Annotated in this window: 54 protein-coding genes and 1 pseudogene (2 of these 55 only partly in view); 26 read left to right on the top strand and 29 right to left on the bottom strand. The window is 68.0% G+C overall.

The window, feature by feature from the left end; translation table 11 throughout:
- The 6 genes and pseudogenes from AC5RUK_RS07640 to AC5RUK_RS07615 all read left to right on the top strand — a co-directional run.
- Positions 1-183 carry the 3' end of an MSMEG_4193 family putative phosphomutase gene (locus tag AC5RUK_RS07640; RefSeq protein WP_494151800.1) on the top strand. Its footprint begins 510 nt before the window's first position, so 183 of the gene's 693 nt are visible here — the last part of the coding sequence; its start codon lies beyond the left edge, outside the window; its stop codon occupies positions 181-183.
- A 24-nt stretch (positions 184-207) separates the two neighbouring features.
- Positions 208-759: a DUF3090 domain-containing protein gene (locus AC5RUK_RS07635; protein ID WP_494151799.1), complete on the top strand. Its 552-nt coding sequence runs from the start codon at positions 208-210 to the stop codon at positions 757-759.
- A complete protein-coding gene (locus AC5RUK_RS07630; protein ID WP_494151798.1) occupies positions 759-1,526 on the top strand; it encodes an SCO1664 family protein in 768 nt (255 codons plus the stop codon). Before AC5RUK_RS07635 ends, AC5RUK_RS07630 begins: the two co-directional genes overlap by 1 nt.
- 320 nt (positions 1,527-1,846) lie before the next feature.
- Positions 1,847-2,134: pseudogene (locus AC5RUK_RS07625) on the top strand (DUF8453 domain-containing protein); the annotation flags it as partial.
- A gap of 245 nt (positions 2,135-2,379) precedes the next feature.
- The gene (locus tag AC5RUK_RS07620; protein WP_494151797.1) at positions 2,380-3,987 is read left to right on the top strand and encodes a hypothetical protein; all 1,608 of its coding nucleotides are present in this window, start codon (positions 2,380-2,382) and stop codon (positions 3,985-3,987) included.
- Positions 3,984-4,523, top strand: a complete 540-nt coding sequence (locus tag AC5RUK_RS07615; RefSeq protein ID WP_494151796.1) for an NUDIX hydrolase — start codon at positions 3,984-3,986, stop codon at positions 4,521-4,523. The genes AC5RUK_RS07620 and AC5RUK_RS07615 overlap by 4 nt, the downstream gene beginning before the upstream one ends.
- Before the next feature lie 107 nt (positions 4,524-4,630).
- Here AC5RUK_RS07615 and ychF read toward each other — a convergent pair whose 3' ends face one another.
- Positions 4,631-5,716: a redox-regulated ATPase YchF gene (gene ychF / locus AC5RUK_RS07610; protein WP_494151795.1), complete on the bottom strand. Its 1,086-nt coding sequence runs from the start codon at positions 5,714-5,716 to the stop codon at positions 4,631-4,633.
- Positions 5,717-5,794: 78 nt separating this feature from the next.
- On the opposite strand from ychF, the gene AC5RUK_RS07605 reads away from it, so the two are divergent.
- Positions 5,795-7,006: a DNA recombination protein RmuC gene (locus AC5RUK_RS07605; protein ID WP_494121854.1), complete on the top strand. Its 1,212-nt coding sequence runs from the start codon at positions 5,795-5,797 to the stop codon at positions 7,004-7,006.
- Between the two features lie 67 nt (positions 7,007-7,073).
- Here the strand turns inward: AC5RUK_RS07605 and AC5RUK_RS07600 are convergent, their stop codons facing one another.
- Both AC5RUK_RS07600 and AC5RUK_RS07595 read right to left on the bottom strand, forming a co-directional pair.
- Entirely contained in the window at positions 7,074-8,159 is a 1,086-nt protein-coding gene (locus tag AC5RUK_RS07600; protein ID WP_494151794.1) for a 4-hydroxy-3-methylbut-2-enyl diphosphate reductase, read from the bottom strand.
- 9 nt (positions 8,160-8,168) lie between these two features.
- Entirely contained in the window at positions 8,169-8,999 is an 831-nt protein-coding gene (locus AC5RUK_RS07595; RefSeq protein WP_494151793.1) for a hypothetical protein, read from the bottom strand.
- A gap of 174 nt (positions 9,000-9,173) precedes the next feature.
- Between AC5RUK_RS07595 and xseA the strand changes: the two genes are divergently transcribed.
- Positions 9,174-10,430, top strand: a complete 1,257-nt coding sequence (gene xseA, locus AC5RUK_RS07590) for an exodeoxyribonuclease VII large subunit (RefSeq protein WP_494151792.1) — start codon at positions 9,174-9,176, stop codon at positions 10,428-10,430.
- A 59-nt stretch (positions 10,431-10,489) separates the two neighbouring features.
- Complete coding sequence (locus AC5RUK_RS07585) at positions 10,490-10,774, top strand: exodeoxyribonuclease VII small subunit (RefSeq protein WP_494151791.1); 285 nt, start codon at positions 10,490-10,492, stop codon at positions 10,772-10,774.
- Positions 10,775-10,853: 79 nt separating this feature from the next.
- Here AC5RUK_RS07585 and AC5RUK_RS07580 read toward each other — a convergent pair whose 3' ends face one another.
- The 8 genes from AC5RUK_RS07580 to AC5RUK_RS07545 all read right to left on the bottom strand — a co-directional run bounded on the left by AC5RUK_RS07580 (position 10,854) and on the right by AC5RUK_RS07545 (position 18,524).
- The gene (locus AC5RUK_RS07580; RefSeq protein WP_494151790.1) at positions 10,854-11,714 is read right to left on the bottom strand and encodes a PPK2 family polyphosphate kinase; all 861 of its coding nucleotides are present in this window, start codon (positions 11,712-11,714) and stop codon (positions 10,854-10,856) included.
- A gap of 93 nt (positions 11,715-11,807) precedes the next feature.
- Positions 11,808-13,022, bottom strand: coding sequence for a pyridoxal phosphate-dependent aminotransferase (locus AC5RUK_RS07575; RefSeq protein ID WP_493988998.1), 1,215 nt, complete (start codon positions 13,020-13,022; stop codon positions 11,808-11,810).
- Between the two features lie 69 nt (positions 13,023-13,091).
- On the bottom strand, positions 13,092-14,075 hold the full coding sequence (locus tag AC5RUK_RS07570) for an ABC transporter substrate-binding protein (protein ID WP_494151789.1): 984 nt from the start codon (positions 14,073-14,075) through the stop codon (positions 13,092-13,094).
- Positions 14,076-14,085: 10 nt separating this feature from the next.
- On the bottom strand, positions 14,086-14,805 hold the full coding sequence (locus tag AC5RUK_RS07565) for an ABC transporter permease (protein WP_494151788.1): 720 nt from the start codon (positions 14,803-14,805) through the stop codon (positions 14,086-14,088).
- On the bottom strand, positions 14,802-15,572 hold the full coding sequence (locus AC5RUK_RS07560) for an ABC transporter permease (RefSeq protein ID WP_494151787.1): 771 nt from the start codon (positions 15,570-15,572) through the stop codon (positions 14,802-14,804). Before AC5RUK_RS07560 ends, AC5RUK_RS07565 begins: the two co-directional genes overlap by 4 nt.
- Positions 15,572-16,633, bottom strand: coding sequence for an ABC transporter ATP-binding protein (locus AC5RUK_RS07555; protein ID WP_494151922.1), 1,062 nt, complete (start codon positions 16,631-16,633; stop codon positions 15,572-15,574). Before AC5RUK_RS07555 ends, AC5RUK_RS07560 begins: the two co-directional genes overlap by 1 nt.
- Before the next feature lie 166 nt (positions 16,634-16,799).
- Entirely contained in the window at positions 16,800-17,885 is a 1,086-nt protein-coding gene (rsgA, locus tag AC5RUK_RS07550) for a ribosome small subunit-dependent GTPase A (protein WP_494151786.1), read from the bottom strand.
- A 183-nt stretch (positions 17,886-18,068) separates the two neighbouring features.
- On the bottom strand, positions 18,069-18,524 hold the full coding sequence (locus tag AC5RUK_RS07545; protein WP_494151785.1) for an NUDIX hydrolase: 456 nt from the start codon (positions 18,522-18,524) through the stop codon (positions 18,069-18,071).
- A gap of 245 nt (positions 18,525-18,769) precedes the next feature.
- On the opposite strand from AC5RUK_RS07545, the gene AC5RUK_RS07540 reads away from it, so the two are divergent.
- The 4 genes from AC5RUK_RS07540 (at position 18,770) to AC5RUK_RS07525 (ending at position 23,136) form a co-directional block, all read left to right on the top strand.
- Positions 18,770-20,512 carry a tetratricopeptide repeat protein gene (locus tag AC5RUK_RS07540; RefSeq protein ID WP_494151784.1) on the top strand — a complete coding sequence of 581 codons (1,743 nt, stop codon included), beginning with the start codon at positions 18,770-18,772 and terminating at the stop codon, positions 20,510-20,512.
- Between the two features lie 52 nt (positions 20,513-20,564).
- Positions 20,565-20,906 carry a hypothetical protein gene (locus AC5RUK_RS07535; RefSeq protein ID WP_493988991.1) on the top strand — a complete coding sequence of 114 codons (342 nt, stop codon included), beginning with the start codon at positions 20,565-20,567 and terminating at the stop codon, positions 20,904-20,906.
- A 119-nt stretch (positions 20,907-21,025) separates the two neighbouring features.
- A complete protein-coding gene (locus AC5RUK_RS07530; RefSeq protein ID WP_494151783.1) occupies positions 21,026-22,471 on the top strand; it encodes a sensor histidine kinase in 1,446 nt (481 codons plus the stop codon).
- A complete protein-coding gene (locus AC5RUK_RS07525; RefSeq protein ID WP_493988989.1) occupies positions 22,468-23,136 on the top strand; it encodes a response regulator transcription factor in 669 nt (222 codons plus the stop codon). The genes AC5RUK_RS07530 and AC5RUK_RS07525 overlap by 4 nt, the downstream gene beginning before the upstream one ends.
- Before the next feature lie 13 nt (positions 23,137-23,149).
- Here AC5RUK_RS07525 and AC5RUK_RS07520 read toward each other — a convergent pair whose 3' ends face one another.
- The 4 genes from AC5RUK_RS07520 to galU form a co-directional block, all read right to left on the bottom strand.
- Positions 23,150-24,361, bottom strand: a complete 1,212-nt coding sequence (locus AC5RUK_RS07520; RefSeq protein WP_494151782.1) for a phosphotransferase — start codon at positions 24,359-24,361, stop codon at positions 23,150-23,152.
- 107 nt (positions 24,362-24,468) lie between these two features.
- Positions 24,469-25,428, bottom strand: a complete 960-nt coding sequence (locus AC5RUK_RS07515; RefSeq protein WP_494151781.1) for a hypothetical protein — start codon at positions 25,426-25,428, stop codon at positions 24,469-24,471.
- Positions 25,429-25,509: 81 nt separating this feature from the next.
- Positions 25,510-26,145, bottom strand: a complete 636-nt coding sequence (locus tag AC5RUK_RS07510; protein ID WP_494107705.1) for a GNAT family N-acetyltransferase — start codon at positions 26,143-26,145, stop codon at positions 25,510-25,512.
- A gap of 27 nt (positions 26,146-26,172) precedes the next feature.
- On the bottom strand, positions 26,173-27,075 hold the full coding sequence (gene galU / locus AC5RUK_RS07505) for a UTP--glucose-1-phosphate uridylyltransferase GalU (RefSeq protein WP_494151780.1): 903 nt from the start codon (positions 27,073-27,075) through the stop codon (positions 26,173-26,175).
- 68 nt (positions 27,076-27,143) lie between these two features.
- Between galU and AC5RUK_RS07500 the strand changes: the two genes are divergently transcribed.
- From AC5RUK_RS07500 to cpaB, 3 genes are all read left to right on the top strand, one after another.
- On the top strand, positions 27,144-27,767 hold the full coding sequence (locus tag AC5RUK_RS07500; protein WP_494151779.1) for a 5-formyltetrahydrofolate cyclo-ligase: 624 nt from the start codon (positions 27,144-27,146) through the stop codon (positions 27,765-27,767).
- 82 nt (positions 27,768-27,849) lie between these two features.
- Positions 27,850-28,167 (top strand): FmdB family zinc ribbon protein, encoded by a 318-nt coding sequence (locus AC5RUK_RS07495; protein ID WP_494151778.1) that lies wholly within the window; start codon positions 27,850-27,852, stop codon positions 28,165-28,167.
- A 110-nt stretch (positions 28,168-28,277) separates the two neighbouring features.
- Entirely contained in the window at positions 28,278-28,949 is a 672-nt protein-coding gene (cpaB, locus tag AC5RUK_RS07490; RefSeq protein ID WP_494151777.1) for a Flp pilus assembly protein CpaB, read from the top strand.
- Positions 28,950-28,989: 40 nt separating this feature from the next.
- On the opposite strand, the gene AC5RUK_RS07485 is transcribed toward cpaB, so the two are convergent.
- The 6 genes from AC5RUK_RS07485 to AC5RUK_RS07460 all read right to left on the bottom strand — a co-directional run bounded on the left by AC5RUK_RS07485 (position 28,990) and on the right by AC5RUK_RS07460 (position 39,192).
- Complete coding sequence (locus AC5RUK_RS07485; protein ID WP_494151921.1) at positions 28,990-33,021, bottom strand: DUF4011 domain-containing protein; 4,032 nt, start codon at positions 33,019-33,021, stop codon at positions 28,990-28,992.
- Between the two features lie 117 nt (positions 33,022-33,138).
- Complete coding sequence (gene guaA, locus AC5RUK_RS07480; protein ID WP_493979489.1) at positions 33,139-34,728, bottom strand: glutamine-hydrolyzing GMP synthase; 1,590 nt, start codon at positions 34,726-34,728, stop codon at positions 33,139-33,141.
- Between the two features lie 129 nt (positions 34,729-34,857).
- Complete coding sequence (locus AC5RUK_RS07475; protein WP_493988981.1) at positions 34,858-35,349, bottom strand: DUF3817 domain-containing protein; 492 nt, start codon at positions 35,347-35,349, stop codon at positions 34,858-34,860.
- A gap of 5 nt (positions 35,350-35,354) precedes the next feature.
- Positions 35,355-36,248, bottom strand: a complete 894-nt coding sequence (locus AC5RUK_RS07470; protein ID WP_493988980.1) for an SURF1 family protein — start codon at positions 36,246-36,248, stop codon at positions 35,355-35,357.
- Positions 36,249-36,299: 51 nt separating this feature from the next.
- The gene (locus tag AC5RUK_RS07465; protein WP_493988979.1) at positions 36,300-38,024 is read right to left on the bottom strand and encodes a glycerol-3-phosphate dehydrogenase/oxidase; all 1,725 of its coding nucleotides are present in this window, start codon (positions 38,022-38,024) and stop codon (positions 36,300-36,302) included.
- A gap of 28 nt (positions 38,025-38,052) precedes the next feature.
- Positions 38,053-39,192 carry a GuaB3 family IMP dehydrogenase-related protein gene (locus tag AC5RUK_RS07460; protein WP_493988978.1) on the bottom strand — a complete coding sequence of 380 codons (1,140 nt, stop codon included), beginning with the start codon at positions 39,190-39,192 and terminating at the stop codon, positions 38,053-38,055.
- 418 nt (positions 39,193-39,610) lie between these two features.
- Here AC5RUK_RS07460 and AC5RUK_RS07455 point away from each other — a divergent pair, with 418 nt between their 5' ends.
- Complete coding sequence (locus AC5RUK_RS07455) at positions 39,611-40,444, top strand: hypothetical protein (protein WP_494151776.1); 834 nt, start codon at positions 39,611-39,613, stop codon at positions 40,442-40,444.
- A 56-nt stretch (positions 40,445-40,500) separates the two neighbouring features.
- Here AC5RUK_RS07455 and guaB read toward each other — a convergent pair whose 3' ends face one another.
- The 3 genes from guaB to groES all read right to left on the bottom strand — a co-directional run bounded on the left by guaB (position 40,501) and on the right by groES (position 44,279).
- A complete protein-coding gene (gene guaB, locus AC5RUK_RS07450) occupies positions 40,501-42,006 on the bottom strand; it encodes an IMP dehydrogenase (protein WP_494151775.1) in 1,506 nt (501 codons plus the stop codon).
- Between the two features lie 238 nt (positions 42,007-42,244).
- Complete coding sequence (gene groL / locus AC5RUK_RS07445; RefSeq protein WP_493988975.1) at positions 42,245-43,849, bottom strand: chaperonin GroEL; 1,605 nt, start codon at positions 43,847-43,849, stop codon at positions 42,245-42,247.
- Positions 43,850-43,982: 133 nt separating this feature from the next.
- Positions 43,983-44,279 carry a co-chaperone GroES gene (gene groES / locus AC5RUK_RS07440; RefSeq protein WP_127511177.1) on the bottom strand — a complete coding sequence of 99 codons (297 nt, stop codon included), beginning with the start codon at positions 44,277-44,279 and terminating at the stop codon, positions 43,983-43,985.
- A 344-nt stretch (positions 44,280-44,623) separates the two neighbouring features.
- Between groES and AC5RUK_RS07435 the strand changes: the two genes are divergently transcribed.
- Genes AC5RUK_RS07435 through AC5RUK_RS07420 form a run of 4 tightly spaced genes read left to right on the top strand, consistent with a single transcriptional unit; the run spans position 44,624 to position 48,410 of the window.
- Positions 44,624-45,574 (top strand): siderophore ABC transporter substrate-binding protein, encoded by a 951-nt coding sequence (locus tag AC5RUK_RS07435; protein ID WP_493988974.1) that lies wholly within the window; start codon positions 44,624-44,626, stop codon positions 45,572-45,574.
- 52 nt (positions 45,575-45,626) lie between these two features.
- A complete protein-coding gene (locus AC5RUK_RS07430) occupies positions 45,627-46,655 on the top strand; it encodes an ABC transporter permease (RefSeq protein ID WP_493988973.1) in 1,029 nt (342 codons plus the stop codon).
- Positions 46,648-47,655 carry an iron chelate uptake ABC transporter family permease subunit gene (locus tag AC5RUK_RS07425; RefSeq protein WP_493988972.1) on the top strand — a complete coding sequence of 336 codons (1,008 nt, stop codon included), beginning with the start codon at positions 46,648-46,650 and terminating at the stop codon, positions 47,653-47,655. The genes AC5RUK_RS07430 and AC5RUK_RS07425 overlap by 8 nt, the downstream gene beginning before the upstream one ends.
- Entirely contained in the window at positions 47,652-48,410 is a 759-nt protein-coding gene (locus tag AC5RUK_RS07420; protein WP_494151774.1) for an iron ABC transporter ATP-binding protein, read from the top strand. Before AC5RUK_RS07425 ends, AC5RUK_RS07420 begins: the two co-directional genes overlap by 4 nt.
- 50 nt (positions 48,411-48,460) lie before the next feature.
- Here the strand turns inward: AC5RUK_RS07420 and AC5RUK_RS07415 are convergent, their stop codons facing one another.
- Positions 48,461-49,060 (bottom strand): maleylpyruvate isomerase family mycothiol-dependent enzyme, encoded by a 600-nt coding sequence (locus AC5RUK_RS07415; protein WP_494107696.1) that lies wholly within the window; start codon positions 49,058-49,060, stop codon positions 48,461-48,463.
- An 89-nt stretch (positions 49,061-49,149) separates the two neighbouring features.
- The gene (locus tag AC5RUK_RS07410; RefSeq protein WP_494107695.1) at positions 49,150-49,344 is read right to left on the bottom strand and encodes a hypothetical protein; all 195 of its coding nucleotides are present in this window, start codon (positions 49,342-49,344) and stop codon (positions 49,150-49,152) included.
- A gap of 142 nt (positions 49,345-49,486) precedes the next feature.
- Here AC5RUK_RS07410 and AC5RUK_RS07405 point away from each other — a divergent pair, with 142 nt between their 5' ends.
- Both AC5RUK_RS07405 and AC5RUK_RS07400 read left to right on the top strand, forming a co-directional pair.
- Complete coding sequence (locus tag AC5RUK_RS07405) at positions 49,487-50,749, top strand: THUMP-like domain-containing protein (protein ID WP_493988968.1); 1,263 nt, start codon at positions 49,487-49,489, stop codon at positions 50,747-50,749.
- Positions 50,750-50,837: 88 nt separating this feature from the next.
- Positions 50,838-51,986 (top strand): glutamate--cysteine ligase, encoded by a 1,149-nt coding sequence (locus AC5RUK_RS07400; protein WP_493988967.1) that lies wholly within the window; start codon positions 50,838-50,840, stop codon positions 51,984-51,986.
- A gap of 73 nt (positions 51,987-52,059) precedes the next feature.
- Here the strand turns inward: AC5RUK_RS07400 and AC5RUK_RS07395 are convergent, their stop codons facing one another.
- Positions 52,060-52,755: a class F sortase gene (locus AC5RUK_RS07395; protein WP_494151773.1), complete on the bottom strand. Its 696-nt coding sequence runs from the start codon at positions 52,753-52,755 to the stop codon at positions 52,060-52,062.
- A 30-nt stretch (positions 52,756-52,785) separates the two neighbouring features.
- Positions 52,786-53,187 (bottom strand): excalibur calcium-binding domain-containing protein, encoded by a 402-nt coding sequence (locus AC5RUK_RS07390; RefSeq protein WP_494151772.1) that lies wholly within the window; start codon positions 53,185-53,187, stop codon positions 52,786-52,788.
- Between the two features lie 393 nt (positions 53,188-53,580).
- Here AC5RUK_RS07390 and AC5RUK_RS07385 point away from each other — a divergent pair, with 393 nt between their 5' ends.
- The 3 genes from AC5RUK_RS07385 to AC5RUK_RS07375 all read left to right on the top strand — a co-directional run bounded on the left by AC5RUK_RS07385 (position 53,581) and on the right by AC5RUK_RS07375 (position 55,643).
- Complete coding sequence (locus AC5RUK_RS07385) at positions 53,581-53,787, top strand: hypothetical protein (protein ID WP_494151771.1); 207 nt, start codon at positions 53,581-53,583, stop codon at positions 53,785-53,787.
- A 120-nt stretch (positions 53,788-53,907) separates the two neighbouring features.
- Positions 53,908-55,056 carry a zinc-dependent alcohol dehydrogenase gene (locus AC5RUK_RS07380; RefSeq protein WP_494151770.1) on the top strand — a complete coding sequence of 383 codons (1,149 nt, stop codon included), beginning with the start codon at positions 53,908-53,910 and terminating at the stop codon, positions 55,054-55,056.
- An 11-nt stretch (positions 55,057-55,067) separates the two neighbouring features.
- Entirely contained in the window at positions 55,068-55,643 is a 576-nt protein-coding gene (locus tag AC5RUK_RS07375; RefSeq protein ID WP_493988964.1) for a hypothetical protein, read from the top strand.
- Between the two features lie 75 nt (positions 55,644-55,718).
- Here AC5RUK_RS07375 and AC5RUK_RS07370 read toward each other — a convergent pair whose 3' ends face one another.
- Positions 55,719-56,598 carry the 3' portion of a substrate-binding domain-containing protein gene (locus AC5RUK_RS07370; protein WP_494151769.1) on the bottom strand. Its footprint extends 206 nt past the window's final position, so 880 of the gene's 1,086 nt are visible here — the last part of the coding sequence; its start codon lies off the right edge, out of view; its stop codon occupies positions 55,719-55,721.

Below are 56,598 nucleotides of genomic sequence, written 5' to 3'. Positions count from 1 at the left end.
CACCTTGACCTGTTCCAGCGTCTTAACGTGGGCCCAGCGTCCGTATCGATCGTTCGCTACGGCGTTAGTCGACCAAGCGTCTACGCGACCAACACCGACGCCGGTGATCTGTCGTGGCTGTCGAACGGCATCCAGTCTGGCGATACCCCGGTGGGCGGCGGTGCAGGGCTAAAGGCGCCATGAACCTCGTGTGCCTAAAATACTGACATGCCTACACGTGTTCACGAGTTCGCCTGGCCCGATCGGGTCGTCGTTGGCACCATTGGCCTTCCGGGGGCGCGTACGTTCTATCTGCAGGTGCGTTCGGGGACGCAGATCGTGAGTATTGCCCTGGAGAAGCAGCAGTCGGCTCTGCTAGCGGAGAAGATCGACGAAATTCTCGACCAGCTCATCACTGTCGAGGGGAACCCCTTCAGCGTTCCCACGAGTACTCCCATTGAACTTGTCGACAATGACCAACTCGAGGCCGTTCAGGAGCAGTTTCGCACCGGCTCCATGAGCTTAGGTTGGGACCCGACGACGGCCCAGGTCGTAGTTGAGGCCTACCCCATCACCGACGTCGATGCTGACGACGACGAATCGCTTGATGAGGGCGACGCTTACGCGGCCGAAATGCTGCTGGTGCGAATGCCGGTCGGCACCGCCCGCGCATTCGCTAAGCGCACCCGTGAGATCGTGGGCGCCGGACGTCCGACGTGCCCGCTCTGCGGTTACCCCATAGACGCCGACGGGCACATATGTACCCTTCCCGAGGCCTGATGCGAGCTCCGGACCTGGTAACCGCCGAGCTGACGCTCACCGGCCGCATCACGACGGCTTCAAACGCGACATTTCTGGGCAGCATCGGCGACGTGGTGGTCGTCTATAAGCCGATAGCAGGCGAAAGCCCGCTCTGGGATTTTCCCCACGGCACCCTGGCTCACCGGGAGGTGGCCGCCTACCTGGTCTCGCAGGCCTTCGGCTGGGACGTCGTGCCGCACACCTGGCTGCGCGATGGTCCGATGGGCGAAGGAATGGTGCAGCTCTGGCAAGAGCAAGACCCCGCCCAAAGCGCCGTGAACCTAGTCGCGGCGGAGCAGGTGCCGGAGACGGGCTGGAAACACGTTCTCGAGGGTCGAGATGCGAACGGACAGATGGTCGCCCTCGTTCACGAAGACTCGCCGGCGCTCAGACGCATGGCGGTGTTCGACATCATCGTCAACAACGCCGACCGCAAAGGCGACCACATTCTTGCCATGACGGACGGACACCGGCACGGCGTGGACCATGGGCTCACCTTTCACTGTGACCACAAGCTGCGCACGGTGCTGTGGGGATGGCTGGGAGACGCTCTAACCGCCGAGGAGCGCGACGGCATAGATCGTGTCGGCGAGGAACTGCACGGCGGGCTGGGCCGAAACCTGGCGGAGCTGCTCAGCGCCGAAGAAATCGCATCGCTTGCCACGCGCTGCGCCCGGTTGCGCTTGTTAGGGCGGTTTCCGGCTCCGAGCGGTGAGATGTCTGCGGTGCCCTGGCCGCTGTTCTAATTCGTTATGAAGCAATATGCGGCGACATCATTTCGACTTGTCAACGGGTGGCCGTAAAAGCGCATAGCCGCCAAGAACATGTGCTCTTAGCGGCCATCGCAATAGGTCCCCGGGGTCAGGAACTATACGTTGAAGCGGAACTCAACCACGTTCCGCAGCCAAATAACCTCTCGCCGAACAAGAGGTACGCCTGGGAACTGTCTTCACCGGCGTCAGACCCGACACCCCCTTCCGGTATCCAGGTTTGGTCGTGGGCTTTGCACAGTCGATGACTTCGCGCTCGATCTTCGAACAATGCCGTAAAAGAATCGAGGGCTCAGACTGAAATCCAACGAGATTTGATGATCCAGGCCGCCCAGCCCTATGTGTGGGCGGACATTCAGCCGGTTAGGCAACAAGGTACGATGCTTCAACTGGTCACCGGTAACGCGGGCCCAACATTGGCGAGGAACGTCCGCGTGGTCATTGACCCGCCGATCCCCGAGCATCCGAAATATTCGGGAGCGGCCGGTGTGTCGCCCGAAAGAAGTGCACGTATTCTCTCGGTGGCTCCGGGAAGAGTCATCCGCTGGTCCCTTGCACGGGGCTCCCGGCCGGGTGAGACCTGACCAGACGCAATGGTAGCTCGCCGACTATATCGAAGTCTCATGCCCGAGTTTCCACCAAGACGCAGGAACTGACCGCCCAACGCACCGCTCTAGACATTCAATCTAAATTCGATCACAAGACGTCGTCGATCAACGTCCACAGGACTCGGCAGTCACCGTGTCACCAGCCTTCCCGGTTGCGTGCCCGTCAGCGGTATTATTCACGCAGCCGCAGGGATTGCCCCTGACGTGAGAGAGGACCAGTGTTGAATTTGACGGAGCAGGCGGAGCAGACTGGCGTGTCTACCCGGATCAGCGTCTTCAACCTCGACCCGGTCGAGCAGACAAAACTGTGGCTGCAGGTCGGGCCGACCGAGGCGAAGCGGGTGCTTGTCGGGGTGCTGCGAACCGCGCTGCTGTTCGGCGGCACCGTCGTCGTCGATCGCAACCAGCTCCTTGAAGGAACCTTTTTCGTCGCGATGTCTCCAGACCGGCTCGCCTGGCACCTCGGACTGGAGCCGGGAGCGCCCCTGCCGATCGAAGTGCAGCTGCTGCCGTCGACGCCCACCGCGACGCCGGCGCCGGGCCCATGGCTGCTCGCTGACGGAAGGAGGAGCTGGGGTGTTGACGATGCACTAGCCACGGCAATCGAGGCGAATCATGCGGCGATCCGTGACGACCCGCACCGGGTATCGACGCCGCTCATAGCTCTGACCGGCGGAGCGTACGAACATGCTTTGGACGTGAGCCAGCGTCCGTCGCATTCTTCCTCCGGCGGTATGGTCGCGGATGCTTGGTACGATTCGGACCCGGTCGTTGTGCCACAGGCCCTCTGGGCCGCGCGGGACATTGAAGTGGCGAAAGCAGTGCGTGAGAACGGTCGGCGGGCGTGGGTTGAGGCGATGCGGGATGGACGCGTCCAGGTTCGCAGCAGCGCCGGCTTGGGGCCGAACCCGCTTGGTCCCGAGCTCGATTCCGAGCTTCCCCCGAATTCCGGTGACCTCCCGGAGGTGAATGAGCTCGTCGCCGCGCTGATGGGTTTGGAGTACGCGAACGATGCTGACCGGCGCAAGGCCGCTCCCTGCGGAGTTGTACATTCGGGCGAGTCCGAACCCTGCCAGCGGGCTCACGTGACGACCCGATCCCTTGTGACTCGGTGGCTTGACGGCGAGCGGGTGGAGTTGCTGAAGCCGCTGCAATTGCCGGAGCCGCTGCGGGATCCCGAGTTAGCTGGCCACCGCAGCTCAGCGCTCGGCTGGTGGACGCTCGCCTACAACCGGGCCATCTGCGATCGGGACAAGCTAAGGCTGCTCACCATCTACAACGCGCTGCCGTCGCCCTCGGGCATCCATGGCGACGGCGCTGCGGCTGCCGAGCTCGCCTGGGGACTTCGCCGACCCAAGGAAAATCTGCGGGCCCGGATGCGCGCCCGCCTTCGACGCAGGTCGCGGGCAGCGGCCCCAGCCGCGAACACTCTGCCTATCGGTGGCGACGTTGTCAGCCGTCTGGCAGCCTTCACTCCCTCCGAGTACTCACGGCTCCAGGCCTTCGAGGCCGTGGGCTCGAGCGAGTTGTTGCGTAAACCGGGTCGGCGGTCACTCGTCGATCTCGTGATCGCCATCGACGAGATCGCCGGTGACACGACGTCACGATCCCGGCGGATGCGGTCAACGATGCTGCGCTGCACCGTCGTCACCATCGGTGGGCTCTCGGTTGTGCTTTACGACTACGGGCTCCTCGCCCTGTCCGATCCAGTCTGGGGGGTCATCGCGTTCGTTGCCGCTGCACTCCTCGCCGCGCCTTGGTCAGATCTTGGTACCCTCCGCCGCATGTCCGGATCACAACTGCAATCCACCCTTCGGTTCCAGGCATGAGAGCGACCCCCCGCTGGCGCAACGTCTGGACCACGCCGGGGACGCGGCTCTTCGTGCAGGCGCGCGAAGAAGAGGGCTGGACCCGTCACCGAATCCTGTCGAATTCCGAGGGCGACGGGGCAGTTGCAGTTGTAGTTGACGGAGCGCGGGTTCTATTCATCGATGTGGAACGGCCAGCAATTGCGCGGTCTCTGTGGGAACTGCCACGCGGTCAGGCCGACAAAGTGGACGGATCCCCGGAGGCGACAGCTGAACGGGAACTTCTCGAAGAGACCGGTCTGGTGGCGATCGAGTCCCGTCTGCTCGGCCAGATCTGGGCGGAGAGCGGCCTGAGCGGTGACGCGGTGAACGTCGTTCTCGTTCGTGTCGATCCTCATGCCGAGCGGGCCGCCGCAGAGTACTCGACACTGCGGTGGATCGAACTGGATCAAATCGGCCAGGAGATAGCCAACGACCAGGTCCGTGACGGCATCAGCATCGCCGCGCTCGCGCTCGCTTGGGCGAAAGGCGAGCTTAGTACTGCGGCTCCCGCCTAGGAAGCAGTGCGTCGCCCCCGTGTAACCTATGGGTCGACAAACGTGTCGAAGAAGTCAGGCCGGTTCACTGTTTCCGGTCTGGAATCGCTTTCTAAACCAAAGGGCACCTAAACATTGAAACGGAATTCCACCACGTCGCCGTCGACCATCACGTAGTCCTTGCCCTCGATCCGCACCTTGCCGCGGGCCTTGGCCTCGGCCATGGACCCGGCCTCCACCAGGTCGGCGAACGACACCACCTCGGCCTTGATGAAACCGCGCTGGAAGTCCGAGTGGATCACGCCGGCAGCCTGCGGAGCGGTGTCGCCGCGATTGATGGTCCAGGCGCGCGCTTCCTTCGGCCCGGCCGTCAGATAGGTCTGCAGGCCAAGAGTGTGGAAGCCCACCCGCGCCAACTGGTCCAGCCCGGACTCGTCCTGGCCGTTCATCTCGAGCATCTCGCGGGCCTCTTCCTCGTCCAGCTCCACGAGGTCCGCCTCCAGCTTGGCATCCAGGAACACGCAGTCGGCGGGTGCCACCAGCCCGCGCAGCTCGGCCTGCCGCTCGGGACTGCCGAGCACGGCGTCGTCCACGTTGAACACATAGATGAACGGTTTGGCGGTCAGCAGGCTCAGTTCCCGGAGGTTCTCCATGTCCAGCTTGTCGCTCTCGACCGAGGAGAAGACGGTGTCGCCGCGTTCCAGGACTTTCTGCGCTGCCTGCAGGGCAGCCAGCTCCGCAGCGTCGCGCTTCTTGATCTTGACTTCCTTCTCCACCCGCGGGAGGGCCTTCTCCAAGGTCTGCAGGTCGGCCAGGATCAGCTCGGTGTTGATGGTTTCCATGTCCGAGCGCGGGTCGACCTTGCCATCCACGTGGACCACGTCGGGGTCGTCGAAAACACGGATGACCTGAGCGATCGCCTGCGCTTCGCGGATGTTCGCCAGGAACTGGTTGCCCAGTCCCTCACCTTCGGAAGCCCCCTTGACGATGCCCGCAATGTCCACGAAGGACACGGTCGCGGGCAGGATCCGCTGCGATCCGAAGATCTCCGCCAGCTTCTCCAGCCGCGGGTCCGGCAGCGAGACCACACCGACGTTCGGCTCGATGGTGGCGAACGGGTAGTTTGCCGCGAGCACGTTGTTGCGGGTCAATGCGTTGAAGAGGGTTGATTTGCCGACGTTGGGCAGTCCGACGATGCCAATAGTTAGAGCCACGGTAGTCAAGGATACCGTGGCCCGGACACGTCGACCCGCGTGCCGTATTTTGTCCGAGGCGGCTGGCATGGTGAAGGTATGGATGCATCGCATGTACTTCTTGCACTTCTGGCCCTGTTCGTGGGCGCCGCCGCCGGCGCCGCGGCCGTGGCCGTCCTCTTCCGCCGCCGGCTGGCAGATCTGCAGGACGCAGCCAAGGACGACGGCGACCGGCTGGCAGAGCTCTCGGCCCGCCTCGCCGGGGTGGAGGCGGAGCGCCGGATGCTCGCCGAGCAGAACGCGCAGCTCTACGCCCAGGACGAACAAGAGAACACCGTGCTGCGCGCCCTGATCCCGGTCGGTGAGAAGCTCAAGCTCGTCCAGCAGCAGGTCAGCCTGCTGGAACGGGACCGGGTGGAGCAGTTCGGCCAGTTGGCCGAGCAATTGCGTGCAGCCCAGCGCAGCGACGAGGCGCTGATGCGTTCCACGCAGACGCTCGCCTCCGCGCTGCAGTCCAATTCCGCCCGCGGCCAGTGGGGCGAGGTGCAGCTGCGCCGCGTGGTGGAAGCGGCCGGCATGCTCGCCCGTGTGGATTTCGACGAGCAGGTGCATCTGGCCGGCGCGGACCGGACCGGCCGCCCGGACATGATCATCCGGCTGCCGGGCGGAAAGTCCATCGTCGCGGATGCCAAGGTCCCGCTGCGCGCCTACCTGCAGGCCCAGGAAATCCCGGCGGCCGCATCGGCCGCGGAACAGCAGCAACGAGTGGATCTGCTGAACGCGCATGCCAAGGCGGTGCGCGCGCACGTGGATGCCCTGGCGGCGCGGAAGTATTGGGAAAGCCTGCAGGCTTCCCCGGAGTTGGTGCTCTGTTTCCTGCCCTCGGAAGCGGTGCTGTCCGCCGCCCTGCATGCCGATCCCGGCCTGCTCGACCATGCCTTTGCCCGCAGCGTTGCGCTGGTCTCCCCCGTCTCGCTGCTGGCCACGCTGAAGTCGGTGGCCTTTACGTGGCGGCAGGAAGTGCTGAAGGACAACGCACGCGAGATTTTCGACCTTTCGCGGCAGCTCTACGAGCGGCTCGGAACGCTGGGCGATCATGTCACCCGGCTGGGCTCGTCCCTGAAGAGCTCGGTGGAGCGGTACAACTCGTTTGTGGGGACGCTGGAGTCCAGGGTGTTGCCGACCGCACGGAAGATCTACGCCTTCGACGGCACTTCCTTGGAGGAACCCGCGGCCCCGGCGGCCTTGGAGAACACGCCCCGGCTGCTCTCGGCCCCCGAACTGATTGAAGGCCGGGACCCGGCCGCGTAGCAGGGCAATCGGTACCGCCGTGCAGGGTGGCACCGCCGCGGGGCCACCCTGCACAGCGGATGCAGGGTTAGCGTGCGGGGCGGGTGCCGCGGCCGCCGAGGCCACGCGATTCGTCGCCGCGTTCCTTGAGCGTGGCGCGCAGTTCCTTCGGCAGCGAGAAAAGGATGTCCTCTTCGGCAGTGACCACTTCCTCCACGTCGCCGTAGCCATAGTCGCCCAACAGGCGCAGCACCTCGCGCACGAGGACCTCCGGCACGGAGGCTCCGGAGGTCACGCCGACGGTGGCGACGCCCTCGAACCAGGACTCGTCAACCTCGTTGGCAAAGTCCACGCGGTATGCCGCCTTGGCGCCGTACTCGAGGGCGACCTCTACCAACCGGACGGAGTTGGATGAGTTTTCGGAACCAACCACAATGACCAAGTCCGCCAAGGGCGCTATCTTCTTGATCGCGGCCTGGCGGTTGGAGGTGGCATAGCAGATATCGTCGCTCGGCGGATCCTGCAGAGCCGGGAAGCGGTCGCGCAGGATGGACACGATTTCCATCGTCTCGTCGACCGAGAGCGTCGTCTGCGACAGCCAGATCAACCTCTCCGGATCCCGCACTTCCACTGTCCGCGCCTCGTCCGGGTTGTTGACGATCGTGGTGTGGTCCGGCGCTTCCCCGTAGGTCCCTTCGACTTCTTCGTGTCCCTCGTGACCGATCAGGAGAATCTCGTTGCCATCGCGGGCGAACCGGACGGCTTCGCGGTGCACCTTGGTCACCAACGGGCAGGTCGCGTCGATGGTCCGCAGCTGGCGGTCCTCGGCGGACTGCACCACGGCGGGCGAAACCCCGTGCGCGGAGAAAACGACCAGCGAGCCTTCCGGCACCTCGTCCGTCTCTTCAACGAAAATGGCGCCCTTTTCCTCCAGGGTGGACACCACGTGCACATTGTGGACGATCTGCTTACGCACGTAGACGGGTGGACCATAGTGTTCCAGCGCCTTTTCCACGGCGATCACGGCGCGGTCAACGCCGGCGCAGTATCCACGCGGAGCCGCCAGCAGCACCTTCTTGTCACCGTCCACAGGTGCGGCAGCCCAGACCTCATCCGGGGTGCGGCGCTTGCGGGGAATGGTCGGCATGGAAAGGGAAACAGCAGTACTGGCCATGCCTCTATGCTAGCCCGTGGGGCCGGTCCGCCGGGCCCCGCCCAGCACCGCACGCAGAGTGAAACCAGCCACCGCGATCACCAACCCGGCGCCGGCAAAGACGGCGGCCCAGGGCCGGAAGTCGGCGACGGCCAACTCGACCAGCCCCCCCAGGAACACCTGGGCCAATGCACTTTCGCCTGCCGCATTCTCCGCCAGGGGCGGTGCAAGCCCGGCCCCCAGCCAGAGGACCGCGCCCAGCAATGCCGCGCCAATACCGGCCCAGGCCAGTGCCGTGGCCGAACGCCGGGCGGCCAGCAGCATCAGCACCAGCGCCGCGGCCGCCGCCACCGCCGCGACCCACCACTGCGACGGCAGCTCCTGCACCGAGGACAGGATCCCGGCCGCCTCGGCAGAGCCCAGCGGCAACAACACCTGTTCGGGGCTCCGGATATTAGTGCCCAGCGCGTCCGCTACCCGCGAAACCGCCAGCGCCACCACGGGAGCGATATCCAGCGTGACCGCTGCCTCTCCCCCGGCTGTCCCGGAGAACGTATGTGCGTGCGACAGGGCCAGGGTCTCATTCAAAGCCCGCGGAAATCCGGCCAGTTCGGTAATCGCTCCAGCGGTTCGCTTCACGATGGGCCGCACGAGTTCCTGCAGACCGGCGGGCAACTCGGGACTGCCTGCAACTTCTTCCGTTATGGTGGCGGCCAGCGCCGACCGGAACCCGGCGTCGTCGCCCAGCGGGGCGGCCAGCGACACGAACCCTTCACGGTCGAGCACCCGTTGGTTGGCCCAGGCTCCGCACAGCGCGGCGCCGGCGAGGAGCACGGCCAGCAGCCCACTGACAAAAGCCAACAAAGCCCGCACCGTCGCCTCCGTTTCTTCGCTGCCCTCTGGCGGTCCGGCGGCACCCAAGGAGCGCCGCCCACCCCTACCCAGTACAACAGAGAATCGGATTGACGGGGATAACTGGTAAGAATGGAGAGTCTCCGGCAGCCGTCGGAATCACACCTCCGGAAGGGGCAATTCATGGAGTCAAGCGGGGTCCAAGGCGCCGGCACCGGACAATCGACCCTGCCCCCGACTGCCAACCAGACGACGGCCGACAACCCGTGGCCGCTGCGGCTGCTGTCCCAAAAGCTCAAGATGCACATCGACCGCGTGCCGCCCACCTGGGTCGAAGGCCAGGTGATTGAGCTCAACCGCCGGAACGCCACCACCTACCTGACGCTCCGGGACACCGATGCCGAGGCCTCCTTCAGCCTGGTGGTTTGGGGCAGCGTGATGGCGCGCCTGGACATGCCGCTGGAACCTGGTTCCCGCGTGGTGGCACAGATCAAGCCGGACCTGTACGTCAAGACCGGGCGGCTGACCATGCAGACCCGGGACATCCGGCCGGTGGGGCTCGGCGACTTGCTGGTGAGGCTGGAGCGGCTGCGCCGGGCGCTGGCCGCCGAAGGCCTCTTCGATCCGTCCCGCAAGCAGCGGCTGCCCCTGCTGCCGCACCGCATCGGCCTCATCACGGGACGCGATTCCGACGCCATGAAGGACGTCATCCGGAATGCCTCGCTGCGCTGGCCGGCCGTCGAATTCGAAGTCCGGGAAGTTGCCGTCCAGGGCGTGAACGCCGTATCCCAGGTGATGCAGGCACTCGCCGAGCTCGACGCCCACCGGGACGTGGACGTCATCGTCATCGCCCGCGGCGGCGGATCACTGGAGGATCTGCTGCCCTTCAGCAATGAGGACTTGGTCCGGGCGGTGGCTGCCGCTGCCACGCCGGTTGTCAGCGCGATCGGGCACGAAGCGGACCGCCCCTTGCTCGACGACGTCGCGGACCTGCGTGCCTCCACACCGACCGACGCCGCCAAGCGCATCGTCCCGGACGTCGGCGAGGAACTGCACCGCATCGGACAGGCCCGTGCCCTGCTTGCCCGGCGGGTGGAGCAGCTGGTCCACCGCGAAACCGAGCGCCTGGCCGCGCTGCGCAGCCGTCCGGTCATGGCCAACCCCACGGGCATGGTGGACGTCCGGGCGGAAGATCTCCACCGGCTCACCTCGCGGGCCTATCAGGCCGTCTCCGCGGCCGTTCACCGTGACGCCGACCGGGTCGCCCACCTGAAGGCGCAGGTGCGGGCGCTCTCCCCCCAGAACACCCTGGACCGCGGCTACGCTGTGGCCCAACTGCCGGACGGCCATGTTTTGCGTGACGCGGCGGACGCACCGGCAGGAACAAGGTTGCGTCTCCGGGTTGCGGTTGGCGAAGTCGCCGCCGAAGCCCTTCCCTGACGCCGTTCCCGGAAACATCAGACACCACACAGCACCGGCACCGAAAGCGAGAACCCCCCATGACAGAGCAGCCCGCAGCGCCCGCCGACGTCGCGTCCCTCTCCTATGAACAGGCACGCGAGGAATTGGTAGCCGTTGTCAGTCAGTTGGAAGCCGGCGGCGCCAGCCTTGAACAGTCCCTGGCGCTGTGGGAGCGCGGCGAGGCGCTGGCGGCCCGCTGCGAAGCATGGCTGGAAGGCGCACGGCAGCGGCTCGACGCCGCACGCGAGGCGGCAGGCACCGAGCCGTCACCGGCCAGCCCGCGCAGTGCCGGTACTCCCGCGTCCCCGGTGTCACCCCTCTAGTCTGCCCCGGGGCCGTCGGCTCCGCCCCGGCCCGTCGGCTCCCGGGCATGACGGACCGGCGGGCAGGCCCGGACTGGCGCTACGAGGCAGCCAGCCGGGCCTTTTCCGCGGCGACATCGAAGTCCGCCGGCGGCCACTGCGGGTCGACGTCTTCCAGGGCCTGCAGCAGAAGCTCCTGCACGGCGATCCGCGCATACCATTTGTGGTCGGCCGGCACCACAAACCACGGCGCGTCGACGGAGCCGGTCCGTTCCAGCATTACCTGATAGGCCTGCTGGTATTCGTCCCAGCGCCGGCGCGCGTCGACGTCGCCAGGATCGTACTTCCAGTGCTTGTCGGCCCGGTCGAGCCGCGCGCGCAACCGCTTGCCCTGTTCGCGCTTGCCCAGGTGCAGCATGACCTTGATCATCCGGATGCCCCGGCCGGCCACCATCGCCTCGAACTCGTTGATCTGCCCGTAGCGTGCTTCCACCTCCGCCAGGGGCGAGAGCCGGTGCACGCGGTGGATGAGCACATCCTCGTAGTGCGACCGGTCAAACACCCCGATCATGCCGGGACCGGGCAAGGCCCGCTCCACCCGCCAGAGGAAATCGTGCTCCAGTTCCTCCGGCGTCGGTGCCTTGAAGGCCCGGTGGGAAATGCCTTGCGGGTCGGCGGCTCCGACCACGTGCCGGACGATCCCGCCCTTGCCGGAGGTATCCATCCCCTGCAACACCAGCAGGACCGCGTCCGGTGCCCCGCCGCGGCTCTGCGCGAAGAGGCGTTCCTGCAGTTCGGACAGCCGGCGGTCGGAGGCTCTGAGCAGGAGTTTTCCCTCGGTCCTGCCGCCGAGGAATCCGGGCGTGGAGCCGGTATCGACAGCGGCCAGGTCGAATCCCGGGCCGACCCGCAGCAACTCCGATGGTCTCCGCGTGAACACGGGCAATCCGGTCTCTTCCACCTGGTCCTCCTGGTTGCTCGCACCCTATGGCCTGGGCTAGGGGTGGCGACAGCCTACCGAGCCGCCGGCCGCCCGGCTACGCACACGCGGCAGTTACTGCCGGTACCCGGCCAGGAACTCCTCGATCCGCCCCACTGCTTCGGTCAGCACGTCCACGTTGGGCAGCGTGACCAGTCGGAAATGGTCCGGCTGCGTCCAGTTGAACGCCCGGCCGTGCGAGATCAGGATCTTCTGCTGCTTGAGCAGGTCCAACGCAAACTGCTCGTCGTCCTTGATCCCGTAGACCTCCGGGTCGAGCTTGGGGAACAAGTAGAGCGCGCCCTTGGCCTGCTGCGTGCTGACGCCGGGGATCGCGTTCAACAGCTCATAGGCTTTGTTGCGTTGCTCGAGCAGCCTGCCGCCGGGCAGGATGAGGTCGTTGATGCTCTGGTGGCCGCCCAGGGCGGTCTGGATTGCATGCTGGGCGGGCACGTTCGCGCACAACCGCATGTTGGTGAGCAGGTTGATGCCTTCGATGTAGTCCGCGGCCAGATGCTTCGGCCCGGAGATGGCCATCCAGCCGCTGCGGAAACCGCACACGCGGTAGGCCTTGGACAGCCCGCTGAACGTCATGACCAGCACGTCGTCGGCCAGCAGCGCCGTGTTCACATGCTCCGCATCCTCGTACAGGATCTTCTCGTAGATCTCGTCCGAGAACACCACCAGGTCGTGCCGGCGCGCCAGTTCCAGCATGCCCTCGAGGATGTGCCGCGGATAGACGGCGCCGGTGGGGTTGTTCGGGTTGATGATCACAATCCCCTTGGTGTTGGGCGTGATCTTCCGTTCGATGTCTTCCAGGTCGGGCAGCCAGCCCTCTTCCTCCACGCAGAGGTAGTGCACCGGGTGGCCGCCGGCCAGCGACACCGACGCGGTCCACAGCGGGTAGTCGGGCGCCGGGATGAGCACTTCGTCGCCGTTGTTCAGCAGCGCCTGCAGGCTCATGGTGATCAGTTCGCTGACCCCGTTGCCCAGGTACACGTCATCCACGCCGATCTCTTGGATGCCGCGCGTCTGGTAGTACTGCGACACGGCGGTCCTGGCGGAGAAAATGCCGCGCGAATCGCTGTAGCCCTGCGCCGTGGGCAGGTTGCGGATCATGTCCACCAGGATGGCGTCCGGGGCTTCGAATCCGAACGGCGCCGGGTTGCCGATGTTCAACTTGAGGATGCGCTGGCCCTCGGCCTCCATCCGCTGGGCATGCTCGAGGAGCGGACCGCGGATGTCGTAGAGGACGTTGTGGAGCTTGTTGGACTGCTTGAACTGGGCCATCCAAAGATCTTCGCACACAGCACGCGCCGCCCCGGTGACCGAGGCGGCGCGTGAACGGGAGCCAAGGCCCTAGCCGGCGAGGCCCTTTTCCGCCAGCCAGTCCGCGGCGGCGTCGGACGGGTTGCGCTTCTCGTCCCCGCTGACCTGGCGGTTGAGATCGATCAGGTCCTCGGTGGTCAACGCTGCCGAAACCTCGTTGAGCACCCGGGCGGCCTGCTCGTCCACGGCGTCGCTGCGGATCAGCGGCAGCACCTGCTGGGCAATGAAGTTGTTCTTCGGGTCTTCCAGCACCACCAGGTCGTTGTCCTCGATGGACGGGGTGGTGGTGTAGATGTCGGCCACCTGGATCTTGTCGGTGATCAAGGCGTTGAGCGTGGTCGGTCCGCCGTAGTCGTTGATCGGTTCGAAGGACTTGGGCACGCAGCCGTAGTTGGCTTTCAGCCCCGGCAGCCCGTACTCGCGCTCGGCGAATTCGGGGTTGGCTCCGAGCACCAGTTCGCCGCACACCGGGCCCATGTCCTCGATCGACGTCAACTGGTACTCCTCCGCCGTCGCCTTGGTCACCACCATCGCGTCCTTGCTCTCCGCCGACGCAGGCTCCAGGACACCGAGTCCCTCGGGCAGGGCGTCCTCCAGGGCCGTCATGACGTCCTCGGCGGAGGCCGCCGTCGCCTCGGTGTCCAGGAAGAGCAGGAGGTTGCCGCTGTAGTCCGGGATGATATCCACGGACCCTTCCTCCACGGCGCTCACGTAGACCTCGCGCGAGCCGATACCCGGTTGCGTGGTGACGTCGTAGCCGGCAGCGGTCAGCGCGCCCGCGTAGATTTCGGCAATGATCTGGCTCTCCGTGCCTCCGCTGGCCCCGACCACCAGGGATCCGCCGGCGCTGCCTTCGGGTGCCGACGTCGCGTCCTGCAGGGGGTCGGATCCCCCGCCGCAGGCAGCCAACACAAGGGCCAGGGCGGCCGCCCCGGCGGCGAGCACGCTGCGCCGTGCGGCCGGATTCTTGTAGCTCCCATGGTTGCGCGCGTTGTTCCCGGGGTGGTTCTTCATGCTCATCTCCTCATGTGCCGGCACTGGCTGCTCCAACCTTACTTGTTCTGCCTTTCGGCCCGCCTCCGGCGCTGCGCACGCCGGGCGATACGGCGACTTTCTGCACCGTGGCCAGCAAGGCGTCCACGACCAGTGCCAGCGCCGCGATCAGCAGTGCGCCGGCAAACAACCGCACCGAGTCGCGGACCGCCAGGCCGTCGATCAGATACCGGCCCAGGCCGCCCAGATTGATGTAGGCCACGATGGCCACCGTGGCGATGACCTGCAGCACGGCGGCACGCACCCCGCCCAGCAGCACCGGCAGCGCGTTGGGCAATTCCACGCGGAACAGGACCTGCCACTCGGTCATGCCCATCGCCCTCGCGGCGTCCACCAGCTGGCGGTCGACGGCGGCGATCCCTGAGTACGTGCCGGCCAGCAGCGGCGGGATGGCCAGGATCACCAGGGCGTAGATCGGCGGCATCAGGCCCAGTCCCATCAGGATGACGAACAGGGTCAACAGGCCCAGCGTGGGCATGGCCCGCAGTCCGCTGGCAATGCCCACGACGGCGATGCGCCCCCTTCCGGTGTGGCCGACGAACAGCCCCAGCGGCACGGCGATGGCCGCGGCGATCACCAGCGTCAGGGCGCTGTAGTAAAGGTGCTCCGCCAGCCTGGCCGGCACGCCCGCCGGTCCGGCCCAGTTGGCCGGATCCGCCAGCCACGCCGCGGTCTCTTCAAACAGGTTCATCCGCGCACCGTCGCTCCCGCGGCGTCCGGCCGTTCCCCTCCGGCGGCGAAGGAGCCGGTCCCGGCACCACCGGCCTCCGGCAACGTGCCGGTTATGCCGCCTGTCCGCGGCGGCCCGGTTCCGTCAGCAGCGGCACCCGGGCGCCGCCACGGCGTGAGCACCCGCTCAAGCGCCAGAAGGAGCACGTCCATCAGCGCCGCCAGCACCAGGGTCATCAGGATTCCGACCACGATTTCGGTCATGAAGTAGCGCAGCAGTCCATCGGTGAACAGGAAACCGAGGTTCCGGACGCCGATCAGAGCCCCGACGCTGGCCACCGAGATGTTGCTCACGGACACCACCCGCAGTCCCGCCACCAGCACCGGGATGCACAGGGGAAGGTCCACTCTGAAGAACCGGCGCACCGGCAGGTAGCCCATGGCCACGGCTGCCTGCCGGACGCCGTCGTCCACGGAGTTGAGCGCGTCCACCACCGCGCGGACCAGCAGCGCGACCGAATACACGGTTAGCGCCACGATCAGGTTGGACATTTCCAGGATGCCGGTGCCCAGGACCACCGGCAGGATCACGAACAGGGCCAGCGACGGGATGGTGTACAGCACCGAGGAGAGGGACAGAATCAGGCCGCGCACCGCACGGATCCGCCAGGCCAGGTAGCCCAGCGGCAGCGACACCACGAGCCCGAGCACCAGCGGAAGCGCGGACTGGAACAGGTGGAGGGCGCTCAGCTCCATCAGATACGGCAGGTTCGCCAGGAACCAGTCCATCAACTGCCGCCCGTCCGGAGTTTCTGCAGCACCGCCGCGGGATCGACCAAACCGGCCACCCGCCCGTCGGCGTCGACGGCGACGCCGGCACCGGACGGCGACGACAACGCCGCATCCAGCGCCTGGCGCAGGCTGGACCCCAGGGTGAACAGCGACCCGCCGATCCGGGCCCGGGCCGGGTCCCGTTCCCCGGGAGGCAGCCACCCCGCCGGCGCGCCGTCGTCGTCGGTCAACAACAGCCAGCCATCCCCGGACGCCTCGCCCACCCCCTCCGCGGTCGCGGTGTGGGCAGGCAGCAGCGGCAGCCCGAGCGCACTGCTAAAGGACAGCGAGCGGAAACCGCGGTCCCGGCCGACGAAACCGGCGACAAAATCGTCCACCGGCGCCCGCAGGACCTCCTCGGGCGGGGCGAACTGGGCCAGCCGGCCCCCGGTGGCGAAGACGGCCAGTTTGTCGCCGAGGAGGGCCGCTTCGTCGATATCGTGCGTGACGAAGACGATGGTTTTGGCCAGCTGCTGTTGCAGCCGCAGCAGCTCCTGTTGCAGCTCGGCGCGGACCACCGGATCCACCGCGCTGAACGGCTCGTCCATGAGCAGGATCGGCGGATCCGCCGCGAGCGCCCGCGCCACTCCGACGCGCTGCTGCTGGCCGCCGGAGAGTTGGGCCGGATACCTCCTGCCCAGCTCCCGGGATAGTCCGACGACGTCGAGCAGCTCGTCGGCCCGCTTGCGGGCCGACGCCCGGCGGACTCCGTTCAGCCGGGGCACGGTGGCGACGTTGTCCAGCACCGTGCGGTGCGGCAGCAGCCCGGCAGATTGCATGACGTAGCCCATGGACCGGCGCAGGGCCGCTGCGGGCCGGTCGGAGACGTCGTGGCCGTCCACGAGGACGGACCCGGAGGTTGGCTCCACCATCCGGTTGATCATCCGCAGCGAGGTGGTCTTGCCGCAGCCCGAAGGGCCCACGAAGACGGTGATCGCGCCGCGGTCGATGTCCAGCGTCAGGTCTTGAACCGCGGGTTGTCCGGCGTAGGTCTTGGTGACTGCGCGGAACTGCACCATGGGGCCGTCTCCGGCCTCGGCGACGCCGGCCGACAGGTCCGCCGGCCGGGCGGCCGGCCGCGTGGGCTCGGGCATGCTGAACCTTCCGTGGGGGGTCCCGCGGCCGGCTGGGCCGCAGGAGTGCTGGCACCGAGTCTAGTCAACCGCGCGGCCCGCGAGCACACGATCAGCGCCCGCCGCGATGGTCCTTGGCCTGTGCGGCGGCCTTCGCCATCCTGGCGAACTGCCGGCCGGCCCGGCGCTGTTCCGCCACGTTCTGCCTCAGGTGCAGGCGGGCCAGTTCGCGTTCCATCTTCCGGTAGCTGTCCCAGCGCCGCTGCTCCAGGCTGCCGGCGTCGAGGGCCTGGCGCACGGCGCAGCCCGGTTCGGCGCCATGGGAGCAGTCGTTGAACCGGCAGCCGGAGGCCAGGTCTTCGATGTCGGCGAACATGGTCGCCAGCCCTTCCTCCGCATCCCACAGCGCGAAGCCGCGGATGCCAGGCGTGTCCATCAGGACCGCACCGTTGGGCAGGGGAATGAGCTCACGTGCCGTGGTGGTGTGACGGCCCTTCCCGTCACCGGCACGGACGGCTCCTGTGTCCTGCACCGCACGGCCTGCGAGCGCATTGATCAGGCTGGATTTTCCCGAGCCCGAGGGGCCGAGCAGCACCATCGCGCGGCCGGGGCCCAGGTATTCGGCCACGGCATCGAGTCCGTCGCCCGTTTCCGCGCTGGTCGCCAAGACGTCGGCGCCGGCGGCCTGGTCGACGATCTGGGCGGCGACCTCGTCTTGGTGCCCGCTCAGGTCGGCTTTGGTCAGGATGACCACCGGCAGCGCGCCGGAATCCCACGCGGCCACCAGGGTCCGCTCCAGCCGGTTGGCCGACAGCGGCCGGTCGAAGGGCACCACGATGCCGACCAGGTCCATGTTGGCCGCCAGGATCTGCTCGGCCGCAAGCGGATCGTAGGCCTGTTTGCGGGACAGGGCGGAAAACCGCGGAAGCAGCCCGGCGATGGCCGGGCCGCCTGCGGAAGCCGGGCGGGCGGCGTCGTACGCCACCCAATCACCGGTGGCCGGCTGCGGGCTGAGCCCTGCGGTGGGCAGGTGCAGCAGGCCGCTGTCGGCCGCCAGCAAAACGCGGCCCCGGTCGGTGCGCACAACCCGGGCAGGGCGGAGCGCCGGATCGGGAAAATGGAGGTTAAACTGCGCGGCGGTGTGTTGGGTATAGCCGTGGCTGCGCAGCAGGGAATGCGGGTGATGGGTGTCGGTCACGACGGTTACCTCGGGACGTGAGGCCTCCGCGCCGGACGTTCCGGCCGCTAGCCGCGGCGCGGGCGGGGTACGGAGGCTGGGCTGGTGATGGCAGCAGGATCTGCGGGATAAACGGTCATCACACCCACCTCCTCAGGGTTGTCCGGCGGGCTGGTCAGCCCGGCAACTGGATCAGCATAGCGCTCACCGGCCGTTTGCGGAATGGTCCGCCGGGACGCCGTCCGGGAAGTAGAGGCGCAGCCCCAGATCCACCAGGTCGACCCGGTCCAGCGTCGGAACCTCATGGAGCGGGATCCAGCGGGCCAGGTCCGTGGATCCGTCGGCCTCGTCTGCCAGTTCGCCGTCGACAATACTGGCCGCGTAGATGACCCGGAAAGCGTGCAGCGGCCGGTGCCCGTGCAGGCGCTTCGCGGCCGGAATGTGCTTGCTGTCCACGCCCAGCAACTGCTCGAGCCTGGCGGCATAACCCGTTTCTTCCCGGATCTCGCGGACCGCGCCGGCGGCGGCGTCTTCGCCGTATTCCAGCCCGCCGCCGGGCAGGGTCCAGCGCGGCCAGCCTGCGCCGGTCCAGCGGACCAGCAGCACCGCGCCGTCGGCCACGATCACGCCGTAGGCGGCCACGCGCGTGTCGAATTCCATGTCCCCTAGTCTAGGGCGGCGGGCGGGACCACTACCGGACGCTGATGCCGCTGTGTGCAAGCATTTCTTTGCAAAGGTTCGTTTGGGTCTTTGGCCTCCGCGCCGGCGGCTTATCAACAGGTCCCGGCACTCCCGTTCGGGGAGCGCAGGGGCATTGCGCCGACCCCTGTTGGCGGCTAGAACTAAGACCATGGGCAACGCGCCAGCAGGGTTCCACGGCACAGCGCTGCGGAAGCGGGGCCACCGTGCCTGAGTCCGCCGCGACTGTGCCGCGCGGCCTGATCGCCGACCGCCTGCGCGCCGTGCTGGAGAGCGCCGGACCCGATCCGGCACGGTTCCCGGCGGCTGCCAGGGATTGCCTGGACCGCGCCTATGAAGCGGCCTATGCCGAGAACCACGCGGGTGCCCGGGCCTTGGCGCAGGCCGGCCTCGCCCGGTCCTCGGACGCCGATCTTGACGTCCGGCTGGGCTTGTACTCGGTGCTGATTGCGCTCGCCCAGCTGGCCGGCGAAGAGAACCAGGTCCGGGAGTATCTCCACGCCCGCATCGCCTTGCTCCGCAACCACGGGCTGGCGCTCGAGGCCGCTGCAGGTGAGCGGCTGGGGACGGCCCTGTTCCGCGAAGCCGGCGACGACGATCTTCCGCTCCTGGAGGCCGAACTCGCCCGCCTGCTGGAGACCCATGCCCCGGGGTCGGTGACGGCCGACGTCCAGCTGGCGATCGCCGTCGTCCGTTCCCAGCGCGGGGAAGCGAAGCAGGCGATCGCGCTGCTGGAGGACGCGGTGGTTGGTTACGAGCATTCCGGCCGGACCGACAGCTTGTCCGGTGCGCTGATGTACCTGGCCAACACCTACCTGCAGGCCGACCAGCCGGAACGGGCCACCGCAGTTGCCGACCGGATGCTGGCCTTGCCCGGCAACCGTGCAACCACCGCCAGCATGTGGCTGTTGAAGGCCAATGCCGCCGGCGGCGAGGGCGCGGCCGGGCTGGAGGAAGCGCTGACGGCGCTGGAACTGTACGCGGCTGCCGGGGTCCGCAAGGGTGCCATCAGCGCCGCCGTCGTGTTGGCGCGGCTGTGTGCCGGCACCGGCGACTATGAAGACTCGGTGCTGGCCTGGCAGGCGGCGGTCGCCCAAGCCGAACGCGGTGAGGTCCAGGAAGAGCTCACGCTGCGCCTGGCGCTGGGAAACCAGCTGCTGGAGGCGGAAGAGTACGAACTGGCGGGCGAGGTGCTGTCCAAGCTGCTGCAGCGGCTGGAACACACCGAGGCGCCCCATGCGCAGGTGGCGCGGGCGTTGATGAGTCTGGGCCACGCGCACCGGCACGCCGGCCGGACGGCCGAGGCGCTGGACTGTTGGCGCCGGGCGGTGGCCGAATTCAGCCACGGCGGCGAGTTCGGCGAGGCGGCCCGCGGCCTGCTGGCGACCGGCACCCTGCTCTCCCGCGAGGGCCGCGACAAGGACGCCCTGATCTGCTTCGAGGCGGCGGTGGCCGCCGCGCGCAAGGCCGAGGACGACGACGCCGCGCTGCCGCAGGCCCTGCACGCACTCGGACATGCCCTGTGCGAGGCCGGCGACCCGGACGGGCTCACGGTTTTGGACGAGGCCATCCGGCTGGCGCACCTCTACGGGGCACGGTGGTACGAGGCGGATTACAGCGACACCCGGGCGAGGGGGCTGTGGGCGCTGGAGGACGGCACCGGCGCGGTCTCGGCGGCGCTGCAGGCGGCCGACCTTTACTCGGCTGCCGACGACGCAGCCTCGGCCGGCAACGCCGAACTTTTCGCGGCCCATGTGCTCGCGGAGATGGGCCGCGCCGACGACGCCGTGCCGATGTTCAAGCTGGTGCTGCAGGAACCCGACGTCAGCCGCACGCTGCGCGTCGCGGCCCAGCTGGGTCTGGCCTCCGCACTGGACGCCCTGGGCCGGACGGTCGAGGCGGACATCGCCCGCCGGGCCGCGGACGCCGCGGCCAACAGCCCCGACTGACCCTGCCGACGCTTCTCATCTTGATCTCATCTGCGCCGTGGATACTGGTGTCATGCCTCGTACAGCCATCCGCACCGTCCTGGTGACGCTGGCCGTGCTGCTCGGACTGGGCGCCGGAGGCGCCGCACTGGCCGCCACCCTGCGCGAGCCCGGGCCCACCGACCTGGGCCCGTCCATCAGCGTCACGCAGTCCGGATCGCCGGCCCCGGCCGGAAGCCCGGCGCCGGAAGTCAGCGCGCCGCCCTCGCCCACGCCGACCGCCTCCCCGTCTCCGTCCGCTCCGCCCCGCCCGCCGGAAGGCAACGGACCGGTTCCGGTCCAGCCGGCGCCGCCGCAGGACTACGACGACGATGACGGGGACGACTGGGATGACGACGGCGGGGACGATGACTGAGTCCGGGCTGCCCGGTCCGGCAGAAAAATCCACGCCAACAGCTACGTCCCGCCACCACCGCCACGCCGTCGGTCGTCGCGGCGGCCTGCGGCGTGGCAGCGGCGCCCTTACCGGCGGCCGTGCATAGGCCGCCGGGCGGACTGTCCGTCCGCGTCCGGGTACTGGCCGCGGTGCTCGCCCTATCGGCCCTGGGCCTGGTGGTGGCCGGATCGGTGGCGTTCGCCTTGCAGCGGTCCAATATCATCCAGCGGGTGGACGACTCGCTGCAGCGCAGCGTCAGCGAGTTCAAGACCTTGGCGGCCACAGGCATTGACCCGGACACTGGCCAGCCCTTCACACAGGCCAGCCGGTTGGTCTTCCTGGCGATGCAGCGGACGCTTCCCTCCGCCAACGAAGGCATGCTCGGCCTCGTGGACGGCAGGGTGACGTACACGGCGAGCCCGTCCGTACAGCTAAGGCTCGAGCAGGATGCCGAACTCGTGGCCCTGCTGGGCCCGGACGCGACTGCGTCCGACCGGGTGGTGCTCACCACGATGCAGACATCGACCACCACGTACCGGGTAGTCACCGTGCCGGTGCAGCTCTCCTCCGACCCGGCCCACAGCACGTTCGTGCTGGCCTATGATTACGACGCCGAACTGCAGCAGCTGGACAACATCTTCCTGACCTACGCGTTGATCGGGTTCGGTTCGCTGGTACTGATCGGCGTCGTCGGCTGGCAGGTCGCCGGCCGGCTGCTGGCACCGATCCGGCTGGTGCGCGAAACGGCACAACGGATCACCGACGCGGACCTGACCCAGCGCATACCGGTGAGCGGCAACGACGACATCTCCGAGCTCTCCCGCACGTTCAACGACATGCTGGACCGTCTGGAGGCGTCCATGACGGCGCAGCGGCAACTGCTGGACGACGTCGGACACGAACTGCGCACCCCCATCACCATCCTGCAGGGCCACTTGGAGCTGCAGGACTCGCGCGACCCGGCGGACGTGGAGTCAGTGCGCGGCATCGCCCTGGACGAGCTGGACCGGATGCGGCTGCTCGTTGACGACCTGGTCTTGCTGGCCAAGGCAGAACGTCCGGGCTTCGTGAGCCCGTCCGACGTCGAAGTGGGGCAACTGACCGACGACGTGCTGGACAAGGCGCGGCCGCTGGGCAACAAACGCTGGGCCGTCGACGCGCGGGCCGAAACCCGCTGGCCGCTCGACGGGCGGCGGATCACCCAGGCCTGGCTGCAGTTGGCGGCCAACGCCGTGAAATTCTCCGAGCCCGGTTCCACGGTGGCGATCGGATCGGCCGTGCGCGGCAATCAGCTGCGGCTGTGGGTCAGGGACGAAGGAACCGGCATCCTTCCGGAAGACCAGGGCAGGATTTTCGACCGCTTCGCCCGCGGCAGCAACGGCACGCGGGCGGAAGGCTCGGGACTGGGGTTGACCATCGTCAGCGCCATTGCCGCAGCGCACGGCGGCACCGTGGAACTGGCCTCGGCTCCGGGCGCCGGTTCGACTTTCACCGTCGTGCTCACCGGCCCGGAGGCGGCCGCAGACAAGGAGGAGACAACGTGAGCCAGATTCTGATCATCGAGGACGAGGACAGGATCAGCTCCTTCGTGGCCAAGGGCCTGAAGGCGGCCGGCTATGTGCCCACGGTCGCCGGCACCGGGCGGGAGGGCTACCAGCTGGCCATGACCGGGGACTTCGAGCTGGTCATCCTCGACCTGGGGCTGCCGGACCAGGACGGTTTCACCGTGCTGCGCCGCCTGCGCGAGGGCCGGAACGACACCCCGGTGATCATCCTCACGGCCCGCAGCTCGGTGGACGACACCGTCGCCGGGCTGGAGAACGGCGCGGACGACTACATGTCCAAGCCGTTCCGGTTCGAGGAACTGCTGGCCCGGGTGCGGCTGCGCCTGCGCTCCGAGGCGCAGCCGGCCGACCTTGCCGTCCTGAGCAGCGGCACCCTGAGCCTGGACCTGCGGACCCGGCGGGCCAGCGTGGGCTGCCGGGAGGTGGATCTCTCCGCCCGGGAGTTCGCCCTCGCCGAGGCCTTCCTGCGGAACCCGGGCCAGGTCCTCAGCCGCGAGCAGCTGCTCTCACGGGTCTGGGGATACGACTTCGACCCCGGCTCCAACGTGGTGGACGTGTACGTCCGCTATCTGCGCAACAAGCTGGGGGCGGAGAAATTCGCCACCGTCCGCGGCATGGGCTACCGCCTCGTCACCGACGCCTGAAGCGGGCGACGAATCAGGCCGCCCCGGCGGCCAGGTCCTCGGCGATGGCAAGCCGCTGCCGGGCGTCCTGCTGCCAGCCTTCCCCCTCCCCGGGGGTCTTGGCTCCGGCGACCAGCGACAGCGCCACGCCGGCGGCCCGGCCGCGCAGGGCCGCCGGGTCCACCACGGTGTCGAAGACGGCGGCAAAACGCTCCAGCGCCGCCGGGACATGCACATACCCCGGGTGTACGGCAGGCAGCACGGCCAGGTGCCCGAGGAAACAGGCCAGGTCGTCCACCAGATGGCCCGGTCCCAGCGAGTCCACGTCCATGAGGCCGGTGACCTTCCCGCCGGCCACCAGCAGGTTCGCTTCGTAAAAGTCGCCGTGGGTCGGAACCACCGGACCGGCGTCGGTGGCCGCCAGCAGCCGTTCCACCCGATCGGCCAAGCCAAATACCCGGTCCTGCTCGTCGGGGAGCACTGCCGCCGCTGCCTTGGCGTAGTCGGCTGCGCGGTCCGCCCAGGCCGGGCGCCGCGAGAGCTCCAGCACTCCGGCCGGGAGCGCATCCAGCAGTGCCAGGAGGGTTTCCGGCGCCAGGCTGGCGGCGCCGTCGTCCATCAAGGCCTGGGCCAGCGGCGTGCCCTTCGCCTCCGTGAGCACCACCACGCCGTCGGCCGGGCCCGGGGAGGCAACGGGGGCCGGCAGGCCGGCGTCGGTCAGGAGACGGTGCCGGCGCATCAGCTGTGCCGCCCGGTCCGGACGGACCACCTTCAGGAAGACCTTGTGTCCGCCCTGCACGGCTTCCAGCACGGCCCGCCGCAGCGGCCGGTAGCTGACCATTTTCAGCTCCGCTTCTCCCCCGCCGAAGACGCTGCGGCCCACCGCCGCGGGGTCGCACGCCGCAGGCAGTCCGGCCAGCACCGGGTCGGACGGGTACAGCCAGGCGGTCAGCGGGACGGGTCCGCCGTCCACGCGCACCAGCGGAAGCCCGCATTCGGGCACCGGCGCCGTGGTGATGCAGACGTACTCAGTCCGCTCACCGCCGTCGTGCCCGCGGAGGCGCACGGTGTAGATCCCGGTCGTGCCGGCCCCGGGCCGGTGCTGCAGCTTCGCCAGGTGCCAGGACTGGACCGTGCCGCCGAGGGTGCCGACAGCCAGTTCCAGCGGCTCACGCATGCCGGGACTTTCCAACAGGTCGATGCCGGCGGTCTCGGTAGCCATCAGGTCCGGGTTCGGTGCATCCATGCCTCCATTGCACACCATTGCGGCCCACGCCCGATACCGCGGACCGGACAGCACTGCGGCCCGTCCGGTGTGGACGGGCCGCAGTCAACCTGCCGGGGTGGCTCGGATCAGGCGCGCCGGCGCTGCAGGACGTCGTCCAGGTTAAGGCGGTTCGCAACCGACTGCTGGCCGGAGGCCTCGGCGGCTGAGGCGCCGTCCTCCGGCTGCTGTCCGGCAGCCGCCTTCTCGGATGTCCGGGCGGGCTCGTCGGTCCGCTGCGCCGCGGTCTGCTTGATCGACGTCTTGGTCTGCGGCTTCTTGACCTCGGGAGCCGGCAGCGGCGCCGGAGCAGGGCGCGTGGCCTTGGCCGCGCCGACGTACGTCGGCTTGGGCACGTCGACCGGCTGCCAGGGAGTGCCGGACGGTTGCCCCGGTGCGGCGGTGTCGCCGGCGTCTGCGGCAACCTTCAAGGCCTCCTCGCGCAGTTCGGCGGCCGTCAACCGGGCCGGCCCGTCCTGGACGGGCTGCGGTGTCGCCTCGGTGTGCCCCGCTGCCCCGTCAAACAGTTCGGTGGGCTTCGCGGGAGTCTTCGCGGCTCCCGCCGGCCGCGCTGCCGATGCCGTGCGGGCGCCCTGCCGGGCGCGTGCGGCGGCGCGGTTCCTGCGGTCGCGGACTGCCAGGGAGCGCAGGATAACGACGACGGCGACGGCCGCCAGCAGCGCGAAGCCCGGGACGCGGCCCGAGACTACGCCAGCCAGCGCGAGGGCTCCGCCGCCGACGAAAACCAACAGTGCCGAGGCCCCGGCAAGTGCCAGCGCGGTCCGGCCGTAGCGGATGCGGAACTCGGGCTGCCGGACGGGCCGGGGCACGGGCGACGATGTCGAGGGTGCCGGCTGGGCGTTGTATTCCATGATGATCCCCTGGTTGCCGCCGGAGGCGGTTGCGGGTACTGAAACTAGTGGTGCTGCGTGTCCCGGCGCCGATTCAACCATCGCGGGACGGAATGCTCCGCGGAGCAGGTACGGTCCTACCCAGACAAACCACAGCCCGACGATGACCGCCAAGATCACAGAGCTCTGAATGTCCACTCTCAAAACCGTAGAAGCTCAAGCATGCCGTACGCGGCATTCATCACGGTGTGTCGGATAACGATTCCGCGCGGCGCTGCCTTATGGTGTCAGTCCGACATCGCCGTGCTCCAGCCAGCGGTCCAGCAGGCCACCGGGAACCTCCTCGGCGGTGAGCGCGAAACTGCGGTGGTCCGCCCAGGCCCCGTTGATGTGCAGGTACCGCGGGCGCAGCCCTTCGTCGCGAAAGCCGAGCTTCTCCACGACGCGCAGGCTGGCGCGGTTCTCCGGCCTGATGTTGATTTCCATCCGGTGGAGCCCGAGCGTTTGGAAGCAATGGTCGGTCGCCATGGCCACCGCCGTGGGCGCTATCCCGCGGCCGGCGCACGCCTCATCCACCCAGTACCCCAAGGTGGCCGACATCGCAGAACCCCAGACGATGTTGGAGACGGTCAGCTGCCCGACCAGCGCCGGCTTGGGCCTTCCTGCCTGCAGTTCGGTGATGATCCAGGGCAGGGCCGTGGCCAGCCGTGCCTGGTGCTTGAGCGAACGGACCATCTCGGAGAACGACGGCAGATACCCGCCCGGAGCCGGGTTCGTGGCTTCCCACGGTTCCAGCCAGCGGGCATTGCGGCGCCGCACGGCCGTCCACTCGCCCCGGTCCCGGTACCGGATCGGGCGCAGCGATAAGTCACCGCATGCAAGTGTCGCTGGCCAGATGGCCGGTCCGTACCCCATGTGAAGTTCTTCGCGGTCGCGACGGGCTCAGTCGCCCGAGCCGTCGATGAAGCCCTTCAGCCAGGAACGCAGTTCCGTGCCGATATCTTCGCGCTCGGAAGCGATGGTCACGACGGCCTTGAGGTAGCTGAGTTTGTCGCCGGTGTCGTATCGGCGCCCGGTAAAGACCACACCGTAAACGCCGCCGCCCTCGCCTTCGCGGCCGGCCAGGGCTTCGAGCGCATCGGTCAACTGAATTTCGCCGCCCCGGCCCGGCTTGGTGTCCTCCAGCACGTCGAAGACGGCCGGATGCAGCACGTAGCGGCCGATGACGGCCAGGTTGGACGGGGCCTCGTCCGGCGAAGGCTTCTCCACCAGTTCGTTAATGCGTACGTAGCTGCCGTCCCCCATCGGGGTTACGTCGGCGCAGCCGTAGGCGCTGATCTGCGCGGGGTCCACTTCCATCAGGGCGACCACGGAGCCGCCGGTCTGGTGCTGGACCTCGATCATCTGGGTCAGCAGGTCGTCGTGTTCGTCAATCAGGTCGTCTCCGAGCAGCACGGCGAACGGTTCGTCGCCCACGTGCTGGCGGGCCCGAAGGACTGCGTGGCCGAGGCCCAGCGGATCCCCCTGGCGCAGGTAGTGGATGTCAGCCAGCTCCGAGGCCGCCTGCACGGCGGCGAGCTTCTCCAGATCGCCTTTCTCCTCCAGGATCTGCTCGAGGTTGGGCACGCGGTCGAAGTGGTCTTCCAGCGGGCGCTTGTTGCGGCCGGTGATGACCAGGACGTCGCTCAAGTCGGCGCGCACCGCTTCTTCGACCACGTACTGGATGGCCGGCTTGTCCACTACAGGGAGCATTTCCTTGGGCATGGCCTTGGTGGCGGGCAGGAAACGGGTTCCCAGCCCGGCGGCCGGAATGACTGCTTTGCGTACCGTGCGATGAGACGTCATGAATTCAGACTACCGAACGAAGCTGCGAAGCAAGCCGATCGGACGGGAAAGCAACTACGATGTCGGCCATGGAGAAGCAGACCGGCATGGACAAGGAAACCGCCCGCGCATTCTTCCGGGCCCGCCGCCGGGCACGGTCCGAAGAAGACCGGATTCGGGCCGGGAACGCCCTGGCGCGGCAGGTGCTGGACGGTCTCCGGCGGCTGAACGTCCCGGCCGGGACCACTGTGCCGGCCTACCTGTCCGTCGGTTCCGAACCGTCCACGCGCATGCTGCTGCCGGCCCTCGAGGACGCCGGCTTCAGGGTGGTGGTCCCGATCTGCGAACCGGGCTACCGGCTCAGCTGGGCACGCTGGTTCAGCGGCGTGGAGCTGGCCCGCAGCCCTCGGGCCTGGATAGACGAGCCGGTCGGAGAACGCTTCGGACCGGAAATCATGGCCGGCCTGCCGCTGGTGCTCGTGCCCGGACTGGCCGTGGATTCCGACGGCAACCGGATGGGTCAGGGCGGCGGTTATTACGACCGGTTCCTGGCGTCGCTGGGCGACGGCGAAGACCGGCCGAAGTTCGTCGGCGTTTTCTACTCCGACGAGGTGGTGGCGGCGGGCGCCTTCGAGTTCACCGCCCTGGACGCCCCGCTGGACGGCGCCGTGTCTCCCGACGGCTGGACGTGGTTCCCCGGGCGGACGGTGTAGAATTGGCACTCTGAGCGGGTGAGTGCCAACGGCTGACCGGGCGCCTCCTGCTCCAGCCAAGTTTTTTTCAGGAGGAATTACTGTGCCCACGTACGCCTACGCCTGCAAAGACTGCACCCATGCCTTCGACATCCAGCAGTCCTTCAGTGATGAATCGCTGACCGTCTGCCCCGAATGCGGCGGCAACCTGCGCAAGAAGTTCAACAGCGTCGGGGTCGTCTTCAAGGGCTCGGGCTTCTACCGCACCGATTCCCGCGACTCTTCCACGGCAGGCTCCGTTCCCGCGGCCTCCTCAGGGTCCGCTGGCTCCGGGTCCGCTGGCTCCGAGGCGGCGAAGCCAGCTGCGGCCGAGGCCTCGAAGCCTGCCGCCGCCCCGGCTCCGGCCGCCGCCGCCAGCTAGCCACGCCGGAGCCCGCGGCCGCTCCTACACCGCGCCACGGCGGCGGCACTGCATCCACAGGTGCGCTCGCCCGCTGACCGTGGGCCCCCTTGTGCTCCTAGCGTGGCTGCATGCCCACCGCTGCCGCCCCGACCCGCACCGCCCGCTCTGCACTGTCGCCGCGCCGGCTGTTGCGGCGGCACTACCGGCTGCTTGCCGCCCTGCTGCTCTGCGCGGCCGCGGCACTGGTCGTGCAGCAGCTGACCCCGGCGCCGAATCCCACTGATTCCGTGGTGGTCGCCGCGTCCGATCTCCCGGCCGGCGCCCTGTTGTCCGCCGACGACCTGGAACTGGGTGAGCTGCCGGCCGGTGCCGTCCCGGACGGCACCGCCGACAGCCCGTCCCTGTTGGTGGGCCAGCGCCTGGCGACGGCGCTGCGCGCCGGTTCTCCGGTCGTGGACACCTCGATCGTCGGGCCGGGCCTGTTAACGGGGGCGCCCCAGGGGACGGTGGCCGTGCCGGTGCGCCCCGCCGACCCCTCCACCGTCCAGTTGGTGTCGCCGGGCCAGTTAGTGGACATCGTCCTCAGCAGCGGCAACGGGTTCGAAGAGCCGGCCGAAACCACTGTCCTGGCGCGGGCCGCTCCGGTGCTGTGGAAAGCCGACGACGGCGCTGCGCCGGCTGCGCTGCTCGGCGCAGGCGAGCCCGAAGGGCTGGTGGTCGTGGCTGCCGCACCGTCGGACGCCACCGCGCTGGCGGACGCCTCCAGCCGGGGCAACGTCTTCCTCGTGTTGGTCGGCTGAGGACTGCCCCGGATCGGCCGGCCGCAGACCGGCTCCCGGCCTAGCCCCAGTGCGGCGGGCGCTGCTCGCGCAGCCAGGCGTCCCGGTCCTCTTCCCGGTCGCCCCACGCGCGGGGGTCGTCCTCCGATGCCTTGGTGGGCAGCGTCGGCGACTGGTTGCGCCTGGCCCGGCGCGGCCGCAACCGGTCGTCGCCGGCATCCCCCGACTCGTCTGCCGAGCCCGCGGCGTGCGTGGACTCCTCCGCCTGCGGTGCCTGCTCCGAAGTTGGCTCCGGCTTCCGCGGGGTGGCCGGGCGCTCGTCCTTGTCTGCCGGTTCTTCCGGCTTGTGCAGTCCCAAGTAGCCTCCGATCAGGTCTGCGCACTTCTCCGGATCCGTGAACACCTCGATGGTCCACAGCGTCAGCGGCCGCCAGCCCAACCGCTCGAGCTGTTGCGGACGCAGCCGGCTGCGCTCCCGCACGGTCAGCTCCTGGTACTGCCGGCTGCCGTCCGATTCCAGGGCCACCGGCAGGGTCGGTTCAACATCCGGCGAATACTGCACCGTTCCCGTGCTGGCCGCGATGTCGATGACTCCGTAGTAATGGTCCCAGACCCGTGCGCCGCGGGCGCGGATGCGCTCCACCAGGTCCGCGACCAGCGGGTCGTCGATTCCGGGAGAGAGTTCGGGCGCCGTGAACCGGCCGTCGCCGAGGTGGCGGTCCAGCAGGTCATGGAAGTCGGCGGCTCCATGCCGCAGCCGTTCGGGGTCCAGGTCCTCGGGGCGGAAGCAGCTGAGCACGTGCAGCGAATGCCGGGAACGGGTCACCGCGGTCGCGAAGAGCGCCCGCCCGTGCGGCGCCGACAGGGGTCCGAAGTCGTGCACCGCACGCCCGTGCGGCGTGCGGCCAAAGCCGAGCGAGAAGATCACGTCGTCGCGGACCAATCCGGACGCGCGTTCGACGGGAACCACCCGGAAGGGCTCCTGGCGCCGGTGGAAGAAATCTGCCGCCGCCGGGTAATTGGGCATCTGCAGCCGGATGGCCTCCGCCACCCGGGAAGCGTGCCGGGCGCTGGCCGTCACCACCGCCAGGGACCGCGTCGGCCGAAGGCTGATGTGCTCGAAGACGAGGTCCACCACGCGGTTGAGTTCGGCGGGGACGCTTTCCACGCCTTCGTGTCCGGCGCCGGGCATCCCGGTACCGTCGGGCAGGTATTCCACTTCCAGGCCGCCCCCGCGGATGGAGCTGGCGCCGGGCAGCCGGGACAGCGAACCGCCGTAGAACTTCTCACTCAACGACCGGGTCAGGTCCAGGTCGACTGCACGATAGGCGGTGGTCAGCGCCACCACCGGCAGCACCTCGGAGAGCGCGTGGAAGCAGCTGGCCAACGGTAGCGGGGCTTCGCCGGTGACGGGATCGTTCCGCCGGTCCACGTTGACTTCGAAGGGCTCGGCGCGGCCCAACTCGCCGTCGCCGAACGCCACCACCTGGTGCGCCCGGGAGAGCGCGGTCAGCGCCGACGGCAGGCTGGTGGCTTCGGCGTCAAGGACGATCACGGCATCGAAGTGCTTGCCTTCCGGGAGCAGGAGCGGCAGCACCAGCGGGGAGGCAGTCCAGATCGGCAACAGGGCCGAAACCAGGGACTCCGACTGCTGCCCCAAGGCGGCCAGGGTGGGTTCGCCGGCCTTGAGCAGGTCGCGCAACCGCTGCGCGGCTTTGGGCTTGCTCTTGAGCGAATGCCGCCAGTTCTGTGCCAGTTCCCAGCGCAGCCGGGCGGGCCCGGACGCGATGTGCGCGTTGTCCGCGAGCCGGTAGACAGCCTCGAGCTTGCGCAGGTTGTCGCCGTCGGACATGGCGAGGTAGTCGTCGCCGCTGATCATCGCTTCGAGTGCCGACTGCCACCATGCCAGGTCCAGTTCCGCACTGACCTCGTCCGCGCCGACTTCGCGTTTGGCCAGATCGTCCAGCAGTTCGGTCAGGCCGTGTTCGCGCATCTGCTCCAGCAGCAGCGTCCGTTCGGGCAGGTTCACCAGCGTTTCGCGGTCCGCGGCCAGGGCGTCCAGCTGTTCCTGGAGTTCGCCGTCGGGCAGGGCCGCGAGGGCACGGTCTTCGGGCACCGGCGCCAACAGCGCGGCCAGTTTCCCGAGGCGTTGTGCCACCTCCCGGTAAAAGCCGTTCAGGTCCGCCAGCCCGGAGGGCACCGCCGGATGGCGCTGCGACGTCGCGTAGTCGGCCCACTTTGTCCGCTGCTGCTGCACCTCGAAGAGGGATTCATGCAGGTCGGAGATGTGCACGCCAGGGCGGATGTATTCCTTGGCCACCTTGCGCAGCCGGGACCGCGTCATCGAACTCATTTCGATTCCGCGGTCGCGCCGCCAGGAACTTGGCGCGGTCGCGGAAATCAGGTCGGTGACCGGCCGGTCGAAGATGTCCGGGGTGAACTTGTCGAGGCTGCCGCGGACCTCCACCAGCAGTTGGAGCTGTTCCCCCCACTCGCGGAACGTCCCGGCGAGGGCGATCTGCGAATGTTCGGCGACCTTGTTCATCCGTTCACGCAGCCGCGGGACGTCCTTGGCCAGGTCGGCGGCCAGCTGGTGGGCGTCTTCGGTTTCCTTGCGGTTGAGCAGCTTGGCACCGAACCACGGGCTGGTGGTGGCGGACTTGCTGAAGCTGCCCAACTCGGCCGCCCGGACCAGCCGGGCCGCCAGCTCCGCCCGGTCGGTGATGCTGTCCAGCACTGACCGCTTCAGCCGCACGGTGGTCGCCGGCGCCGGATCGAGCGAGGTGAGCTTGGCCAGCGACTGCATCGCCTGGTAGGGGGAACAGCGCCAGCGGCTGCGCACATTGTGCAGCGACTTCACATGCTCCAAGAGCTTGTGCCGGTGTTCGGAGAGGGTGGTGTGCAGCTTCTGCAGCTGCGGCTCCTGCGCCTTTTCGCTGCGGCTGATCGCGCGGATCAGCGCCCGGCGCAGCTGTTCCGGCGTCAGGTCCGCGCTCAACTGCAGCGCCAGCGATCCCAGGTCCACGGTTTCCAGCTGCTGCGCGAATTCGGCCAGCGTGCCGCGGCGCTCGGCGACCACCAGCACGCTCTTGCCCTCGTAGGCCAAGGCCGCTGCAGCGTTGAGTGCGGTCTGGGTCTGCCCGGTGCCCGGCGGCGCGGAGACCACCAGCGAGTGCCCGGCCTGGACCAGGTCCAGCACCCGTTGCTGCGCGGCGTCGGCGTCGAGCAGCAAAAACTCATCCTGCGGATCGCGTTCGTCGATCGGCGGCAGCTCCACCTCCGGCACGGGCACCGCGTTCCGGCCGGCCAGCGGACGGGGTCCGGCCTGGGAGCCGGCGCCGGCCTCGGCCAACGCGCGGATCACCGGGTGTCCGGCATCGAGCAGGACCGGGTCGGTGACCGCTTCCAAGTCCGCAAAGGTCGACACCAGGAGATGGTGTTCGATGGTCATGTTCCGCACCCCGGCGGTGAGCAGGCGCAGCCGTTCCAGCACGGGGTGCGGATCCAGGCGGGCGGTGCTGTAGGCCAGGCGTGCGGTCGCGTCGGCATCGATGCCGATCCCCTGCTCCGCTGACAGGTGGCGGACCAGGGCCGGGTTCAGCCGGGCGCGGTCGGTCAACTGCAGTTCGAAGTCGTCCTGGCTGGGGCGGACGGTCAGCGCCACCGGGATCAGCATCACCGGGGCGTTCAGCGACTCGGACCGGCCGACCTCGGGAACCCGCCAGGACGCGGTGCCGGCGGCCAGGTACCCGACGTCGATGCCGCGGTCGGAGCCCAGTTCGTAGATCTTGGCGCGCAGGCTGCGGGCGGTGCGCATGGCCGCGGCGTACTGGTTCGGCTCGCGCAGCAAGGTGGAAAGACGGGTGCGGCGCCCGGCCAGCAGCTGCGCCAGGCCGGAGGGGTGGGCATGCGTCAGGTCAATGCTGTTCGACGACGTCGGGGCGAACCGCAGCAAGGTGTCCGACCCGGCGAGATCTCCCAGGTTTTCCAGCCACGATGCCACAACGTCTTCAGCAGCCTCAGCTGCGCTGGCCAGCGACACGGCTGCCCCCTTTACTTCACTCTCGGCGACTTGCCTGGACCACAACGGCATGTCAAACAAGGTATCGGACTTTAAACGCCAAACGGGCGACCGCAACACTGCTCGGCGAAATTGCCTTGCAGTTCATCCGCAGCTGCGCTGCGGCTGGGCAGCGGTCGCCCGTTGTGGCTACTCCCACTCGATGGTTCCCGGCGGTTTGCTCGTCACGTCGAGCACCACGCGGTTGACGCCGTCCACTTCGTTGGTAATGCGGTTGGAGATCCGGGCCAGCAGGTCATAGGGGAGCCGCGACCAGTCTGCGGTCATCGCGTCCTCGGAGGAGACCGGACGGAGCACGATCGGGTGTCCGTAGGTGCGGCCGTCGCCCTGCACGCCCACGCTGCGCACGTCGGCCAGCAGGACCACCGGCATCTGCCAGACTTCCTGGTCCAGGCCGGCGGCGGTCAGTTCGGCGCGGGCGATCGCGTCCGCCTTGCGCAATAGGTCCAGGCGCTCCTGCGTGACTTCGCCGATGATCCGGATGCCAAGGCCCGGGCCGGGGAACGGCTGGCGTCCGACGATTTCGGCCGGCAGGCCCAGCTGGGCGCCGACGGCACGGACTTCGTCCTTGAACAGCGTCCGCAGCGGCTCAACCAGCTCGAACTGCAGGTCCTCGGGCAACCCGCCCACGTTGTGGTGGCTCTTGATGTTGGCGGCGCCCTCGCCGCCGCCGGACTCGACCACGTCCGGGTAGAGCGTTCCCTGCACCAGGAACTTCACCGACTCCCCTTCGGCAGCCGCCTCGGCCAGCACGGCTTTCTCGGCGGCTTCGAAGGCGCGGATGAATTCGCGGCCGATGATCTTGCGCTTGGTCTCCGGGTCGGTGACGCCGGCCAGCGCCGAGAGGAAGCGCTGCTGCTCGTTGGCTACGTACAGCTTCACGCCCGTGGCCGCGACGAAGTCACGCTCCACCTGCTCGGCCTCGCCCTCGCGCAACAGTCCGTGGTCCACGAAGACGCAGGTCAGCTGGTCGCCGACCGCGCGCTGCACCAGGGCCGCGGCAACGGCGGAGTCCACGCCGCCGGACAGTCCGCAGATCACGCGGGAATCGCCGATCTGGGCGCGGATGCGCTCCACCTGCTCTTCCACGATGTTGCCGGTCGTCCAGTTGGGCTCCAGCCCGGCGCCACGGAAGAGGAAGTTCTCGAGCACCCGCTGGCCGTGGGCCGAGTGCTTGACCTCGGGGTGCCACTGCACGCCGTACAGCTTTTTCTCGTCGTTCGCGAAGGCGGCCACCGGGGCGCCGGCGGTGCTGGCCAGCACGTCGAATCCTGCAGGGGCCTCCTGCACCGAATCGCCGTGGCTCATCCAGGTGTTCTGCACGGAGGGCACGCCGGCCAGGATGGACCGGCCCTCCCCCACCGCGGTGGCGTCCGTGGCACCGTACTCGCGTAGGCCGGTCTTTGCCACCTTGCCGCCCAGGGCGTTCGCCATGGCCTGGAAGCCGTAACAGATGCCGAACACCGGGACGCCGGCCTCGAACAGGTCCGCGCCGATGCTCGGCGCCCCTTCGGCGTAGACGCTGGAGGGCCCGCCGGAGAGGATGATGGCCACCGGGTTCTTGGCCATCAGCTGTTCGGTGGTGTAGGTGTGCGGAACGATTTCGGAATACACGTTGGCCTCGCGCACGCGGCGGGCGATCAGCTGCGCGTACTGGGCCCCGTAGTCAACGACGAGGACGGGCCGGTGGTCCGTAGTGGCGGGGGGAGGAGTAGTCACCCTTACAGGATAGTCGCCGCGTCCGGGGCCACGCACTTTGGCGTCGGGCCCCGCCGAGTGAGGTAGCGCACGACGGCGGGTGCCCACCCGCCGTCGTGCGCCGGCACCGCGGCGGGTGCCCGGCGTCTGTCAGTAGCGCTTGGCGGCTTCGGGATGGGCGGCCAGTTCTTCTTCCACCTCGCGGTGCACCTTGCGTTCCAGGATGATGGATAGGAACGGGATCACGCCACCCAGGGCGATCAGCACGAACTTGCTGAACGGCCAGCGCATCAGCGACCAGAGCCGGAAGTCGGCAATCAGGTACAGCACGTACAGCCAGCCGTGCGCTATCAGCACCGCGATGGACAGGTTCATGCCCTCGATCACGGACGGTTCGGCCTGCGCCAGGCCCAGCGCGAACGTCTCGCCCGTCAGGGTGTTGGTGGCCCCGGCGAACAGGAACAGGTTGAAGCCGTACCGCAGCACCATCTCCGCGCAGAGCAGCAGCAGCATGATGCCGGTGATGTAGGAGGTGACCTTGTAGAAGGTCAGGGCGGAGCGGATCTGGGCGTGGGTTCCGCCGAAGCGGCGTTTGGCTGGACGCTGGGTCGCGGCGGAACGGTCGGGGGCGTTTTCGGTCACGTGGACTACCTCGTTGTGTGGGGTGTGCTGGATGTGGTCTGGTCGGCGGCGTCGTCGCCACCATGGCGGGCGCCGGCCGCCGGGCCTGCCGCGCTCCCCCGGCCGGTTTCGGCTGCATGGCGGGCCGCTTCGGCCGCGTCTTCGGCTGCCTCCAGGTCGCGGCGGTAGTCGTCGGCCACCAGCCGCCACCAGAGGAAGATGGCGAATCCGGCGAACACCACCCATTCCACCGCGTAGAAGACGTTCATCCAGTTGACCGGCGCTTCCTGTGGCTGCGGTCCGACAACCACCGGCCGCATCGACGTCCCTTCGGTCGCGGTGCCCAGGTCGGTGCCGCCCACGGTGAAGCCGGTCCCGACCACGAAACCGGAGTAGCCGGGCGCGTTCCAGCGGTTGATCAGCTCGGCCGCCGACAACGAAGCGACCTGGCCGGCGGGCAGGGTTCCGGGCAGCGGAGCTTCCGTGGGCAGCAGGCGCCCGACGACGGTCACCTCGCCTTCCGGGGCGGGAACGGCGTCCGCCGGTTCCTCGACCCAGCCGCGCACGACAGGGATGACCACGTCTTCGCCGAACTGCTCCACGCCGTCCACCGCGAACGGGTCAACCACCCAGAGGCCATCTTCGCCGTCCTGCAGGCGGTTTTGGACCAGCACCTGCCCGCCGGGGACGAAGCTGCCGTCGAAGGTGACCATCTGGTCGGCGGTGGCGGCCGTCATCGGGATGCCCGGTTCAAAGACGTCGGTGAGCGGCTTGACGGCTTCCGTCTCGCCCGGGGGCGGGGGCGGTTCGCTCTGCGACGTGGAAAACTGCCACTGGCTCAGCAGCACAAACACCGTGGACAGCGCCAGCGCAAGCACCAGAGCCGCTATCCAGCGGGGTTTCAGGGCAGTCTTGAGCACCCATTAAAGGTACTTCGCAACCATGTAGAAAACGAATCCTGCCCCGGCGCCTCAGGCCAGCGGAACGATGTCGTCAACGCCCATCCGGGCGCTGTCGGCGGTGACATCGTCAGGCTGCTCCTGGCTGAGCCGTTCGGCTTCCACCCGGGCCAGGTAGTGCTTCACCTCGCGTTCCACCTGCCCTTCGCTCCAGCCGAGGAGGGGCGCCATCAGCTTGGCGACGACCGGCGCGGCGGAGACACCGCGGTCCCAGGCCTCGATGGAGATCCGGGTCCGGCGGGTGAGCACGTCGTGGATGTGCCGGGATCCCTCGTGCGTGGTCGCATAGACCACCTCGGCCGCCAGGTAGTCGTCGGCACCGGGCAGCGGTTCGGCCAGCTCCGGCCGTTCGGTGATGATGTCCAGCACCTCGCCGGCCATGGATCCGTAACGGTTGAGCAGGTGTTCCACCCGGGCCACGTGGATGCCCGTTCGGTCCGCCAGGCGGCTGCGCCTGTTCCAGGCTGCCTTGAAACCGGAGGCGCCGAGCAGCGGGATGGTGTCCGTGCAGCTGGGCGGGACGCGCTCGTCGAGGGCCCGTGCCGCCTCGTCCACGGCGTCCTTGGCCATCACGCGGTAGGTGGTGTACTTGCCGCCGGCCACCACCACCAGTCCGGGGACCGGGTGCGCCACCACATGTTCGCGCGAGAGCTTGGCGGTGGAGTCGTTCTCGCCCGCCAGCAGCGGCCGGAGCCCGGCGTAGACGCCCTCGACGTCCTCCCGGGTGAGCGGACGCTGGAGCACTTGGTTGACGTGTTCCAGCAGGTAGTCGATGTCCTTGGACGAGGCCGCCGGGTGTGCCTTGTCCAGGTTCCAGTCGGTGTCGGTGGTGCCGATGATCCAGTGCCGCCCCCACGGAATCACGAACAGCACGGACTTCTCAGTGCGCAGGATCAGCCCCACCGTGGACTGGAACCGGTCGCGCGGCACCACCAGGTGGATCCCCTTGGAGGAACGTACGCTCAGCTGGCCCCGTTCGGTCACCATGGCCTGGGTTTCGTCCGTCCACACGCCGGTGGCGTTGACCACCTGCTTGGCCCGGATGTTGAACTCGCTGCCGTCCTCCTGGTTCCGCACCCGGGCGCCGACCACGCGTTCGCCCTCGCGCAGGAAGTCGACCACCGCCAGGCGGTTGGCCGCGTGCGCCCCGAACGCCGCCGCGGTGCGGACGATGTTGACCACCAGCCGGGCGTCGTCCACCTGCGCGTCGTAGTATCGGATGGACCCCACCATGGCGTCCTTCTTCAGGCTGGGTGCCGCCCGGAGGGTCCCGCGCCGGGACAGGTGCTTGTGGAAGGGGACGCCGCGCCCGCGGCCCGAGGCGATGGCCAGGGCGTCGTACAAGGCCACGCCCGCGCCGACGTAGGGCCGCTCCACGTACCGCTTGGTCAGCGGGTACAGGAACGGCACCGGCCGCACCAGGTGCGGCGCAATGCGCTCCAGCAGCAGCCCCCGTTCCTGCAGCGCCTCGCGGACCAAAGCGAAGTCCAGCATCTCCAGGTACCGCAGCCCGCCGTGGATCAGCTTGGAAGAGCGCGAGGACGTGCCCGAGGCCCAGTCCCGGGCTTCCACGATGCCCACGTCGAGCCCGCGGGTCACCGCGTCCAGGGCGGCCCCGGCACCCACCACCCCGCCGCCGACGATCAGCACGTCCAGCTCGGCCCCGCGCTCCTGTGTGGCGCGCAGGGCGGCCAGCGCCTGCTCGCGGCTCTCGGGACTCAGGGCTCCGGTGGTCATCGCCTATCAGCCTCCCAGCGTGGTCAAGTCAGTCGCCGGCCTGGATCGGTGCCAGCACCACTTCGCAACGCTGGAACTCTTTCAGGTCCGAGTACCCGGTGGTCGCCATCGACCGGCGCAGCGCACCGACCAGGTTGGAGGTTCCGTCGGTGTGGTTGGACGGGCCGTGGAGCACCCGCTCCAGCGGCCCAACGGTGCCCACGTTCACGCGGTCGCCCCGGGGCAGTTCGTCGTGGTGGGCCTCCTGGCCCCAGTGCCAGCCGCGGCCCGGCGCTTCCTCCGCCCGGGCCAGCGCGGAACCGAGCATCACGGCGTCGGCACCCATGGCGATGGCCTTGACGATGTCGCCGCTGAAGCCCACGCCGCCGTCGGCAATCACATGCACGTAGCGGCCGCCGGATTCGTCCATGTAGTCCCGGCGCGCGGCCGCCACATCGGAGATCGCCGACGCCATCGGGGCGTGGATGCCCAGCGCCCGGCGGGTGGTCGTCGTCGCTCCCCCGCCGAAGCCCACCAGCACGCCGGCGGCACCGGTGCGCATCAGGTGCAGCGCCGGGGTGTAGCCGGCGGCGCCGCCGACGATCACGGGCGTGTCCAGCTCGTAGATGAACTGCTTCAGGTTCAGCGGTTCCTGCGTCTTGGAGACGTGTTCGGCGGAGACGGTGGTGCCGCGGATCACGAAGATGTCCACGCCGGCGGCCACCACGGTCTTGTAGAACTCCTGGGTGCGCTGCGGCGTCAGCGAGCCGGCCACTGTCACCCCGGCTTCCCGGATCTCGGCCAGCCGGGAGGTGATCAATTCCGGCTGCACGGGGGCGGAGTAGAGCTCCTGCATCCGCTTGGTCGCGGCCGGGCTGAAGTTCTCCGTGCCCAGCGCGGCAATCTCGTCCAGCACCGGCAGCGGATCCTCATAGCGGGTCCACAGGCCCTCGAGATTGAGCACGCCCAGGCCGCCCAGCTTGCCCAGCGCGATGGCGGTGGCCGGCGACATGACCGAGTCCATCGGCGCGGCGATGACCGGGGCGTCGAACGTGTACGCGTCGATCTGCCAGCTGACCGAGACGTCCTTCGGATCGCGCGTCCGGCGCGAGGGGACGATCGCCACGTCATCGAGGGAGTAGGCTCGGCGCCCACGCTTGCCACGGCCAATTTCAATCTCGTAAGTCACGGCTCTAGGTTATCCCACCGCTGGAACGCTTCACCGGGGAACGGGCAGGGACAGGACTTTCGCCGGCGCCCAGCGGACAGGGCGGACCCTCCCGTGTCGACGGCAAGCACTCCTCTTTTGACTGCTGGCGTCGTCCCAGCGCAGGCGGTACGCTCTACCTGCCGCACGGCAGGCAAGCGCACCGTAGGCCCGCTCTCTTTACGGTTGCCGCTGGCCGGCCGCAGGTAGCCGGAGCGGGAAGTGGTCAGTCATGGGAGGAAGATTCCGGCGGTCCGGTGAGCGCATGCGACCGTTCGCGAGTGGCTTGGCGGCCACCCTGTGTTTTGGCATCGCCGGGCTGGTCTGGTCCATGCCCTCGCGTCGTTCGCGCCGGTTGCGGAGAGCCGCATCGTGTACCGTTTGCGCTGCCCACCAGCGGGTGCGCGATATCGCCCTCTTTGTGGTGGCGGCGCTCCTGGTCGCGGGAGCTGGAGCCCGCTTCCAGGAGGCGCTCTCCCCGCCAATCGTTTGCCACAGCCATATCACTGCCGACGGACAGATCAAGCCCGAGCCGCGTCTGCAGATTTCACCACCAACCCCGTGGCGCATCACCCGCAATTTCCTGGTCGCCCCTATCAGCGGCGTCGGGGTCCTGACCGGGCGCAGCCTTGACATGGAAGCGTGCTCAGGACCGTCGCTGTTGGTCATGTTCTGGCCCCCGCCGCGAACCAGCGGTGGCGGAACAATGCTCGGCGACGTGTTCGTTGCATGGATGCCACCGGTAGACCCAGCGGGCGCGCTGAGCGTCAACGGATATGGCATAGCCGATGAAGGCCAGTATGTCCGCTACGGCCCGAACATCTCCCAGACCCGGGCCGAGGAGGAGGACCTCGCGATCCACGAGTCGCGGCATGTTGACCAGTGGGCCGTAGGTAACTTGCTCGCCGGCCCGTTCGCATTTCCGGCGGCATACATCATCGACGGTGCGCTGTTCCCCTCCTCACGCAACCACTTCGAGCGGGCCGCCGGATTGTCCGGCGGGGCGTATCCGCCCGCGCCGGATAACTGGCCGGCGCCGCGCTGGCCTGACACCGCGGCCCTCGTGATCATCGTGCTTCTGATCTTCCGACGTCGGCTCCGTTGGCTCACCCGCGTCGCGGTCGGTGGCCGCTTGCACACCCGTGCCCACGCACCGATGCGCTGTCCCGTCCATACGCGCGGCTGGTCGCGGCCCGTGGGCGCGCCCGCCGGCGAAAGTCCTGCCGCCGGTTAACGCGAGGGGCGCCGCTCCCCCTGTTGTGGGGAACGGCGCCGCCGAAGACTGCGGGACTACCGCTTGTAGTTCGGTGCCTCCACGGTCATCATGATGTCGTGCGGGTGGGACTCCTTCAGTCCCGCCGCCGTGATCCGCACGAACTTGCCCTTGGCCTTCAGTTCGGCGACGCTGCGGGCACCGGTGTAGAACATGGTCTGGCGCAGGCCGCCCACCAGTTGGTGCGCGACGGCGGAGAGCGGGCCGCGGTACGGCACCTGGCCTTCGATGCCCTCGGGGATCAGCTTCTCGTCGTCCGGCACGTCGGCCTGGAAGTAGCGGTCCTTCGAGTAGGAGGTGTTCTTGCCGCGGGTCTGCATGGCTCCCAGCGAGCCCATGCCGCGGTAGGCCTTAAACTGCTTGCCGTTGACGAACACCAGGTCGCCCGGGGACTCTGCGGCGCCCGCCAGCAGCGAACCGAGCATCACGGTGTCCGCGCCGGCGACCAGGGCCTTGCCGATGTCCCCGGAGTGCTGCAGGCCGCCGTCGGCAATCACGGGAATTCCCGCCGGAATGGCAGCCTTGGCAGACTCGTAGATCGCGGTGATCTGCGGGACGCCCACACCGGCGACCACGCGGGTGGTGCAGATGGAGCCCGGGCCCACGCCCACCTTAATGGCGTCGGCGCCGGCGTCGACCAGTGCCTGCGCGCCCTCCCGGGTGGCGGCCTGGCCGCCGATCACGTCCACATGGGCCGCGGCCGGGTCCTTCTTCAGCCGGGCGATCATGTCCAGCACGCCCTGGCTGTGGCCGTTGGCGGTATCCACCACCAGCACGTCCACGCCGGCCTCGATCATGGTCATGGAGCGCTCGTAGCCGTCGCCGAAGAAGCCGACCGCCGCGCCCACGCGCAGGCGGCCGTCGTCGTCCTTGGTGGCCAGCGGGTACTGCTCCGCCTTGTCGAAGTCCTTGACGGTGATCAAACCCTGCAGCATGCCGGCGTCGTCCACCAGCGGGAGTTTCTCGATCCGGTTCTTGCCCAGCAGATCAATGACTTCCGGGCGGCTGATGCCCACCTTGCCCGTGATCAGCGGCATGGAGGTCATCACCTCATGCACCTTGGTGGTGGGATAGTCGGCGCGGGGCACGAAACGGGTGTCGCGGTTGGTGCAGATACCCACGAGCTTGCCCTCGGAGTCCACCACGGGCAGTCCGGACACGCGGTAGTTGTAGCAAAGCTCGTCCAGCTCGGCCAGCGTGGCATCCGGGGCGATGGTCACCGGGTTGGTGATCATGCCGGACTCGCTGCGCTTGACCCGGTCCACGTGCTCGGCCTGGTCCTGGATGGACAGGTTGCGGTGGATGACGCCCAGGCCGCCCTGGCGCGCCATGGCGATCGCCATCCGCGATTCGGTGACGGTATCCATGGCGGCGGAGAGGAGCGGAGTCTGGACCGTGATGCGGCGGGTCAGCCGGGAGCTGGTGTCGGCTTCGGACGGAATCACATCCGTCGGGCCGGGCAGCAGGAGCACGTCGTCGTAGGTCAGACCCTCGAAAGCGAACGGATTGAATTCTTCGGACACTGCAGGGCCTTTCGAACGATACCGGTGGCGGCCGCCAGTCACCGACAGCGAGAATCGGTTTCCGGGGTTGGTTACATCCTAAAACGATTCCGCCCCGCCCACTATTTCCCGCGGCCACCGATGTGGCGGAGCTAACGCCGCGCCCGCCGCAGGGGAGCCCCACGACGACGGAGGGGACCCTGCGCGGGCAGGATCCCCTCCGTACGGGCGAGGCCCGACCAGCAGCTGGCGGCGTGCGCTAGTGCTGGTGGTTGTGCTCGTCCTCTTCGGCCGGCTTCTCGACGACCAGGGTCTCGGTGGTCAGCACCAGTGCCGCGATCGAGGCGGCGTTGCGCAACGCCGAACGGGTCACCTTCACCGGGTCGATGATGCCGGCGGCGACGAGGTCCTCGTATTCGCCGGTGGCGGCGTTGAAGCCGTTATTGACCTCAAGGGCGCCCACCTTGGAGACCACGACCATGCCCTCGTGGCCGGCATTTTCGGCGATCCAGCGCAGCGGCTGGGCCAGCGCACGGCGGACCAATCCGACGGCGGTGGCTGCGTCGCCCTCGAGCGCCAGCACGTTCGGGTCGGTGTCCAGAGCCTGGGCTGCGTGCACCAGGGCGGTGCCGCCACCGGCCACGATGCCTTCTTCCAGGGCAGCGCGGGTGGAGGACACGGCGTCCTCGATCCGGTGCTTCTTCTCCTTCATTTCGACCTCGGTGGCAGCGCCGACCTTGATCACGCCGATGCCGCCGGACAGCTTGGCCAGGCGCTCCTGGAGCTTCTCGCGGTCCCAATCGGAATCGGTGCGCAGCACCTCTGCCTGCAACTGGGCCACGCGGTCGGCCACGTCGGCCTCGGAACCGGCGCCGTCCACAATGGTGGTGTTGTCCTTGGTGACGGTGATGCGGCGTGCCGTACCCAGCACCTCGAGCCCAACCTGGTCCAGCTTCAGGCCGAGGTCCGCGGACACGACCTGGGCGCCGGTGAGCACCGCGATGTCCTGCAGCATGGCCTTGCGGCGGTCGCCAAAGCCCGGTGCCTTCACGGCGGCAACGTTGAGGGTGCCGCGGATCTTGTTGACCACCAGGGTGGAGAGGGCTTCGCCGTCGATGTCTTCGGCGATGATGAACAGCGGCTTGTTGGCCTGCAGCACCTTTTCCAGCAGCGGCAGGAACTCCTGCACCGTGGAGATCTTGCCCTGGGAGATCAGGATCAGCGCGTCCTCGAGGACTGCCTCCTGGCGCTCCTGGTCGGTGACGAAGTACTGCGACAGCAGGCCCTTGTCGAACTGCATGCCCTCAGTGAGCACCAGCTCGGTCTCCATGCTGGAGCCCTCTTCGATGGTGATGACGCCGTCCTTGCCCACCTTGTCGAACGCTTCGGCCAGCAGCTTGCCGACCTCGGGGCTCTGGGCGGAGATGGTGGCGACCTCGGCGACCTTGCCTTCGACCTCGCGGGCATTCTCCAGCAGGCGGGCGGCAACGGCCTCGACCGCTACCTCGATGCCGTGCTTGAGTGCGCCGGGGGCGGCGCCGGCGGCCACGTTACGGAGGCCTTCCTTCACCAGGGCCTGGGCCAGGACGGTAGCGGTGGTGGTGCCGTCACCGGCAACATCGTTGGTCTTGGTGGCGACTTCCTTGGCCAACTGCGCGCCGAGGTTCTCGTACGGATCGTCGAGTTCCACCTCGCGGGCGATGGTCACGCCGTCGTTGGTGATGGTGGGGGCGCCCCACTTCTTGTCCAGGACCACGTTGCGGCCACGCGGACCGAGGGTGACCCGGACGGTATTGGCGAGCTTGTCGACGCCGGCTTCCAGCGCCCTGCGGGCAGCGTCGTTGAACTCCAACTGCTTTGCCATGAATTTGTTCCTTTCACGCAAAATGCCCCGGCTGCGCTGCTATAGGAGGCAGCCGGGGCATTTCGGTTGTCCGTGATTCCGGCTGCGGGCGTCGACTGCGCGCGCCCGAGCCGCCGGACTCAGCTGATGGGCCTTACTTGGTGACGATGGCCAGCACGTCGCGGGCGGAGAGCACCAGGTACTCTTCCCCGCCGACCTTGACCTCGGTTCCGCCGTACTTCGAGTAGATGACGACGTCACCCTCGGCTACGTCAACGGGAACCCGGTTGCCATTGTCATCGACGCGGCCGGGGCCGATCGCGACAACTTTGCCTTCCTGCGGCTTTTCCTTGGCGGTGTCCGGAATGACCAGGCCGGAGGCCGTGGTCTGCTCTGCTTCGAGCGGCTGGACAACAATACGATCCTCAAGAGGCTTAATGGAGACCGACACTCGGCTCTCTCCTTTTCATGCGCTACGAATAGGTTGGCCAAGGAGATGTCTGCCGTCGTCGCGGTGCCGGCAGGCGGTTCCTTGTATTAGCACCCACACGGGGCGAGTGCTAACTGCGACTCTATGAGAAGGATTAGCACTCGGTCAAGGCGAGTGCCAACGGCGGGCGCCGGCCGACTTCCGCGGCCACCCCTGTGTGACGCAAATCGACACCGTCGACCGGCGGCCAAGTTGCGTAAGGCTAACCTAACCCGGTAGCTTCAAGCTGCGCGCAAATAGCAAACGTTTATGTTGCCTAATGCCGAACCCCGCCCGGGCCGGCGTTGACGAACGATGGAGAGTCAGTGAAAAAGCCCCTGAAGTCCGGCCTGGTGGCCATGACCGCAGCCGTTTCCATGCTCGCCCTGAGCGCCTGCGGCCAGCAGACCGATGCCGCAGCAGGTACCGGTGCCGAGACGATCAGCGTAGAGCACGCCTCCGGTACCACCGACGTGCCGGTGAACCCGGAGACCGTCTACACCTTCGATCTCGGGGTGTTGGACAGCCTCACCGCCCTGGGCGTCGAGGTCGACGGCGTCCCGGAGGCAGCAGTGTTCCCCGAGTCACTGGCACAGTACGCCGGGGACGACTACACCAAGATCGGCTCCATGAAGGAACCCGACTTCGAGGCGATCAGCGAAGGCGCACCCGATCTGATCATCATCTCGGGCCGCACCGCCGAGGCCTACGGGGAACTGAGCAAAATCGCCCCGACCATCGACCTGAGCGTTGACACCGCCGCTCCGATCGAGAGCTTCAAGGAAGTCTCCGCGACCCTGGGCGAGATCTTCGGCAAGGAAGCCGAAGTCGAAGAAAAGCTGGCAGCCATCGACACGAAGATCGAGGACACCAAGGCCGCAGCCGCCGACGCCGGCACCGGCCTGGTGCTGATGACGAGTGGCGGCGAGATGACGGCCTACGGGGCAGGATCCCGGTTCGGCATCGTGCACGATGTCCTGGGCGTGCAGACCGCCGCTGACGTAAAGTCCGAGGGCCCGCACGGCGAGGCCATCTCGCATGAATTCGTCGCCGAGGCCAACCCGGACCACCTGTTCGTGATCGACCGCGACGCGGCCGTCGGCGAATCCGGGGAGGCCGCTGCGGCCGTCCTGGACAACGAACTGGTCAACGGCACCAGCGCCGCCAAGAACGACAGCATCACCTATCTGGATTCAGCGTCCTGGTACCTGGTGGGCTACGGCCTGAATAATACGGACGCCATGATCAGTGCCGTCCAGGCAGCCATCACGAAGTAGCACCCGTACGGCCGCCGGCGACCCGCCGGCGGCCTGCGCGGTGGCCCGATCCATGGCTTCCTCCACGATTTCCAGTCCGGCCCCGGCGGTTACAGCCGCGGCGGGACGCTCCCGCGCCCGCGGATCCGGTTCCCAGCTCGCTTGGGCGGGCACCGCCGTCGTCATCCTGGCCATTGCCAGCATGTTTGTGGGCGTCAGCGATGTGTCACTGCCCGCCTTGCTGGCCGGGGACCAGACGGCCTGGGACATCTTCTGGATCAGCCGGCTGCCGCGCACCCTGTCTGTCATCCTGGCCGGCGCGGCGCTGGGCATTGCCGGGCTGATCATGCAACTGATGGCGCGGAACAAATTCGTGGAGCCCTCCACCGTGGGCACCGTGGAGTCGGCCTCGCTGGGCATCCTGGTGGTCACGGTGGCGGTCCCCGGCGCCACCCTGCTGGCCAAGATGTCCGTGGCGACCGTGTTCGCGGCCGCCGGGACCGGCCTGTTCCTGCTGGTGCTGCGCCGGATCCCGCTGCGCAACACGCTCATTGTGCCGCTGGTGGGCATCATGCTGGGCGGCGTCATCGCCGCGGTGACCACGTTCTTTGCCTACCGCTACGACCTGCTCCAGACGCTGAACAGCTGGATGATCGGCGACTTCTCCGGCGTGCTGCGCGGCCGCTACGAACTCCTCTGGATTGTCGCGGTGCTCGCGGTGATCGGCTACCTGTGCGCGGACCGGTTCACGATGGCCGGCATGGGCCAGGAATTCTCCACCAATCTGGGCCTGCACTACGGCCGGGTCCTGACGCTGGGGCTGGTCATCGTCTCGCTGATCAGCGCCGTGGTGGTAGTCAACATCGGCGCCATTCCGTTCCTGGGACTCGTGGTGCCCAACCTGGTATCGCTGGCGTTCGGCGACAGCGCCCGCCGCGCAGTTCCCTGGGTGGCAGTCTTCGGCGCCGGCTTCGTGCTGCTGTGCGACATCATCGGCCGCACCATCCGCTACCCCTACGAGATCCCGGTGGGCGTCATCGTCTCCGCCGTGGGCAGCGCCATCTTCCTGTACCTGCTGCTGAGGACCCGCAAGAATGGCTGATTCGGTACTTCCCGCCGCGCTGACGCAGCACAAGCGCCGCACCCTCACCACGGTCCGGCCGCGGACCTGGATCATCCTGCTGGGCCTCCTGGCGGCCGTCCTCGTGGCCGTGTTCATGGCCATCGACCTGCGCGGCAACCTCGGCTACGTCCTGCCCCGGCGGGCCATCAAGGTCGGTTCGATGCTGCTGGTGGCGTACGCCGTGGGCGTGTCCACCGTGTTGTTCCAGACGGTGACCGCCAACCGGATCCTGACCCCGTCGATCATGGGCTTCGATGCCCTCTACATGCTGATCCAGACCGGACTGACCTTCGCCATCGGCGGGCAGGCGCTGCTGAGCCTGGGCGCGCCGGTGCGCTTCGTGATCGAAGTGATGCTGATGGTGGGCTTTTCCTTTTTGCTCTACCGCTGGCTGTTCACCGGCGGCGGCAAGAGCCTGCACCTGATGCTGCTGGTGGGCATCGTGTTCGGGACAATGTTCCGCGGCATTTCCTCGCTGCTGCAGCGGCTGATCGACCCGAGCGAATTCATCATCCTGCAGGACCTGTTCTTCGCCAGCTTCAACAACGTGGACGGCGTGCTGCTGGCCGCATCCGCGGTGGCCGTTGCCGCGGCCAGCGTCCCGGTTTGGCGGATGCGCCGGCAACTGGACGTGCTGGCGTTGGGCCGGGACACGGCGCTGAACCTGGGCGTGGACCACCGGCGCGCCGTCACCACCGTACTGATGCTGTGCGCCATCCTGGTGGCCGTTTCCACCGCGCTGGTCGGCCCGATCACGTTCTTCGGCCTGCTGGTGGCCAGCCTTGCCTACCTGCTGTGCTCGCACTTCCGGCACGTGTACGTGCTGCCCATCGCCGTGCTGTTGGGCGCCATCGCCCTGGTCGGCGGCCAGCTGGTCCTCGAGCAGGTGTTCAGCTTCGATACTGCGCTGAGCATCGTCATTGAATTCGCGGGCGGCCTCCTGTTCATCGCCCTGCTGCTGAAAGGCTCCATCAAATGATCCACGTCTCCGGAGTCTCCAAGACCTACGGCACGCAGACCGTGGTGGACGACGTCAGCTGCTACATCAAGGACGGCGGCATCACCTCGATCATCGGCCCCAACGGCGCCGGCAAGTCCACGCTGCTGTCCATGGTCTCCCGGCTGCTGCCCATGGACGCCGGGGCGGTGACCATCGACGGGCTCGACGTCGGCAGCACCCCGGGCAAGGAACTGGCCCGCAAGATGGCGATCCTCCGCCAGGACAACCAGCTGACCGTCCGCCTGACCGTGCGGGACCTGGTGGGCTTCGGCCGATTCCCGCACAACAACGGCCGGCCGGGCCCCGCCGACCTCGCCCAGATCGAGCAGGCGCTGGACTACCTGGACCTGACGTCGATGGCGGACAAGTTTGTGGACCAACTCTCCGGCGGCCAGCGGCAGCGGGCCTTCATCGCCATGGTGCTGGCGCAGGACACCGACTATCTGCTGCTGGACGAACCGCTGAACAACCTGGACATGAAGCACTCGGTGGAAATGATGCGGCTGCTGCGCCGGCTGACCGATGAGCTGGGCAAGACCGTTGTGCTGGTTATCCACGACATCAACTTCGCGTCCTGCTACTCGGACTCGATCATCGCCATGCGCTCCGGCCGCCTGGTGCACCAGGGCCCGCCGGCCCGGATCATGCAGCCGGATGTACTGCGCGACGTCTACGACATCGAGATCCGCATCGAGGAGATCGAAGGCAACCGGATCGGCGTCTACTTCGCCTGACGCCGGCTGCGGCTCCCAGCCGGCGCGGCTGTCCGCGGGCCGGCAAGGCGTCAGACCACGGAAAAATCGCCCGGCAGCATGGTCCGCCCGGTCAGGGCGAGCAGCACCAGCGCGCCGTCGCCGCGTTCCGAGGCGATCTCCATCGCCAGGCGCCCGGCCTCCAGCTCCACGTTGCGCGGCAGCTCGGCCACCAGGCCGCAGGCCCGGGACAGGTCAAGAGTGTGCACGGCCAGTTCGAAGATCCGGGTGGGCAGGTAGTCGCTGAAGCGCATCCCGCCGGCGGCCGTCTCGATGACCCGGTCTTCGGTCAACGGCAGCGTGTTCTCCAGCTGGGCCAGCAGCCGGTCCACCATGTCCACCGGGTCCGGCCCCAGCTCCCTGCCCGCGGCGATGGCCCGCTCGGTGACGCCGGGATCATTCGCCAGTCCGGTGGCCAGGTAATAATCGGCGGCGGATTCCACCTGGACTGTCCCCGCGGGACGCCCCAAGTACGTCAGCACAGTGGACAGCGCGCGGCTGGTATGTCCGGCGAGCGTCCGGACGCTCCAATCGTCCAGCCCGGGAGCGTTCCACGCGGTCGGCGGCACGTTTGCCAGGACTTCGCGAAAATACCGGCCCGCGGACAGGAACGTTGCCGCCGATTGGATCATGCGCCCATGCTACGGCCGGCGGACGGCAACGACCAGCTTCCCCCATGCGTCGCACGCCGGTTCGGCCGGGAGCCACCGTCGCGCAAGGTTCAGGCGAGGCGCCGGATCTCCGGCTGCCATCCCGGAACCGGTGCACCGACGCCTGCGGCGACGTCGTTCCAGAGGGCCTGCCAGCCCTGGTGGGCACGGTTGCCGGCCTCGATCAGCTCGCCAAGTTCCGCTTCAATCTCGGCTTGGCAAGCGTCGGTATCAATGTCGTACCCGTCAATGGATGTGGACATCATGCACGCCTCCTCACAGTAAGCTTCCTTACCGACTCTACGGAGTCCCAGCATATCCGGCCATGGGGAGAACTACCCATCCCCGCCCCCGAGGCGAAAATCGGCCGGTCCGCCGGCCTGATTCTGCTGCACTAGGCTTGAAACCATGGCACCCGAGACCCACGCCGAGAGCATTGCACCGATCCTCACTCCGGAAGGCTGGGAGCTGCTGAACTCGCTCGGCCCCTATTCCGAGGCGGAGAGCCTGCACATCGGCACGGAGCTGCGCAAGGCCGGCCACTCCCCCGAACTGGTCTCGGCTGCCATGACACAGTCCCGGCTGCGGGCGAAGGCCAAGGCGAAGTTCGGGCCGTTCGCGGAGAAAATGCTTTTCACCCCGGCCGGACTGGAACAGGCCACCCGGCTGAACATCGCCGCCCTGCACGCCCAGCGGTTCCAGGCCGCCGGAGTGGAGCACGTCGCGGACCTGGGCTGTGGAATCGGCGCAGACGCCATGGCGCTGGCCAGCCTGGACCGCAGGGTCACCGCCGTGGAACGGGATGAGACCACCGCCGCCGTGGCCACCATCAACCTGATGCCGTGGCCAACCGCCACCGTGGTCAACGCCGACGCAGAGGGACTGGACCTGACCGGGATCGACGGCGTGTGGCTGGATCCGGCGCGGCGGACGACGACGGCCTCGGGCACGACCCGCATCTTCGACCCGGAGGCGTTTTCTCCGCCGCTGTCCTTCGTGGAAAGGCTGGCCGACGGGGGCATGCCGGTGGGGGTCAAGATGGGTCCCGGGATTCCCCATGAGGCGCTGCCGGAGAATTGCGAGGCCCAGTGGGTATCCGTCGACGGCGACGTGGTCGAGGCTGCGCTGTGGTTCAACCGGCTGGCCAGGCCGGGCATCCGGCGCGCAGCCCTGGTCACCGGTGCCGGCGGCACCGCCGAGCTGACCAGCGCCGTCAACTACGACCCCGCCAACCAGGACGTGGCGATCGGACCGGCTGCGGGCTACCTGTATGAGCCCGACGGCGCGGTGATCCGCGCCGGGCTGGTGGCCGACCTGGCCCGCGGCCTGGGCGGGCACTTGCTGGATGAGCACATCGCGTACATCTGCGCCCCGCACCTGCAGCAATCGCCCTTCGCCCGGGCGTACCGGGTGCTGGAGGTCAAGCCGTACAACGTCAAGAAGCTCAAGGCCTGGGTGAAGGCGAGCCGGATCGGCACACTCGAGATCAAGAAACGCGGCACATCGGTTGCACCGGACGAGCTGCGCAAGACCCTGTTAACCGGTTCCGGCAAGGGGCCGAACAAGGCCACCCTGGTGCTGACGAGGGTCGGCGAGGACCGGATCGCCATCGTCGTCGAACCCGTTCCCGCCGCCGGCACCCGCAGCCGCGAGCGCACCGCCAGGCCCTGAAGCACTAGAATCAAGCTGTGTCTTGGCCCCGCTGGCGCCAGACGTGTACCTCCGGCGGCAGCCGGTCCCGCCAGAGACGGAGCAACGTTTGTACATCGATTTCGCACGGTCCGCCCAATCCTCCCTCGGGGTTGAGTGGGAGCTGGCGCTGGTGGATGCCCAGACCGGCGAACTGGTCTCGGTGGCCGAGCAGGTGCTGGACGCCGTCCGCGCCGGGCACCCCGAGCTGCGGGACGATGACGAGCACCCGCACGTGAAGCAGGAGCTGCTGCTGAACACCGTGGAACTGGTCACCGGCATCTGCAACACCGTCAGCGAGGCCAAAGCGGACCTGAGCAGCGCCCTGGCGGCCGTCCGCGACGTCACCGACCCGATGGGCGTGGAGCTCTTCTGCGCCGGCAGCCATCCGTTTGCCGCACCGCGGTTGCAGCCGGTCACCGACAAGGAACGCTACGCCAAGCTGATCGACCGCACCCAATGGTGGGGACACCAGATGGTGATTTACGGCGTGCACGTGCACGTGGGCCTGGACCACCGGGACAAGGCCCTGCCGGTATTGGACGGGCTGGTCAACTATTTCCCTCACTTCCAGGCGCTCTCCGCCTCCTCCCCCTTCTGGGCGGGAGAGGACACCGGGTACGCCTCGCAACGCGCGCTGATGTTCCAGCAGCTGCCCACCGCCGGGCTGCCGTTCCAGTTCCCCAGCTGGGCTGTGTACGAGGACTACGTCGAAGACATGTTCACCACCGGGGTGATCGACACGATCAGCGAGATCCGCTGGGACATCCGGCCGGTTCCCGCGCTGGGCACCATCGAGATGCGGGTGTGCGACGGGCTGTCCACCCTGCAGGACGTCGGGGCCGTCGCCGCGCTGACGCAGTGCCTGGTGGACGAGTTCTCCACCGCATTGGACAACGGCTGGGCCATCCCCACCATGCCGCCGTGGCACGTGCAGGAGAACAAATGGCGCGCGGCCCGCTACGGCATGGACGCCATCATCATCCTCAACGCCGCCGGCAAGGAAATGCCGGTCACGGAACACCTGCGCGAACACGTGCTGAACCGGCTGGAGCCGGTCGCCAGGAAGCTCGGCTGCAGCGAGGAGCTGGCGGACGTGGAGAAGATCCTCGAAGCCGGCGCCGGCTACCAGCGCCAGCGCAGGGTCGCCGCAGAACACAACGGCGACCTGCGCGCCGTCGTCCTCGACGTGGTCGGCCAGCTTCGCGGGAGCAACTGACCCGCCGGCCGAGCGCCATTCGTTAGCGACCACCCGGGCATTGTGGCTGATCCGTTGTGAAATTGCGTGATGTTCAGGGGAGCAGTTTGGCGTAGACGACGTAGTTGTCGTCGAACTGCCCGGTGGCAGGGTCGTATCCGTCGCAGGTGATGAGGCGCAGTTCCGCTCCTCCGGTGTTCCCATACACGGTCTGGGTGGGGAAAGTGCTTTTGGCGTAGACCTCCCCGCGGTCGACTGAAAAAACGGCAGTGGTGCCGTCTTCTCGGGTGACTTCGATAATGTCTCCGGCTTTCAGCTCGCGCAGTCCGGTGAAGATGCCCGGCCCGTTGCCGTAGGCATTGACGTGGCCCAGGAGGACGGCCGGGCCGCGCTCCCCGGGGGTCGGGGAATGGATGTACCAGCCGGCGGGAGAACCGGGATCTCCTGGAGGCACTTCGAGGGTCCCGTTGTCGTGCAGCCCGAGTCTGAGCAGCTCAGAGCGCACCCCAAGAGACGGGATAGTCACGGATACAGGGGGCGATTCCGGCAAGACCGGCAGCGGGGCATCGGTATCGACAGAGGCCGGTGCTGGCCGCGTATTACTGCTGGCGCTAGTCGTTGTGGCGGGCTCGGGTGTGGGCGGTGTTGCGTCGGCAGGTGCGGAGATGGTTGCCGGGACCGTCGCGGCGCTTGTTTGCGTTGCGGGGTCGGCGCAGCCGGCCAGAAGGAGCAGGGCGGCCGCCGCCGAAGCCAGGTAGCTTCTGCGGCGGCCGTGGGATGCATCAGTCATGCGTGAATTAGCTGTGCGGGTTGGGCGGGGCTAAGACTGACCGGAGGCGCGGCGGCGCAACAGGTAGGTTCCTCCGCCTGCGGCAGCTACAACCAGCCCGCCGGTCAAGACGATACCGCTGATGTCGCCGGGGCCTTCAACGGGTACCCCGGTGTCGGCCCCACCGACCGGCATCTGGGTTACCTGCTGGCCAGAATCGGCCTGCTCCATATTGTTCCCGCTCTGGTCGCTTTCGCAGCCGATCCCGTCACCGTCGCTGTCGAGATGGGGTCCGTAGCCGGGTGAGCCAATGGGGATGTTAAAGGCGCCCGCGGCAGCCGCAGCAGTGCAGTTTTCGTAGGCACCGCTGGTCACAGCCATCGCCGGTGCGGCGGACAGGATGGAAAACCCGACGACAGCGGTAAGTGAAATAACTGCGGTTTTCTTCTTCATGCTTACCCCTTAATTTGATTGCAAAAGACATCGTCTTGCAGCAGTCAACAAAGAAACTCGTGCTGCGAAAATCAACTTATAGCTTTATCGTCTCAACGTGCCCGGAGCCCGACTGCGAACGACTGCTGAGGGGCTCGTTGCAAACGCCAAACCGATACGGGATCCACCTCGGCACCTGTCCTGCCTCCCGACCGGCGCTGGACACAAATCTGCAGCGACATCCGGAGATGAGTAAGACTCACGCTCATCATCTCGTTGGTTGAGGTCGTGTCGGGGTGCCATCTGCACCAAAAACTACCCCCGTTTCCGACCGAATCCGGTCCCGTTTCGTGCTGAACAGGGGTAGGCTCTGCCCCAAGGAAAACCGGAGCCGGATGCGGGAAAGGGCTGGCCATGGCCGGGGAAAAGCACGCTGACGACGAGGCGCTGTACCAAGCGGATGCGGCGTCCTCGGACCAGGAATCCGACGGCCCGCCCCATGCCGGTTCCGTCGGCCTGGACGCTGCCATAGAACCGGACGTCGACCGTCGGTCCGAGGAGCAGCGGGAAGACGAGGACAACAAACCGGCGTCCCCCCGGGAACCCGGCAACGGCACCTAGGACCAGGCACACTCGTCCCAGGCAGCGCGGCCTCCCGGTCGGCTCCGGGGCCTTGACCGTTGCGGCCGGGCGTGTGAAGCTTGCGGGCACTCGATTATCCGCTTCCTCAAGGAGGCACAGATGAGAGCCATGGTGTACCGCGGGCCCTACAAGACCCGGGTAGAAGAAAAAGACATCCCCGCGATCGAACACCCCAATGATGCCATTGTGCGGGTGACACTGGCCGCGATCTGCGGCTCGGACCTGCACCTCTACCACGGCATGATGCCCGACACCCGGGTCGGGATGACGTTCGGCCACGAGTTCATCGGCGTGGTCCACGAAGTGGGGCCGTCGGTCCGGAACCTCGCGCCGGGCGACCGGGTCATGGTGCCGTTCAACGTCTACTGCGGGTCCTGTTACTTCTGCGCGCGGGGACTGTATTCCAACTGCCACAACGTGAATCCGAACGCCACGGCCGTTGGCGCCATCTACGGCTACTCCCACACCAGCGGAGGCTACGACGGCGGCCAAGCCGAATACGTCCGGGTCCCCTTTGCCGACGTCGGACCCGCCCTGATCCCGGACTGGATGGACGACGAGGACGCCGTGATGCTCACTGACGCGCTGCCCACCGGGTACTTCGGGGCGCAGCTGGGCGACATCGTCGAAGGCGACACCGTGGTGGTCTTCGGAGCCGGACCGGTGGGGTTGTTTGCCGCAAAGTCCTCCTGGCTCATGGGAGCGGGGCGCGTGATCGTCATCGACCACCTGGAATACCGGCTGGAGATGGCCCGCACCTTCGCGCATGCGGAGACCTGCAACTTCGCCGAGTATGACGACATCGTGGTGCAACTGAAGAAGGTGACCGATGACCTCGGGGCGGACGTGGCAATTGACGCCGTGGGAGCCGAGGCGGACGGCAACCTGACCCAGCACCTCACCTCGGCCAAGTTCAAGCTGCAGGGCGGCTCGCCCGTCGCCCTGAACTGGGCCATCGATTCGGTCCGCAAGGGCGGAACCATTTCCGTGATGGGCGCCTATGGACCGATGTTCAGCGCCGTGAAGTTCGGCGATGCCCTGAACAAAGGGTTGACGCTGCGCATGAACCAGTGCCCGGTCAAGCGCCAATGGCCGCGGTTGTTTGAGCACATCCGAAACGGCTACCTGAAACCCAACGACATCGTCACCCACCGCATACCGCTGGAGCATATCTCCGACGGCTATCACATTTTTTCGTCGAAACTCGATGGCTGCATCAAACCGATCATCGTGCCGAATGCCGGCTAGGAGACACCACGATGCCGTACAGAGCCGAAAAACCGGAGCGCAGGTATTCCAGCGAAGAACTCCGCGACCGGATCCCGGGCTGGGGTGCCGACCTGGATCCGAAGGACCGTCCGGCCGTGCCGAAGGAACGCTTCGATCCCGGCGCCACCGGCGCGCACTGGGATTTCCCCGAGCGCCAGGAGGAGAAATGGCCGCGCGAGCGATCCCTTGAACACCGCATGCTGACGCCCGTCTTCGGCACGTCGACGCCGCCCAAGGGACTCTCGGGCGCGATGCGGCGGTACTCCTACCGGAAGTTCAGCGAGGCGCGGGCGGCGCACTGGCTGATCTTGCTGGCCGCCGACCGGGTCGATGCCTGGGAAAGCCACCTGCGCTCCTTCGCGACCCTGCGTCCGGACAATCCCGTCACCGAATCCGGTGTGCGCAGCGAGTTCAGTCATCACGGGCTGGCCTCCCGAACCGGGACGAAGCGCGCCGACCTGAGCCACCAATGGCTCGACCCGGTCATCGTGGCCGGCCCCTGGCTGGCGGCAGGCGGCCTGGCCGCGCTGGCGGTCAGGGGCCTGGCCCGGCGTTTGCGCGCCTGAACGGGCAGAGCCCAGGCCCTCTGATGGCCGGTGCGTGCGGCCGGCGCGGTCCCCTGGCGCGGTCCCCTGGAGCGTTTACTCGACGAGCTGCAGCAACTCCTGGTTGTCGGCAAACACCTCCGCGGCGTTCTCCTTGGTTACCGGCTCGGCTTCGGTCAGGTAGGCCGCTACGGTGGTTTGCGCGTTGCCGTACGACTCTTCGTCGTCGGCCTCGGGCGCATCGTCCTGCGCGAACCCTTTGACGAGCGTCAAGGCCTCGCCCACCATGGCCGCCGGGTCGGCGTACGTGGTGGCGTACTGCTTGTCGGCCATGATTGATTCCACGGCTTCCGGAGCGGATCCGCTGCCGATGACGACGGGGGAATCCTGCCCGCCGTCTTCGGCGGTCTGGATGAGCACCTGGGCGGTGGTGTCATCGGCTGCCAGGATGCCGTGCAAGTCATCGGAGGCGTAGTCCTCCTGCAACATGGCGGCCAGCCGTTCTCCCGCCGCATCCGGGTTTTCGCCCGCGGTTGCCTCGAAATCCGCCTGCCCGGACACCACGGCCACGGTGCCGTCGTCGATCTTGGGTTGCAGCACGCTCATCGCTCCGTCGAACGCCAGGCGCGCCCCGCCGTCGTCCGGGTGGCCGCTGAACAGTTCAATGTTGTAGGGTCCTTCGCCCTGCCGTTCGGCCAGCCCGTCGAGCAGTGCCTGCGCCTGGATCTCGCCGTTTTGGAAGGCATCGACACCCACCAGGTAGCCGACAACGCCGGTGCCCGTGACCATGGTGCCGAAGGCGATGACCGGTATTTGTGCCTCTTGCGCCGCGGCCAACTGCTCCCCCAGGCCTGCCGGGTCCGCCGCGTCCACGATCAGCACTTCCGGTTCACCCTCGAGCATGGAACTGATCTGTTGCTGCTGTTCGGCGGCAGTTGCCGCGACCTGGACGTTCGGTTCGAAGTTTGAGCCCTCG

The organism is Arthrobacter sp. Y3223065 (genome assembly GCF_059090885.1).
The sequence above is the reverse complement of the archived record's forward strand: the minus strand, read 5'-3'. Positions and strand labels throughout refer to the sequence as shown.

Excerpts from the sequence above, each read along its gene's own strand:
- AC5RUK_RS07555 (WP_494151922.1), bottom strand. The coding sequence starts at position 16,633 with ATGGTGCAGTTCCGCGCAGTCACCAAGACCTACGCCGGACAACCCGCG.
- AC5RUK_RS07585 (WP_494151791.1), top strand. The coding sequence starts at position 10,490 with ATGACAGAGCAGCCCGCAGCGCCCGCCGACGTCGCGTCCCTCTCCTAT.
- AC5RUK_RS07420 (WP_494151774.1), top strand. The coding sequence starts at position 47,652 with ATGATCCACGTCTCCGGAGTCTCCAAGACCTACGGCACGCAGACCGTG.
- AC5RUK_RS07570 (WP_494151789.1), bottom strand. The coding sequence starts at position 14,075 with ATGAAGAACCACCCCGGGAACAACGCGCGCAACCATGGGAGCTACAAG.
- AC5RUK_RS07545 (WP_494151785.1), bottom strand. The coding sequence starts at position 18,524 with ATGGAATTCGACACGCGCGTGGCCGCCTACGGCGTGATCGTGGCCGAC.
- AC5RUK_RS07375 (WP_493988964.1), top strand. The coding sequence starts at position 55,068 with ATGCCGTACAGAGCCGAAAAACCGGAGCGCAGGTATTCCAGCGAAGAA.
- AC5RUK_RS07380 (WP_494151770.1), top strand. The coding sequence starts at position 53,908 with ATGAGAGCCATGGTGTACCGCGGGCCCTACAAGACCCGGGTAGAAGAA.
- AC5RUK_RS07415 (WP_494107696.1), bottom strand. The coding sequence starts at position 49,060 with ATGATCCAATCGGCGGCAACGTTCCTGTCCGCGGGCCGGTATTTTCGC.
- AC5RUK_RS07500 (WP_494151779.1), top strand. The coding sequence starts at position 27,144 with ATGGAGAAGCAGACCGGCATGGACAAGGAAACCGCCCGCGCATTCTTC.
- AC5RUK_RS07565 (WP_494151788.1), bottom strand. The coding sequence starts at position 14,805 with ATGAACCTGTTTGAAGAGACCGCGGCGTGGCTGGCGGATCCGGCCAAC.
- AC5RUK_RS07485 (WP_494151921.1), bottom strand. The coding sequence starts at position 33,021 with ATGCCGTTGTGGTCCAGGCAAGTCGCCGAGAGTGAAGTAAAGGGGGCA.
- AC5RUK_RS07635 (WP_494151799.1), top strand. The coding sequence starts at position 208 with ATGCCTACACGTGTTCACGAGTTCGCCTGGCCCGATCGGGTCGTCGTT.
- AC5RUK_RS07410 (WP_494107695.1), bottom strand. The coding sequence starts at position 49,344 with ATGATGTCCACATCCATTGACGGGTACGACATTGATACCGACGCTTGC.
- AC5RUK_RS07630 (WP_494151798.1), top strand. The coding sequence starts at position 759 with ATGCGAGCTCCGGACCTGGTAACCGCCGAGCTGACGCTCACCGGCCGC.
- AC5RUK_RS07405 (WP_493988968.1), top strand. The coding sequence starts at position 49,487 with ATGGCACCCGAGACCCACGCCGAGAGCATTGCACCGATCCTCACTCCG.
- AC5RUK_RS07395 (WP_494151773.1), bottom strand. The coding sequence starts at position 52,755 with ATGACTGATGCATCCCACGGCCGCCGCAGAAGCTACCTGGCTTCGGCG.
- AC5RUK_RS07430 (WP_493988973.1), top strand. The coding sequence starts at position 45,627 with ATGGCTTCCTCCACGATTTCCAGTCCGGCCCCGGCGGTTACAGCCGCG.
- AC5RUK_RS07510 (WP_494107705.1), bottom strand. The coding sequence starts at position 26,145 with ATGGGGTACGGACCGGCCATCTGGCCAGCGACACTTGCATGCGGTGAC.
- AC5RUK_RS07605 (WP_494121854.1), top strand. The coding sequence starts at position 5,795 with ATGGATGCATCGCATGTACTTCTTGCACTTCTGGCCCTGTTCGTGGGC.
- AC5RUK_RS07560 (WP_494151787.1), bottom strand. The coding sequence starts at position 15,572 with ATGGACTGGTTCCTGGCGAACCTGCCGTATCTGATGGAGCTGAGCGCC.
- galU (WP_494151780.1), bottom strand. The coding sequence starts at position 27,075 with ATGACGTCTCATCGCACGGTACGCAAAGCAGTCATTCCGGCCGCCGGG.
- AC5RUK_RS07520 (WP_494151782.1), bottom strand. The coding sequence starts at position 24,361 with ATGGATGCACCGAACCCGGACCTGATGGCTACCGAGACCGCCGGCATC.
- groL (WP_493988975.1), bottom strand. The coding sequence starts at position 43,849 with ATGGCAAAGCAGTTGGAGTTCAACGACGCTGCCCGCAGGGCGCTGGAA.
- xseA (WP_494151792.1), top strand. The coding sequence starts at position 9,174 with ATGGAGTCAAGCGGGGTCCAAGGCGCCGGCACCGGACAATCGACCCTG.
- AC5RUK_RS07535 (WP_493988991.1), top strand. The coding sequence starts at position 20,565 with ATGCCTCGTACAGCCATCCGCACCGTCCTGGTGACGCTGGCCGTGCTG.
- AC5RUK_RS07615 (WP_494151796.1), top strand. The coding sequence starts at position 3,984 with ATGAGAGCGACCCCCCGCTGGCGCAACGTCTGGACCACGCCGGGGACG.
- AC5RUK_RS07390 (WP_494151772.1), bottom strand. The coding sequence starts at position 53,187 with ATGAAGAAGAAAACCGCAGTTATTTCACTTACCGCTGTCGTCGGGTTT.
- AC5RUK_RS07575 (WP_493988998.1), bottom strand. The coding sequence starts at position 13,022 with ATGGCCCAGTTCAAGCAGTCCAACAAGCTCCACAACGTCCTCTACGAC.
- AC5RUK_RS07465 (WP_493988979.1), bottom strand. The coding sequence starts at position 38,024 with ATGACCACCGGAGCCCTGAGTCCCGAGAGCCGCGAGCAGGCGCTGGCC.
- cpaB (WP_494151777.1), top strand. The coding sequence starts at position 28,278 with ATGCCCACCGCTGCCGCCCCGACCCGCACCGCCCGCTCTGCACTGTCG.
- AC5RUK_RS07600 (WP_494151794.1), bottom strand. The coding sequence starts at position 8,159 with ATGGCCAGTACTGCTGTTTCCCTTTCCATGCCGACCATTCCCCGCAAG.
- AC5RUK_RS07425 (WP_493988972.1), top strand. The coding sequence starts at position 46,648 with ATGGCTGATTCGGTACTTCCCGCCGCGCTGACGCAGCACAAGCGCCGC.
- AC5RUK_RS07385 (WP_494151771.1), top strand. The coding sequence starts at position 53,581 with ATGGCCGGGGAAAAGCACGCTGACGACGAGGCGCTGTACCAAGCGGAT.